Origin of the sequence: Luteococcus peritonei (assembly GCF_039526385.1) — a bacterium.
In the GTDB taxonomy this organism is placed as follows: Bacteria; Actinomycetota; Actinomycetes; order Propionibacteriales; family Propionibacteriaceae; genus Luteococcus; species Luteococcus peritonei.
The window spans coordinates 1-57,343 of record NZ_BAAAIX010000007.1 but is presented as its reverse complement, the minus strand read 5'-3'; the positions used below and the strand labels follow the sequence as shown (position 1 = coordinate 57,343).

At 70.6% G+C, this 57,343-nt stretch carries 46 protein-coding genes (1 of these 46 cut by a window edge); 22 read left to right on the top strand and 24 right to left on the bottom strand.

Annotated features, from left to right (window positions below; translation table 11 throughout):
- The 9 genes from ABD073_RS02665 to ABD073_RS02625 all read right to left on the bottom strand — a co-directional run.
- Positions 1-573, bottom strand: partial view of a glycosyltransferase family 2 protein gene (locus ABD073_RS02665; protein ID WP_343872216.1) — the 5' portion only. It extends 402 nt beyond the left edge of the window; 573 of the gene's 975 nt are visible here — the first part of the coding sequence; its start codon is at positions 571-573; its stop codon lies beyond the left edge, outside the window.
- Complete coding sequence (locus ABD073_RS02660; RefSeq protein WP_343872215.1) at positions 570-1,295, bottom strand: hypothetical protein; 726 nt, start codon at positions 1,293-1,295, stop codon at positions 570-572. Before ABD073_RS02660 ends, ABD073_RS02665 begins: the two co-directional genes overlap by 4 nt.
- Positions 1,292-6,235 (bottom strand): PKD domain-containing protein, encoded by a 4,944-nt coding sequence (locus tag ABD073_RS02655; RefSeq protein WP_343872214.1) that lies wholly within the window; start codon positions 6,233-6,235, stop codon positions 1,292-1,294. Before ABD073_RS02655 ends, ABD073_RS02660 begins: the two co-directional genes overlap by 4 nt.
- A gap of 163 nt (positions 6,236-6,398) precedes the next feature.
- Positions 6,399-9,875, bottom strand: a complete 3,477-nt coding sequence (locus ABD073_RS02650; protein ID WP_343872212.1) for a PKD domain-containing protein — start codon at positions 9,873-9,875, stop codon at positions 6,399-6,401.
- Between the two features lie 272 nt (positions 9,876-10,147).
- Positions 10,148-12,193: a glycosyltransferase gene (locus ABD073_RS02645; protein WP_343872210.1), complete on the bottom strand. Its 2,046-nt coding sequence runs from the start codon at positions 12,191-12,193 to the stop codon at positions 10,148-10,150.
- A complete protein-coding gene (locus ABD073_RS02640) occupies positions 12,193-13,338 on the bottom strand; it encodes a DUF1972 domain-containing protein (RefSeq protein WP_343872209.1) in 1,146 nt (381 codons plus the stop codon). The genes ABD073_RS02645 and ABD073_RS02640 overlap by 1 nt, the downstream gene beginning before the upstream one ends.
- A 29-nt stretch (positions 13,339-13,367) precedes the next feature.
- Entirely contained in the window at positions 13,368-13,865 is a 498-nt protein-coding gene (locus ABD073_RS02635; protein ID WP_343872208.1) for an FAD synthase family protein, read from the bottom strand.
- Positions 13,862-14,635, bottom strand: coding sequence for a CDP-alcohol phosphatidyltransferase family protein (locus ABD073_RS02630; RefSeq protein WP_343872207.1), 774 nt, complete (start codon positions 14,633-14,635; stop codon positions 13,862-13,864). Before ABD073_RS02630 ends, ABD073_RS02635 begins: the two co-directional genes overlap by 4 nt.
- Positions 14,632-15,000: a nucleotidyl transferase family protein gene (locus ABD073_RS02625; protein ID WP_343872206.1), complete on the bottom strand. Its 369-nt coding sequence runs from the start codon at positions 14,998-15,000 to the stop codon at positions 14,632-14,634. The genes ABD073_RS02630 and ABD073_RS02625 overlap by 4 nt, the downstream gene beginning before the upstream one ends.
- A gap of 307 nt (positions 15,001-15,307) precedes the next feature.
- Here ABD073_RS02625 and ABD073_RS02620 point away from each other — a divergent pair, with 307 nt between their 5' ends.
- A complete protein-coding gene (locus ABD073_RS02620; RefSeq protein ID WP_343872205.1) occupies positions 15,308-17,800 on the top strand; it encodes a right-handed parallel beta-helix repeat-containing protein in 2,493 nt (830 codons plus the stop codon).
- 666 nt (positions 17,801-18,466) lie between these two features.
- On the opposite strand, the gene ABD073_RS02615 is transcribed toward ABD073_RS02620, so the two are convergent.
- Both ABD073_RS02615 and argS read right to left on the bottom strand, forming a co-directional pair.
- Positions 18,467-19,429, bottom strand: coding sequence for a type IV toxin-antitoxin system AbiEi family antitoxin domain-containing protein (locus ABD073_RS02615; RefSeq protein ID WP_343872203.1), 963 nt, complete (start codon positions 19,427-19,429; stop codon positions 18,467-18,469).
- Positions 19,430-20,091: 662 nt separating this feature from the next.
- Positions 20,092-21,729: an arginine--tRNA ligase gene (gene argS / locus ABD073_RS02610; protein WP_343872202.1), complete on the bottom strand. Its 1,638-nt coding sequence runs from the start codon at positions 21,727-21,729 to the stop codon at positions 20,092-20,094.
- A 178-nt stretch (positions 21,730-21,907) separates the two neighbouring features.
- On the opposite strand from argS, the gene ABD073_RS02605 reads away from it, so the two are divergent.
- From ABD073_RS02605 to ABD073_RS02570, 8 genes are all read left to right on the top strand, one after another.
- A complete protein-coding gene (locus ABD073_RS02605) occupies positions 21,908-22,747 on the top strand; it encodes an ABC transporter ATP-binding protein (RefSeq protein ID WP_343872201.1) in 840 nt (279 codons plus the stop codon).
- A complete protein-coding gene (locus ABD073_RS02600; protein WP_343872200.1) occupies positions 22,744-23,394 on the top strand; it encodes an ABC transporter permease in 651 nt (216 codons plus the stop codon). The genes ABD073_RS02605 and ABD073_RS02600 overlap by 4 nt, the downstream gene beginning before the upstream one ends.
- The gene (locus tag ABD073_RS02595; RefSeq protein ID WP_343872199.1) at positions 23,391-24,065 is read left to right on the top strand and encodes an ABC transporter permease; all 675 of its coding nucleotides are present in this window, start codon (positions 23,391-23,393) and stop codon (positions 24,063-24,065) included. Before ABD073_RS02600 ends, ABD073_RS02595 begins: the two co-directional genes overlap by 4 nt.
- On the top strand, positions 24,062-24,967 hold the full coding sequence (locus ABD073_RS02590; RefSeq protein WP_343872198.1) for an ABC transporter substrate-binding protein: 906 nt from the start codon (positions 24,062-24,064) through the stop codon (positions 24,965-24,967). Before ABD073_RS02595 ends, ABD073_RS02590 begins: the two co-directional genes overlap by 4 nt.
- Positions 24,964-25,488 (top strand): mycothiol transferase, encoded by a 525-nt coding sequence (locus tag ABD073_RS02585; RefSeq protein WP_343872197.1) that lies wholly within the window; start codon positions 24,964-24,966, stop codon positions 25,486-25,488. Before ABD073_RS02590 ends, ABD073_RS02585 begins: the two co-directional genes overlap by 4 nt.
- Positions 25,489-25,552: 64 nt before the next feature.
- Positions 25,553-26,377: an aldo/keto reductase gene (locus ABD073_RS02580; protein ID WP_343872196.1), complete on the top strand. Its 825-nt coding sequence runs from the start codon at positions 25,553-25,555 to the stop codon at positions 26,375-26,377.
- A gap of 144 nt (positions 26,378-26,521) precedes the next feature.
- Positions 26,522-27,862, top strand: a complete 1,341-nt coding sequence (locus ABD073_RS02575; protein WP_343872195.1) for a UDP-glucose dehydrogenase family protein — start codon at positions 26,522-26,524, stop codon at positions 27,860-27,862.
- A gap of 445 nt (positions 27,863-28,307) precedes the next feature.
- Positions 28,308-29,696: a sugar transferase gene (locus ABD073_RS02570; protein WP_343872194.1), complete on the top strand. Its 1,389-nt coding sequence runs from the start codon at positions 28,308-28,310 to the stop codon at positions 29,694-29,696.
- A gap of 155 nt (positions 29,697-29,851) precedes the next feature.
- Here the strand turns inward: ABD073_RS02570 and ABD073_RS02565 are convergent, their stop codons facing one another.
- Positions 29,852-30,544 (bottom strand): SanA/YdcF family protein, encoded by a 693-nt coding sequence (locus tag ABD073_RS02565; protein WP_343872193.1) that lies wholly within the window; start codon positions 30,542-30,544, stop codon positions 29,852-29,854.
- Positions 30,545-30,618: 74 nt separating this feature from the next.
- Entirely contained in the window at positions 30,619-32,292 is a 1,674-nt protein-coding gene (gene pgi / locus ABD073_RS02560) for a glucose-6-phosphate isomerase (RefSeq protein ID WP_343872192.1), read from the bottom strand.
- 158 nt (positions 32,293-32,450) lie between these two features.
- Here pgi and lacZ point away from each other — a divergent pair, with 158 nt between their 5' ends.
- The gene (gene lacZ, locus ABD073_RS02555) at positions 32,451-35,450 is read left to right on the top strand and encodes a beta-galactosidase, LacZ type (protein WP_343872191.1); all 3,000 of its coding nucleotides are present in this window, start codon (positions 32,451-32,453) and stop codon (positions 35,448-35,450) included.
- A gap of 57 nt (positions 35,451-35,507) precedes the next feature.
- Here the strand turns inward: lacZ and ABD073_RS02550 are convergent, their stop codons facing one another.
- Entirely contained in the window at positions 35,508-36,974 is a 1,467-nt protein-coding gene (locus ABD073_RS02550) for an MFS transporter (RefSeq protein WP_343872190.1), read from the bottom strand.
- 226 nt (positions 36,975-37,200) lie between these two features.
- On the opposite strand from ABD073_RS02550, the gene ABD073_RS02545 reads away from it, so the two are divergent.
- Positions 37,201-37,824, top strand: a complete 624-nt coding sequence (locus ABD073_RS02545; protein WP_343872188.1) for a hypothetical protein — start codon at positions 37,201-37,203, stop codon at positions 37,822-37,824.
- A 97-nt stretch (positions 37,825-37,921) separates the two neighbouring features.
- On the opposite strand, the gene ABD073_RS02540 is transcribed toward ABD073_RS02545, so the two are convergent.
- Together ABD073_RS02540 and ABD073_RS02535 are read right to left on the bottom strand one after the other, a co-directional pair.
- Positions 37,922-39,091: an SH3 domain-containing protein gene (locus ABD073_RS02540; protein WP_343872186.1), complete on the bottom strand. Its 1,170-nt coding sequence runs from the start codon at positions 39,089-39,091 to the stop codon at positions 37,922-37,924.
- Between the two features lie 118 nt (positions 39,092-39,209).
- A complete protein-coding gene (locus ABD073_RS02535) occupies positions 39,210-39,773 on the bottom strand; it encodes a TetR/AcrR family transcriptional regulator (protein WP_343872184.1) in 564 nt (187 codons plus the stop codon).
- Positions 39,774-40,000: 227 nt separating this feature from the next.
- Between ABD073_RS02535 and ABD073_RS02530 the strand changes: the two genes are divergently transcribed.
- Both ABD073_RS02530 and ABD073_RS02525 read left to right on the top strand, forming a co-directional pair.
- Positions 40,001-40,369: a hypothetical protein gene (locus ABD073_RS02530; RefSeq protein WP_343872183.1), complete on the top strand. Its 369-nt coding sequence runs from the start codon at positions 40,001-40,003 to the stop codon at positions 40,367-40,369.
- A gap of 22 nt (positions 40,370-40,391) precedes the next feature.
- Positions 40,392-41,282: a DsbA family protein gene (locus tag ABD073_RS02525; RefSeq protein ID WP_343872182.1), complete on the top strand. Its 891-nt coding sequence runs from the start codon at positions 40,392-40,394 to the stop codon at positions 41,280-41,282.
- A 29-nt stretch (positions 41,283-41,311) separates the two neighbouring features.
- On the opposite strand, the gene ABD073_RS02520 is transcribed toward ABD073_RS02525, so the two are convergent.
- Together ABD073_RS02520 and ABD073_RS02515 are read right to left on the bottom strand one after the other, a co-directional pair.
- Entirely contained in the window at positions 41,312-41,953 is a 642-nt protein-coding gene (locus ABD073_RS02520; protein WP_343872181.1) for a bifunctional 4-hydroxy-2-oxoglutarate aldolase/2-dehydro-3-deoxy-phosphogluconate aldolase, read from the bottom strand.
- Positions 41,950-42,759, bottom strand: a complete 810-nt coding sequence (locus ABD073_RS02515; protein ID WP_343872179.1) for a cytochrome c biogenesis CcdA family protein — start codon at positions 42,757-42,759, stop codon at positions 41,950-41,952. The genes ABD073_RS02520 and ABD073_RS02515 overlap by 4 nt, the downstream gene beginning before the upstream one ends.
- A gap of 84 nt (positions 42,760-42,843) precedes the next feature.
- Between ABD073_RS02515 and ABD073_RS02510 the strand changes: the two genes are divergently transcribed.
- On the top strand, positions 42,844-45,420 hold the full coding sequence (locus tag ABD073_RS02510; protein WP_343872178.1) for a DEAD/DEAH box helicase: 2,577 nt from the start codon (positions 42,844-42,846) through the stop codon (positions 45,418-45,420).
- Positions 45,421-45,535: 115 nt separating this feature from the next.
- Here ABD073_RS02510 and ABD073_RS02505 read toward each other — a convergent pair whose 3' ends face one another.
- Positions 45,536-46,276 (bottom strand): SGNH/GDSL hydrolase family protein, encoded by a 741-nt coding sequence (locus ABD073_RS02505; RefSeq protein ID WP_343872177.1) that lies wholly within the window; start codon positions 46,274-46,276, stop codon positions 45,536-45,538.
- Positions 46,277-46,500: 224 nt separating this feature from the next.
- On the opposite strand from ABD073_RS02505, the gene ABD073_RS02500 reads away from it, so the two are divergent.
- Positions 46,501-46,974, top strand: coding sequence for a YbhB/YbcL family Raf kinase inhibitor-like protein (locus tag ABD073_RS02500; RefSeq protein WP_343872176.1), 474 nt, complete (start codon positions 46,501-46,503; stop codon positions 46,972-46,974).
- A 66-nt stretch (positions 46,975-47,040) separates the two neighbouring features.
- Here the strand turns inward: ABD073_RS02500 and ABD073_RS02495 are convergent, their stop codons facing one another.
- Entirely contained in the window at positions 47,041-48,507 is a 1,467-nt protein-coding gene (locus tag ABD073_RS02495) for an amino acid permease (RefSeq protein ID WP_343872175.1), read from the bottom strand.
- A 151-nt stretch (positions 48,508-48,658) separates the two neighbouring features.
- Here ABD073_RS02495 and ABD073_RS02490 point away from each other — a divergent pair, with 151 nt between their 5' ends.
- A complete protein-coding gene (locus ABD073_RS02490; protein WP_343872174.1) occupies positions 48,659-49,138 on the top strand; it encodes an acyl-CoA thioesterase in 480 nt (159 codons plus the stop codon).
- Between the two features lie 69 nt (positions 49,139-49,207).
- Here ABD073_RS02490 and ABD073_RS02485 read toward each other — a convergent pair whose 3' ends face one another.
- A complete protein-coding gene (locus tag ABD073_RS02485) occupies positions 49,208-50,047 on the bottom strand; it encodes a siderophore-interacting protein (RefSeq protein ID WP_343872173.1) in 840 nt (279 codons plus the stop codon).
- 119 nt (positions 50,048-50,166) lie between these two features.
- On the opposite strand from ABD073_RS02485, the gene ABD073_RS02480 reads away from it, so the two are divergent.
- Positions 50,167-50,301 (top strand): hypothetical protein, encoded by a 135-nt coding sequence (locus ABD073_RS02480; protein WP_343872172.1) that lies wholly within the window; start codon positions 50,167-50,169, stop codon positions 50,299-50,301.
- Positions 50,302-50,382: 81 nt separating this feature from the next.
- Here ABD073_RS02480 and ABD073_RS02475 read toward each other — a convergent pair whose 3' ends face one another.
- Both ABD073_RS02475 and ABD073_RS02470 read right to left on the bottom strand, forming a co-directional pair.
- Positions 50,383-50,964, bottom strand: coding sequence for a hypothetical protein (locus tag ABD073_RS02475; protein WP_343872171.1), 582 nt, complete (start codon positions 50,962-50,964; stop codon positions 50,383-50,385).
- Between the two features lie 66 nt (positions 50,965-51,030).
- Complete coding sequence (locus ABD073_RS02470) at positions 51,031-52,044, bottom strand: lactonase family protein (RefSeq protein WP_343872170.1); 1,014 nt, start codon at positions 52,042-52,044, stop codon at positions 51,031-51,033.
- A gap of 108 nt (positions 52,045-52,152) precedes the next feature.
- Between ABD073_RS02470 and ABD073_RS02465 the strand changes: the two genes are divergently transcribed.
- The 5 genes from ABD073_RS02465 (at position 52,153) to ABD073_RS02445 (ending at position 56,164) form a co-directional block, all read left to right on the top strand.
- Positions 52,153-53,085, top strand: a complete 933-nt coding sequence (locus ABD073_RS02465) for an aldo/keto reductase (protein ID WP_343872169.1) — start codon at positions 52,153-52,155, stop codon at positions 53,083-53,085.
- Positions 53,086-53,149: 64 nt separating this feature from the next.
- Positions 53,150-53,989, top strand: coding sequence for a uracil-DNA glycosylase (locus ABD073_RS02460; RefSeq protein WP_343872168.1), 840 nt, complete (start codon positions 53,150-53,152; stop codon positions 53,987-53,989).
- 318 nt (positions 53,990-54,307) lie between these two features.
- Positions 54,308-55,537 (top strand): tyrosine-type recombinase/integrase, encoded by a 1,230-nt coding sequence (locus ABD073_RS02455; protein ID WP_343872167.1) that lies wholly within the window; start codon positions 54,308-54,310, stop codon positions 55,535-55,537.
- 47 nt (positions 55,538-55,584) lie between these two features.
- A complete protein-coding gene (locus tag ABD073_RS02450) occupies positions 55,585-55,875 on the top strand; it encodes a BrnT family toxin (protein ID WP_343872166.1) in 291 nt (96 codons plus the stop codon).
- Complete coding sequence (locus ABD073_RS02445) at positions 55,865-56,164, top strand: hypothetical protein (protein ID WP_343872164.1); 300 nt, start codon at positions 55,865-55,867, stop codon at positions 56,162-56,164. Before ABD073_RS02450 ends, ABD073_RS02445 begins: the two co-directional genes overlap by 11 nt.
- Positions 56,165-56,256: 92 nt before the next feature.
- On the opposite strand, the gene ABD073_RS02440 is transcribed toward ABD073_RS02445, so the two are convergent.
- The gene (locus ABD073_RS02440) at positions 56,257-56,673 is read right to left on the bottom strand and encodes a transposase (RefSeq protein ID WP_343872163.1); all 417 of its coding nucleotides are present in this window, start codon (positions 56,671-56,673) and stop codon (positions 56,257-56,259) included.
- Positions 56,674-57,343 lie beyond the last annotated feature (670 nt).

Genomic DNA, 57,343 nt, shown 5'->3' with positions numbered 1-57,343 from the left:
GCCGCCGGTCAGCCCCAGGGTGGTGAGGAAGGTGAGCTGGTGGGTACGCACGAAGTCCATGTCCACCAGCAGGTTGTTGGTGGCGGCCTCGTCCAGCTCGGCACCGCGCTGCAGGCCCCAGCGGTGGCGACGGTCGAAGAAGCCTCCCTCGGCGATCCACGGATCGGCCCCCTCGGGCAGCACGGAGCGCACCGGACCGGCCACCCCGACGGCCTGGTGGTCGCGGGCGGTCTGCAGCAGGTCCACCAGCCAGTTCTCACCGGGACGCTCGTCGTCATCGATGAAGGCCAGCCAGCCGTCCTCGGCGGCCTCGACCAGGGCACGGGCCCGGGCGGCGGCGATGCCGGGCACGGTCTCGTTGGCATAGTCCACCGCCACCGGCTGCTCCGCACGGAAGGACTCGACGGCCTGCCGGGCGCTGCCGGCCGGGTCGTTGTCCACCACCAGCACGCGGCCGGTCATGCCCAGCCGGCCGGCCGAGGCGGCCTGCCGCACCAGCACCGGCAGCAGTTCGACCAGGTCCTGGGGGCGCTTGTAGGTGAGCACCGCCACCACCACGCGCTGCCCGCTCATGCCACGTCCCCGGTGAAGCTGGCCACCTTGAGGGCGGGGTCGACGGTCACCTGGACGGTGACCGGGCGGCGCTTGTTCCTGGCGACGCGGAAGGCGTAGTCGGCGCTGGCGGTGGCACCGGGCGCCACGACGCCGCTGAACATCTCGGTTGGCTCGCCCAGGTTCATCACGGCGGGGCTCTGGTCCGAGGCGGTGAGGGTGACCACGGCATTGCTGGCGTCCAGCGGCTGCTCGGACCGGTTCTCGACGGTGACGGTGACCAGGACGCCGGGCCCGGCCACGTCCCCGGGCACCTTGGCACTGGTGGTGACGGCCTTCGTCGCGCTGACCCGCACCACCACGTCGTCGGAGACATGGCTGTCCTGGCCGAAGGCCACCGTCGCGGCGCTCGCCACCGGCGACGGGGCCACGGTCTGCTTGATGTTGCCGCGGCGGGGCGGCTCCACCGGCGTGGAGACCACCGGGCTGGGCCGGGCAGCGGGGCGCTGCGGCTCGCCGGCATGGCCGGCCGCCGGGGTCGTCCCGGCCTTCGCCCTCGCCTCGGCCCGGGACTTCGCGGCGACGGAGGCCGGGGCCGCGCTGGCCGTGCCCGTGGCGGTGTCGGCCGCCGGGCTGGCGCTGGTGGCAGCCGGCTGCTCGCCGTCGCAACCAGCGGCGCCGAGCAGCAGCAGACCGGCGGTGGCGGCGGCCAGGCCCCGACGGAGGGGGATGGAAGGGGTCATGGCAGGTCCTTCGTGACGAGCAGGTTGTCGAGGGTGAGCAGCACGGGGCCGTTGGTGGCCGAGCCGGACAGGTAGGCGTTCACGCCGGGGCTTCCAGCCCGCTGCAGGGCTGCGGTGGCGTCGGTGAGCGTGACCTGGGGCGCGGCCGGCCTGGGCTGGCCGTCGACCCAGATCATCCCACGCAGCGTGGTGGTCGGCTGCCCGGAGACCTGGAAGCTGGCATGCACCACACTGCCCGGCTTGTAGAGGGCCCCGGCCACCGGGGTGTCCTTGAGCACCACGGCCTGGCCGTTGACGCTGCGGTACATGACGATGCTCATGGCGCCGCTGGAGGTCAGCCGCACCCCCATCATGTAGTTGGACGAATCCTTCTCCCGGGCCACCAGCGAGGCGTAGAGCCCGCCCCCGGTGGTCATCCGGTCCACCGACAGGTCGGCGGTGGTGGTGCTGTCCAGCACGACGGCCGAGGGCAGCAGCGCCTTGGCGGTGCCCCCGGCGCCCACGCTGATCCGGCCCTGGCCGTCGGCGGTGGAGAAGCTGGACGGCGAGACCGGGTAGCTCCAGGCGCCGCCGGTGGTGGCGCTGCCCCAGCGGGTGCGGCTGGTGGCGAAGTCGTCGGCGGCCACCGGCTGCACCACCGGTGCCGGGGCGCTGACCTCGACCGTGTGGCTGGTGCGGTGCGTGGCACCCGCGTCGTCGGTGACCACCAGGGTGACGGTGTAGCTGCCCGGGGCGGCATAGGCGTGCCGAGCGGTGGATCCGCTGCCGGTGGTGCCGTCGCCGAAGTCCCAGGCGTAGCCCGTGATGGTGCCGTCCGGGTCGCTGGAGGCGGAGGCGTCGAAGGCCGCGGTCAGGTCCGTCACCGTCTGGGTGAAGGAGGCGGCAGGCGCCTGGTTGGCGCGCGGCGCGATGGTGATCGCCTGCTTGGTGCTGGCGCTCTCGCCCTGGTCGTCGGTCACCGTGACGGTCACGGTGTAGCTGCCGGCGGTCGGGTAGTCGTGGCTCTGCCGCACCCCCTCCCCGGTGGTGCCGTCACCGAAGTCCCAGGCCACCGACGCGATGCTCCCGTCGGGGTCGGTGGACCCGGATGCGTCCAGCGCCACCGTGCTGCCGTCCACGGCCACGGTGAAGCGGGCGGTGGGCGGCTGGTTGGCCGGCTCGGTGACGTTCACCTGGGCGGTGCGCTGCGAGCTGGCGCCGGCATCGTCGGTGACGGTGAGCGTGACCGTGTAGCGGCCCGGCTTCGTGTAGGTGTGCCGGGCGGTGGCGCCGGTGGCGGTGCTGCCGTCGCCGAAGTCCCAGGCCCAGCCGGTGATGGTGCCGTCGGGATCGGTGGAGGCGGAGCCGTCGACGGCCACCGCGAGGTCGTCCACGGCGCTGGTGAAGCTCGCCACCGGCAGCGCATTGCCGTGGCCCACCGTCACGGTGCGCGTGGTGCGGTGCGTGGCGCCGGCGTCGTCGGTGACCGTGAGCGCCACCGTGTAGCTGCCCGGGGCGGCATAGCTGTGCCGCGGGGCCGCCTCGGTGGAGCTGGTGCCGTCGCCGAAGTCCCAGGCCACGGCGGCGATGGTGCCGTCGGGATCGGTGCTGTCGCCGGAGTCGAAGCTGCACGCCAGCTCGGTGCAGCTGGCCTGGATCGCGGCCACCGGGGCCTTGTTGGGCACCGCGACGTCCACCTGGCGGGTGGTGCTGGCGCTGAGCTCCTGGTCGTCGGTGGCGGTGAGCACCGCGTCGTAGCGCCCGCTCCTGGGATAGGTGCGGGTGACCTTGGCGCCGGTGGCCTTGGTGCCGTCGCCGAAGTCCCAGGTGAGCGAGTTCACCAGGCCGTCGGGATCGCTGCTGGCGCTGGCGTCGAAGGTGCACCTCTCGCCCTCGCAGCTGACCGTGAAGCTGGGCCTGGGCGCCTGGTTCGCATCAGCGCCGGAGGCCCGGTAGTGGGCGCGGACCTGGGCCTGGCTGAGCGCCTGGCCGTAGACGGCGGCCTCGTCGATGCTGCCGTCGAACCACTCGTCGCCGCTCCAGGAGCGGTCGCCGCCGACGCGCCAGTAGCCGATGTAGTCGTCCGCGCCGGTGTTCGGGTTGGTGCCCTGCAGCACCCCGTCCACCCAGAAGGACATCCCCTGGCTGCCCAGGGTGGCCACCAGGTGGTGCCAGCGCCCGTCGTTGAGCGGGGCGTCGGAGTCGATGCTCACCGCGCTGCCGTTGTGGACGCCGAAGTGGGCGTGTCCGGTCTGGTCCAGCCAGACGTGGCGGTCGTAGGCCCAGGACAGGTCGTTGCGCTGGTTGCCGAAGCCCATCACCTTGCCGCCGGTGGTGCTGGTGGTGTTGATCCAGGCCTCCGTGCTGAAGACCTTGGGCGCCGTGAAGGAGACTTCGGAGCCGATCTGGGCGCCCTGCCCGTCGAAGCCCATGGCGGTGCCCTGCGCCCCGGTGACGGTGCTGGGCACGTCGTAGGCGGGCCGGCCGGCGATCACCCCGTCGAAGAGGTTGTCGGTGGCGTCATGGGCCACCGTGCCGCCGTCCTCGTCCAGCCGCCAGTGCAGCACCGGGTTGTCCGCCTCGACGGCCTTGCCGTAGTCGTCGGCCGGTGCTGCGGGCAGGCCCAGCTCGCGTCCGGACAGCGTGTAGTGGTTGCGGATCTGGTCACGGGTCAGGGCGGTCGGGTAGACCGCCACCTCGTCCAGGTCCCCGGCGAAGTCGTTGCCGGTGCCCTCGCTGCCGGGCCAGCCCGCGACGGCGTCGCCGCCCACGCGCCAGTGGCCGCGGTAGTCCATCTCGGCCGCGGTGGAGCCGGCATCGCCGCCCACCAGCCGGCCGTCCACCCACAGCTGCTGGCCGGCCGACGAGAGGCTGGCCACCATGTGGTGCCACTCACCGTCGTTGTAGGGACGCGAGGAGCTGACCACCTTCGCGCTGCCCGGGTAGACCCCGAAGTGCAGCCGGCCGGCGGTGTCCATGTAGACATGGCGGTCGTAGGAGCCGCTGTAGCCGGTGGCGCGATCGCCGAAACCGATCAGCTTGCCCCCGGTCGTGGTGGTGGTGCGGAACCACAGCTCGGTGCTGAAGACCGCCGGGGCCGCCTCGGGATTGCCGGAGGCGCCGTGGCCATTGGCCGTGCCGTCGAAGCGGGCCGCGCCGTCACCGGCCACCGCCCCGTCGCGGCCCAGCTGCACCCCCGGGGCCAACGCCATGTCCGCCTGGGAGCGCCAGTCGATGCTGGTGGGCGAACCGGCCGGCTCCAGCAGCCGCCAGTAGTGGGAGGCGCCGTCAGTGCTGACCGCCTCCGAGTAGGGGGTGGTGGGGGTGGCCGTGGTGCCGGCCGTGGCCTTCACCCGGACGCTGGAGGCCACGTTGCCGTCGGGATCGGTGGCGGTGACCCAGTAGGTGTAGGTGCGCCCCGGTTGCAGGCCGGTGTCCAGGTGTCCCATCGCCGGGCGGGTCCACCAGCGCGAGTCGCCGCTCAGCGTGGCCAGCGGGGTGGCGGGCCGGTCGTCGCGGTAGACACGGTAGGTGAGCCGCATGTTGTCCGGGTCGACATTGGAGGGCCAGCCCAGCTTCACGCTGGTGCCCACCACGGTGGTGGTGGGGGTCCAGTCCCAGGTGAAGGAGGGTCCGGTCTTCGACGGGGCGGTGCCGGGCACGGCGAAGCGCACCAGGCCCTGCTGGCCCACCCGGTTCACCTTGGGGAACTCGCCGCCCAGCACCAGGTAGGTGTCATTGCTCTCCGCGGTCCAGGCGGCCTGCCAGGCGCCGGAGACGTTGCCGGCGGCCAGCTCCGGGTTCCAGGCCATCTGGGTGGGGGCGGGCTGGCCGTAGAAGTCGTGGTAGTTCGCGGTGTCGTGGCGCACGGTGGTGGTGGCCTTGTCGGTGAAGGCCTGCGCGCGCTCGAAGTACTGCGGGGTCTGCTCGGGGAAGCTGCCGATGTTGCTGCAGAAGTGGTGGTGGCTGACCGAATAGGTGACGTCGGACATGGTGGTGGCGTCGTAGGAGTCGCCGTGGCAGTCGGCCATCCAGCGGATCGAGCCGTCGGTGGGGCTGGCGGACAGCACGCCCTCGAAGTTGCCCACGCCCCCGAACCACCAGCCGGTGGCCAGCAGGTTCTTGCCGTCGCTCTTGAGCGAGTAGATGCCCGAGCTGGTGCCGTGGTTCTGCACCACCTGGTTGGCGGCGAAGGGGTGGAGCACGCCGGTGGCAGGGTCGAGGAAGGCCAGGCCGGGGCTGTCGGTGCCATTGATGGTGTTGAAGGTGCCGCCCACGGCCAGCTTCGAGCCGTCCGGGGTGAGTGTCATGCCGCTCACGTACAGGTCTGCGGTGGGCGCCCAGCCGGTGAGCTGCCCGCCGGTGGTGGCGGCCGCCAGCCGGCCGCGGGGCTGGCCGTCGACAGTGGAGAAGGTGCCGCCGAACCAGACCGTCTCGGTGCCCACGTGGATGGCGTCGACCGAGTTGTTGGCCGAGGGGGCGAAGGCCTTGTCCAGGCTGCCGTCGGCCAGATTGATGGCCGCGATCCGGTTGCGGGGCTGGCCGTTGACGGTGGTGAAGGAGCCGCCGATGTAGAGCTTGCGGCCGTCGGGCGAGGCGGTCAGGGTCTTGACCTTGCCGTTCACGACGGGGGCGAAGCCGGGCTTGAGCACGCCGGTGGTGATGTCATAGGCGAGCAGGTTGGAACGCGGTACCAGGTTGGTGCCGGGCGCGGCACCGGCCGGGCGGGCGTTGGCGAACTCGCCACCCACGTAGACGGTGTTGCCGACGATCACCTGGTCCCAGGCGATGCCGTCGATCTGGGTGGTGGGCAGGGCGTCGGCGGTCACCATCGAGGGGGTGCGCTCGGTGACATTCCAGGCATTCTCGGCCGCAGCGGCGACCAGCGGGGAGATCCCCGTCACGGCCAGGGCGGCCAGGGTGACGGGGACGAGGAGACGGCTCTTGCGGGGGAGGTTCACAGTTGCTTCCAGGGGGTCTGGTGGGTCTCTGGCTCGGGGGTGCAGAGACGGTCTCGGGGGGTGGGGTGCCGGTGAGCAGGCGGTGCGACGAGGGGTGCTGTGAGGACGCGGCGCCCCAGGACCGGCTGTGAACTGATCCTAGGGCGCCACGTCAAGTCACCGGTCACGCCTTCTTGACCACCGTCAGGTTGTCGATGGCCAGGGTGAACGGCGCCGTGGTGGCGCTGCCGGAGGCATAGCCCACCACGCCCACCGAGCCGGCCGACTGCAGCTCCGGGCTGGCGTCGGTGGCGCTGGCCCCGGTGGCGGGCATGGTCTCGCCGCTCCACGCCCTGGCCAGCACCGTGGTGGTGCCGGCCCCGGTCAGCTCGAGGCTGAGGTGCAGCGGCCGGCCCGCCTGGTAGCCGCCGGCCACCACGGCCTCCTTGAGCACGGTCTCGGTGCCGTTCACCACCCGCACGGCGGCGATCCGCGCGGTGCCGTCGGACAGCAGGCGCAGCTTGGCGCGGTACTCGCTGCTGCCGGTGCGGCGCCCGGCCAGCATCAGGTTCACCCCGCCGCCGGTGGTCACCTTGTCGATGGTGACGTCGGCGGTGGCGGTCAGGTCGGTGGCGCTCACCCCGGCCAGGGCGGCGGTGGCGCCGGCCCCGGCGTTCAGCGTCACCAGACCGGCACTGCCGTCGGTGCGGAACAGGCTGCCGCCGGCCGGGTAGGTCCAGGCACCGCCCACGTCCGCGGTCCCCCACCGGGTCTCCGCCTGCGAGAAGGAGTCGGCGGCCACCACGCCACCGGCGGCGAGCACGATCACCTGGCGGCTGGTGGTGGTACGCAGGCCGGCATCGTCGGCCACGGTGAGCCGGATGGTGTACGTCCCCGGGGCGGCGTAGTCGTGCCGGGCGGTGGCGCCGGTGGCCGTGGCACCGTCACCGAAGTCCCAGGCCCAGGCCTCGACGGTGCCGTCGTCGGTGGAGGCGCTGCCGTCGACGGCCACCGCCAGGCCCTCGGTGGTGGTGGTGAAGGCGGCCACCGGGGCCTTGTTGGCCACCACCATGTCCACGGTGCGCGAGATGGTGGTACGCGCCCCCATGTCGTCGGTGACGGTGAGGTTGACCGGGTAGCTGCCGGAGTTCAGCCAGGTGTGGCGCACGGTCGCCGTGCTGGCCGTGGTGCCGTCGCCGAAGGTCCACTCCCAGGACGTCACCTCGCCCTCTGCATCGCTCGAGCCGGTGGCGTCGAAGCTGCAGCTGTCGCCGGTGCAGCTGCTGGTGAAGGCGGCCACGGGGGCGGTGTTGGCCACCGGCGCGCCGCCGGTGCGGGCGTGCTCGCGGATGGTCTCGGCGGACAGCTCCGTGGGGTGGACCGCCACCTCGTCGATGCTGCCCTTGAAGAACCTGCTGGCGGGGGCGGAGGCCATCCCGGTGACGCTGTCACCCCCCAGCCGCCAGTAGCCGGTGAAGGCCCGTGCGCTGGTGACGCCGGCATCGCTCGCCACCAGCGAGCCGTCGACGTAGAGCTTCATGCCGGAGCCGGACAGGCTGGTGGCGACGTGGTGCCAGCCGCCGTCGTTGTGGCTGGTGGTGGAGACCACGGCGCGACGCACGCCCCCGGACAGGACGTCCATGGCCAGCCGGCCGTCGCTGGTCATGGACAGCGTGCGGTCCCACAGGGTGCTGGTGCCCGAGCTGCGGTTGCCGAAGTCCAGGATCATGCCGCCGCTGGTGCTGGTGGTGCGGATCCAGACCTCCGAGGTGTAGCTGGCCGGTGCGGCCTCGGCGATGGTGGCCGCCGCATAGCCGGAGGTGCCGCCGCCGAACAGGGCGGCCGCGTCACCCGCCAGGATCCCGGGCTGGCCACGGGTGATGCCGCTGTAGGCGGTCAGCGGTGTGGCGCCGGCGGTGTCGCTGAAGGAGCCGCTGGTCTCCGACAGGCGCCAGTAGTGGCTCGGGGAGGCGGCCATCGCCACGCCGTAGTAGAGGTCGGCGGGCACCGGCTCGCCGGCGGTGACGGTGACATTGTTGCCGCGCACCCGGTTGCCGTCGCCGTCCACCGCCCAGATCCAGTAGGTGTAGGTCTTGCCCGGCACCATGGTGGTGTCGACATAGCCCATGGTGGGGCGGTCCCACCACAGCGAGTCGCCCTTCACGGTGGCCAGCGGGGTGGCCAGCCGGTCGTCGCGGTAGATCTGGTAGCTGAGCGCCATGTTGTCGCGGTCCCAGCTGGACTTCCAGGTCAGCGCCGCGGTGGTGCCCTTGGCGTTGATGGTGGGCACCAGGCTGGAGCCGCCCACCACGGGGCCGTCCTTGCTGGGTGCGGTGCCGGGCACGGCGAAGCGCACCAGCCCCTGCTGCCCCGCGCCGTTCACCTTGGGGAACTCGCCGCCCAGCACCAGGTAGGTGCCGTCGTTCTCGCTGGTCCAGGCCGCCTGGCTCTGGCCGGTGTAGCTGCCCGCGGCCAGGTCCGGGTACCAGTCCACCTGGCTCGGGGCGCCCTGGCCGGCGAAGTTGGAGTAACCGGACTGGCTGTTGGTGCGCACCGTGCCGGTGGCCTCGTAGGTCCAGGCGTCGGCGCGCTTGTAGACGTCGGGCGTGAACTGCGGGAAGGAGCCCACATTGGAGCAGTTGTGGTGGTGGCTCACCGAGTAGACCTGGCCGCCCATGGCGGTGGCGTCGTAGGAGTCGCCGTGGCAGTCGGCCAGCCAGCGGATGGCGCCGGAGACCGGCTCCACCATGAAGACGCCCTCGTAGAGGCCCTCGCCGTAGTTGAAGGCGGTGCCGATGATGTTCGTGCCGTCCTGGGTGAGGCTGTAGACACCGGTGTTGGCGGTGCCGTTGCGCACCACCTGGTTGAGGGCGAAGGGGTACAGCGTGCCGGTCACCGCGTCGATCGAGGCGGTGCCGGGCGAGGCGGCACCGTTGACGGTGGAGAACTGCCCGCCCACCACGACGCGGCTGCCGTCGGGGGTGATGGTCATGGCCTTGACATTGCGGTTGGCGGTGGGGGCCCAGCCGAGCAGCGCTCCGTCGGTGGGGCTGAAGGCGGCCAGCCGGGTGCGGCCGACGCCGTTCGCGGTGCTGAAGACGCCGCCCACGTAGACCGCCTGGTCGGTGACCACGATCGCGTTCACCGAGGCGTCCAGTCTGGGCGCGAAGTCCGCCACCAGGCTGCCGTCGGCGGTGTTGATGGCGGCGATCCGGTAGCGCTTCTGGCCGGCGAGGCTGGTGAAGGCGCCACCGACGTAGAGCCGGGTGCTGTCCGGCGAGAGCGCCAGCACGTTGACCGCGGCGTCGGTGTCGGCCCGGAAGGCCTCGTCGAGCACGCCGGTGCTGATGTCATAGGCCAGCAGGTTCGCGCGTGGACTCAGGCTGGTCCCGGGCGCCGCGCCGGCCGGGCGGGCCGTGGCGAACTCGCCGCCCACGAAGACCCGGCCGCCGGCGATCTTCTGGTCCCAGGCGACGCCGTCGATCTGCGTGGTGGGCAGGGCGTCGGAGGTGACTCCGGTGCTGCGACGCTCGATCACCTCGTAGTCGGAGGGAACCGCCTGGGCGGGCACTGCCGCCAGCAGTGCTCCCAGGGCCATGGCCCCCGTGACGGCCAGCCCGGCGGCGCCACGCAGCCGGCGGCGAATGGTGGTCGGTGACATCTGGTCCAACTTTCCCCGAGTTCTCGTCGCCGCCGGGGTCCCCCGACCCCTGCATGGCGGCGCGCCAGCGGCCCACGGCCGCGGAATAGGAAGACTCTATGACTGGAACATTGGGACGTTCACAGGTTTTCACTCGTCCTCAGCCCGGCCACAGCCAGCCCACCCGATGTCACCGCAATGTCCCTGCTGACAAGCAGAAGCGCCAGGATCAACCGGAATACTCGCGGGCTGGCAAGTCGCCCCGACCGGCCGGCTTCAGCTCGTCTTCAGCTTCAGCGCAGCAGGGAGCCGACGGCTCGCCGCAGGCCCTCGCGGTAGCGCTGCGGGGAGAAGCGGGCGGCCCCCTCCCGATCGGCCAGCGCCGCGAGCGCAGCGGCCGGGTGGTCGGCCAGCAGCTCACGCACCGCGCCGGCCAGGGCAGTCGGGTCACCGGCCGGCACCCGTCGTACCGCCTGGAAGCCCTCGGTGGCCTCGGCCAGCCCGGAGTGGTCGCTGACCACCAGCGGCCGGGCCGCCAGCAGCGCCTCCACCGCGGTGTTGCCGAAGGACTCCTCCAGCACCGAGGGCACCAGCGCCACGTGGCACTCGGCCAGGGCGGGCCAGACCTCGTCGGCAAAACCCAGGAAGTGCACCCGGTCGCCCAGCCCGAGGCTGTCCACCAGCTCGCGCAGCTCGGTCTCGAACCACTCGTAGCCCGGGAAGACCGCGCCCAGCAGGGCCAGCTCCGCGTCGACGCCACCCCGCACCAGGTCGGCCAGGGCCCGCACCGCCACGTCGGGTCCCTTGCGGGGCGAGAGCCGTCCGACGAAGAGCAGCCGCGCGCGACCGGCACCCAGCTCGGCCAGCTGCACCCCGGCGGGCCCGACGACGCCGTTGTGCACCACGGTGGTGCGACGGGCCAGCAGCGGGTAGCTGGCGGCCACCACGTCGGCGGTGTGGCGCGAGTTGGCCACCACCCGGGTGGCCAGCAGCAGCGAGCCGTAGAGAACGGCGTTCACGGCGCGGGAGGCCTGGGCCTCCGCCTCGTGCACGTGCACTGCGACGGGACGGCGGGCCAGCCGGGCCACCAGGGACCACATCGGGATCGTGACGGTGTTGACCAGTACGGCCTCGGCACCGCTGGCGCGCACCAGCCGCAGCTGGGGCGGCAGGCTGCGCGCGGCGGTGGCGGCCAGCGCCATCAGCCCGGTGGGCGAGAGCGCGCTCTTGCGCAGCACCGGCATCTCCACCAGCTCCACCCGGGCGCCGCGGCGCTCCAGCTCGGGCACCAGCGGGCCGTCGGCGGGCAGCGCCACGACGACGCGGGTGCCCGCCTCGGTGAAGGCGCTCACCGACTCCAGCATCACGCGGTCCGAGCCGTAGAGGTCCGGGCTGGGGTGGGCCAGCAGCACCGCCGAGGGCGGCCGCTCCCCCGCCGGGCGCCGCGGTCCACGCACCAGGCCGGGGAGCGCCAGGCCGAGCCCGGCCAGGCTGCCCCGCACGGTGGCGAGCAGCGGCCGGGGGCTGGTGAGCAGCTGGCGACGCCCGCCCCGCAGCAGGATCTGGCGGCTCTCGGCCGGGGTGCGCACGATCCAGCGGGCCAGGTCGGCCCGGCCCAGGTGGTCGGCGGCGAAGCGCAGCCGGTTGCGGCTGTTCCAGTAGTAGTAGGTGCTGCTCAGCGCACGGTCGTTGGTGCGTGCCTGGGTGCCGCCCTCGTCGTGGGTGGCCACCAGGTCCTCGCGCAGCACCAGGCGCATCCCGGCCTCGGCCGCACGACGGGTCAGGTCGACGTCCTCCCAGTAGAGGAAGTAGTCGCCGGCGAAGCCGCCCAGCTCGGTGAAGGCCTCGTCGTGCAGCGCCAGGCAGGCGCCGGTCAGCCAGGGCCGCCAGCTGTCCTGGTCGGGGCCCCAGAAGCCCTTGGTGCGGCCGCTGCGGTAGTCCACCATCGAGCCGTGGAAGTACTTGCGGCCGTCGGAACGGTCCATCCGGGGTGCCACCAGGGCGCGGTGGTCGGCCTCGACGGCGGCGTGCAGCGCCTGCAGCACCTCGATGGAGACCCGGGCGTCGGGGTTGAGCGCGACGAAGGCCTCGCAGCCCAGCTCGCGGGCCCGGGCGACACCGGCATTGACGCCGTGGCCGAAGCCCTGGTTGGTGGCCAGTGCCACCACCTCCCAGCCCCGCTGCTCGGCCAGCGCCCGCAGCGCGGCGAGCTCCTGCTCACTGGTGAAGTTGTCGGTCACCACCACCTGGATCCCGGCCTCGGCCAGGCGAGGGTCGAGGTTGTCGGCCAGCAGCGCGTGCGAGCCGTAGTTGACCAGCACGACCCCCAGGCGTCCCATCAGATGCTCCAGCGGCTGGGGTGGCGCTTGCCGTTGGGCCGGCGACGCGGGTAGCGGCGAGCGGCCAGGTCGGTGTACAGCGTCTCGTAGTCGTCGGCCACCGCGTCCCAGTCGTAGCGGTCCATCGAGGCCTGCAGCTCGAGACCGCGCTGGCGGGTGCGCTCCGGCTCGGTCTCCACCTGCTCCAGGATCCGGGCCAGGCCGGCCGGGGTGGAGAAGTACTCACCGGTGTGCTGCACGACCTCCTTGTTGAAGTCGACGTCCCAGGCCACCACGAAGGCGCCGGCGCCACCGGCCCGCAGCAGCGAGGGATTGGTGCCACCCACGGAGTGGCCGTGCAGGTAGGTCAGCGAGTGGCCGTAGAGCTGGTCCAGCTGGTCCTGGTCCCACAGGCCGCCCAGCAGCTGGACGCGCTCGTCGGCGGCCTCGCGGATCTGGGCGGTGTACTCGTCGGAATAGGGCGCCGAGCCCACCACCACCAGCGGGTGGGTGGCCTTGGAGGCCACATAGCCCTTGACGATCTCCAGGACGTGGTTCTCCGGCTCGAAGCGGGCCACCACCAGGTGGAAGCGGTTGGACTGCAGGCCCAGCGGCTCCAGCTTGTCGGTGCCCAGCCCGTGCAGGATCGGGGCGCCGTAGGCGATCAGCCGGGTGGGAGCGTGGAATTCCTCGGTGTAGTAGTCCGCGATGCCCTGGGCGTCGGCGATCAGCGCATCGGACCAGCGCACCGACAGGCTCTCGGCCATCCGGTAGTACTGCTGGCCGGTGCCGCTCCACTTGCCGCGTCGCCATTCCAGGCCGTCGACGTGGGTGGCCACCGGGATCCGGCGGGCCCGCACCACCGGCAGCAGCGGGGCATTGGCGGCATTGAAGACCACGGCGCAGTCGACCCCGCGCAGGTGGCGGTCCAGCACGCTCAGCGCGGTGTGGGAAAGGGTCTCCAGCGAGCGCTTCTTCAGCGCGGGCAGGTGCACCAGGTCCATGCCCTTGTAGCTCTCCAGGTGCTCGACGTCCTCGGGCGTGCGGCAGAAGACCACCACCTGGTGGCCCTTGTCGGCCAGCCGGGAGCCGATCTCCTCGATGGCGGTCTCGAAGCCGCCGTAGCGTGCCGGGACCCCACGGGTTCCGATGAGCGCGATGCGCATGGGTTGGTTTCCTTCGTTCATGTGGGAGATCAGCGATCGGCGATGATCGCACGCAGTGCGGTGCTGGAGGTGTGGGCGGTGTAGGGGAAGTAGTGCACCCGCACGCCCACGGTGGCCATGTCGGCCTCGAGCTTGTCGCCCTTGGGGGTTCCCAGCCAGTCGTCGCCCTTGAACAGGACGTCGAAGGGGTGGCGCTGCCAGACGTCGAGCTTGGAGCCCTCGTCGATCACCACCTGGTCGACGATGCCGATCGACTGCACGATCTCGATCCGCTCGGCCAGGTTGACGATGGGCAGCTTGCCCTTGGTGCGCAGCAGGCCCTCGTCGCTGACCACGCCCACGATCAGGTGGTCGCAGTGCGGGCGGGCGCGACGCAGGATGTTCAGGTGGCCGATGTGGAACATGTCCCAGGCTCCCGGCACGTAGCCGATGACACCCTTGGCCGGGTCCACCAGCTCACGCGGCAGCTCGACGGGGGCCGTGCGATCGGAGGTGGTGGGCCCTGCTGCCGACTCGTCGGTGCTCATCGGCCGGCACCGGACGCGGCCGCGCGGTCCGCCGCGTCGAGGGCCGCGATGCTGCGGGCCCAGCGGAACAGGACCATCAGGGTGTAGGCAGCGGTGCAGACGAACATGACGGTGTAGAGCCAGCGGAAGACCACCGGGGCCCCCAGGGTGAAGAAGATCAGCGCCAGGAAGCCGTAGTCGGTGGGCAGCTTGGCCACCGACATCAGGGTGGAGGGGATGCCCTTCTTCGGGGCCGGCTGGCCCAGCTTGGCGTGGTGCACCCGGGTCAGCAGATCGGTCAGCAGCATGCCGAAGAAGTGGATCACGTAGACCGCGGCGAAACCCAGCGGCACCAGCATCCAGCGCTCGGAGTCGAAGTGGCGGTAGGCCATCACCAGCACGGCCAGGTGCAGGGTGGCGATCTTGAAGGAGTCGATGACGTGGTCCAGCCACTCACCGAGCAGGCTCCCCCCGCCGCGCAGCCGGGCCAGCTGGCCGTCAGCCGCGTCCAGGGCGTAGCCGATCACCAGGCACAGGCCCACCAGGACGGCCATCAGCCAGCCGGGGGCCATGGTGGCCACCAGGATGATGCCGGTGAAGGTGAAGACGGCGCTGATGGCGGTGATGCCGTTGGGCGTGAGGCCCACCTGGTGGCCCATGGCCGCGAAGACCCGGCCCAGGGGGCGGTTCACCAGCACGGAGTAGAGCGGCGCGCCGGCATTGGACTTCTGGGCGTTCTTGAGCCGGGCCAGCGAGTCGCGGAAGCCCTTCGGTGCGGTGGGGGCGCTCATGCCGAGACCTCCTGGGTGACGACGTGGCCGTGGTCCAGCGCATTGCGCAGCTCGGCGCTGGCGCTGCGGCGGGCCGGGGTCAGCAGCACATCGGCGCGGTCGACCAGCAGTTCCTCGTCGGTGTAGACGGTGACCTCACCCCCGCTGGGGATGTCGTCGATGCTGTGGCACAGCACCACCTGGCCGAGGTTGCGCAGCGCGCCCACCAGTCCGAGGCGTTCGGACTCGGGCACCACCGGCGGCCTGCCGTGGAGCCGGGTGGCCTCCGCATCCCCCAGGACCGCCACCACCATCTCGTCGCTGCGCTCCCTCACCTGCGCGAGCAGGTCCAGGTCAGCGATGTTCACCATGTCGAACGTCGACACCACGTATGCCTTGCGCAAAAAACTACTCATTTCCCGATCTGCGGACCGATCCCCTACCAGCCCAAGGGGCCAACCAGCGGTGCTGGTGGCCAGTCACCCAACAATAGCTATAAAGTTTATGGTCGAACTACTTCGCTGAGAATTGACCTAGTGACCGCCTTTCCTTGCCTCACACGAAAAGAACTGAGGCCAGACAAGGGCTCCATGGGTTTCAACCAGCTGGTCGGGTGGGGCTATCGTTCCTTTTGCTGAGAGAAATTGACCAAACACTCAGCTTCATCTCACCCCCAGCGAAAGCGACACACCCATGACGGCTGCCCGCCCCCCTCGCCTGCGCGCCCTGACGGCCTGTCTGGCCCTGGCCGTGCCCCTGCTCTGCTCGCCGACCGCCCCGGCCCGGGCCGCCTCCGAGGCCGTGCTGGCCGAGGACGGGTTCGACCGCACCGTGGCCCAGGGCCTGGGCTCCGCCCCCGCCGGAGGCACCTGGACCATCCCCACCGGGGCCTCCACCGTGCAGGTGGGCGGCAGCGTCGCCCGCTTCGCCGGCCGTCCCGGCCAGGTGCTCGACGCCCGCCTGTCCCAGGGCCGGGCGCGCGACGTCTCGGTGCTGGAGACCCTGGTGCTGCCCGAGCTGGGCGCCGGCGGCCACACCATGGCGGGGCTGAATGCCCGCATCGATGCCGCCACCGGAACCGGCTACCGACTGTGGGCCAACCTGTCGGCTGACGGCAGCGTGGTCCTGCACGCCAACCGGGTCTCGCCGACCGGCGACTCCGTGCTGGGCACCGGGGTGCGGATCGACGGCCTGGTGGCGCAAGGACGCCGGATCAAGCTTCGCCTGCAGGTCAGCGGCACCGAGACGGTGACCCTGCGCGGCACCGTGTGGGCCGACGGGAGCGCCGAGCCGGCGCCCCAGTTCAGCGCCGCCGACAGCTCGACCGCGCGGCTGACCGACGCCGGCCAGGTGGGCCTCGCCCTGGTGGCCGGCAGCACCACCACGCCGGTGACCGTCACACACTTCACCGCGCTGACCACGTCACCCCAGGCGCCCGCCCCCACCAGCCCGCCGGAGGCACCCGCCCCCACGACCCCGCAGGAGCCGGCTCCTGACCAGGGCCAGCCGGCACCCCAGGCCGCCGTCGCCGCGCGAGGCTCGCTGCCGGTGGGCCAGGCCAGCTATCCGGTTCCCAGCGGTGCGGTCTTCATGGCGACCAACGGCAACGACGCCAACCCCGGCAGCCAGGCCGCCCCGGTGCGCAGCCTGGCCCGGGCCGTGGAACTGGCCCCCAGCGGCGGCACCGTGGTGGTGCGTGGCGGCAGCTACCACCAGGGCGAGGTGGGCATCTTCAAGCCGCTCACCGTCCAGGCCCACCCGGGCGAGGCGGTCTGGTTCGACGGCTCCACCCGGATCACGCAGTGGACCCGCTCCGGTGACACCTGGAGCGCTCCCTGGACGGCGCGCTTCGACCACTCCACCAGCTACACCGTGGGCGGGCGCGACGACTCCTTCCTGGACCCGAAGTACCCGCTGGCGGCCTGGCCGGACCAGCTCTTCGTGGACGGCCAGCAGCTGCAGCAGGTGGCTCCGGGCAGCGTCGGCGCCGGGCAGTTCGCCGTCGACTACGCCAACCAGCGCATCATCATGGGCACCGACCCCAGTGGCCGTGAGGTGCGCGGCAGCGACCTGGACCGGGTCTTCACCGTCGGCTCGCCCGACGTGACGCTGCGCGGCTTCGGGATCCGCCGCTATGCCAATGCCATCCCGCGGATGGGCGTGATCTTCATGGCCCGCCAGCGCAACCTGGTGGAGAACGTGGTGATCCACGACGTGGCCAGCACCGGCATCTCGATGACCTCCGACGGCCGCAACGGGGCCGGCACCGTGAACCGGGTGACCATCGAGCGCTCCGGCCTGATGGGCATCGGCGGCGCCAACTTCGACGGGGGCAAGGTCACCAACAGCGTGATCCGGAACAACAACACCCAGCGCTTCACCCCGCTGCCGGCCACCGCGGGCGTCAAGGTGACCGCCAGCAGGAATGTCACCTTCGACAACAACCTGCTGGAGGACAACTACAACACCAACGGGCTGTGGACCGACGAGTCGGTGATCGGCGTGACCGTCACCCGCAACCGGATCACCAATGCCGCCCAGGACGGCTTCGCCGGCATCCAGCTGGAGCTGACCAGCAGCGCCGTCGTCGCCGACAACGTGGTCTCCGGCCAGGTGCGCGGGCTCTACCTGTTCGACTCCGAGCACCTGCGGGTCAGCAACAACACCATCTGGAACTCCCGGATCGCCGACATCTCGGTGGACCAGGACTTCCGCCGCCAGTCCAATCCGGCGCACAACGGCCACGACCCACGCAATCCCGTCCCGGACGCCAGCAACACCTGGGTGAGTCGTGACATCGCGGTGCGCAACAACCTGTTCGGCACCGACGCCAACTTCTCCAACTTCCAGTTCTACGTGCTGGACAAGGACAAGGCGCTGACGGCCGGCAGCATGGTGGCCACCGCCACCGGCAACGCCTTCGAGGCCAAGGATGCGAACTCCCCCACGCTGATCGGCTGGGGCCGTAACGACGGTCGGGTGGACATGTACAACGACCTGTCCGCCTGGTCCGGTGCCGTCGGCCGGGGCTGGGTCAATCGGACCTACCCAGCGGGCGCCTCGGTGCAGCAGGCCCAGCAGGCGGCCTCCGCGATGACCCACGGCAGCCCGTTGGAGGCCGACATCGCCCAGAAGATCGGCCAGGCGGCCGGGAGCACCCACATCGGAGCCTTCCAGCAGGTCTGAGGAGGCGACGCGCCGGTCCTGGTGATGCCGTCGAGCTCGTCGACGTGCTGGTCCACCGGCGCGAGCCCCCGCGCAGGCCGCTCCGGTGGCTTGCGCCCCGACCCGCTTCTCGACGCCTCGACCCCGCTTCCGCCGCCTCGACCCCGCTCCCGCCGCCTCGACCCCTCAACAACCGGGTCGGAGCGCAGCGAGCGGGGTCGGAGCGCACGGTGCAGGGTCGAGCTGCACCCAGCGGGCTCGGAGTGCGCCCAGCGGCGTCGGAGTGCACCGTCGGCGGGTCACCGACTGGCTGACGTACGACGCGCACGAGCCTCGTCCCCGCTTCTCGCGCCCGACCCCCTTTCACGACGACCGACCCCGTTCCTGACGCTTCGACCCTGTTCCTTACACCTCGACCCCGTTCCTGGCAGCTCGACCCCTCAACAATGGGGTCGAAGCGCATAGAGCGGGGGTCGAACTGCATCCCGTGGGGTCGAAGCGCATAGAGCGGGGGTCGAACTGCATCCCGGGGGGTCGAAGCGCACAGAGCCGGGGCCGAACTGCATCCAGCGGCTCGTGGCGGTGATGCCCTGGGCGGCGAGCCGCTCGGTGAGCTCGGAAGCATGGCGCGGCGCCACGTCGCGCCGTGGCTGCGGGCTGAAGGTGGCCCGCACCATGGAGGGTGGTTCACCACGCGACTGAAGGACGACGGGTACGAGCCTCGGCCAGCGCCTGTCGCACCCTGGCAACCACCACCTCCGGCTGGTGCAGAAGCTCGTCCCAGGTCCAGCGCACGACCACCAGGCCTAGGCGACGCAGCCGGTCCTCGCGCAGTTTCTCCTGCCACAGCACCTCTTCGGGGCTGACGCCGGGGCGGGCCGAGGCGCGGTACTTGAGCCGACCGTCGAACTCACCGACGACCCCCTCCTCCCACCAGAAGTCCACCCGGTCCACGCCTGCCTCGTGCGGGAACTCCTGCTGCAGCTGCGCGGGTGCGAGCCCGGCCCGGACCAGCAGGTGACGACTCAGGGACTCCCCCACCGACTCCGAGCGCGGATCCGCCAGCGCGGCAGCTCGCTGGGCACCCCGCACGCCGGGGCGGCCGGCGGCGGACGTCACGCTGCGCTGCAGGTGTTCGGCGCTGCACAGGCCACGACGCAGCGCGTCGTCCATGGCGGCGAGCGTCCAGCCTTCGGGCTCCGTGCACCCAAGGTCGACCAGGCTCCGCGGCACCGTGGTGACGGCCAGGGCGTCGACGACCATGCATTCTGACGGGTCCAGCTGGCTGCAGTGGGTGACCACCTGGTTGCGTCGACGTCCTCCCCCGCGATCCGGTCGGGTGACATGGACCCAGTCCAGGGCGGCGCGCCGCACCGGGATCCGGTGCAGCGCCGCAGCGGAGCCGTGACTGAGGACCGCCCGCGGCTGTGCGAGCAGCACGGCGCGCGCCTGGATGAGGTGCTGCTCGATGTCGCCCCGGCTGTCGCCCCAGGCGTAGACGCCACGACGAGTGCGATGCAGGCGCCCGTCGCGCAGCATTCGGGCGATCTCCCGGTGGTCGAAACCAACCGCTTCCAGTTCGCTGCGCCGGCACAGCGAATGGAGCGCGGCGAGCTGGACGGGGCTGGGATCGGGGGCGGAAGGATTCATGCAGCCAGAGAACCCCGCGTGGGGGCCGACGTCCAGCGAGACGTCACCGGCTGTGGACAACTCTCCCGGGTGGTCACGGGCTGTGGACAAGTCCCCGCAGGGGCCACGGGCATTGGACAAGTCCCGCGGGGCGTCGTGCCTGTGGAGACCACCCTCCAGCGGCGCGCCCTTGGGCACGGATGCACTCCGCCCGCGCCAGCTCCGACCCCCAGACGCACACTCCGCCCCCGCAACCCACGCTCTGACCCCGCAATTGAGGGGTCGAAGCGCCGAGCGCGGGGTCGAAGCGCCGAGCGCGGGGTCGAAGCGCCGAGAGCGGGGTCGAAGCGCCGAGCGCGGGGCCAAAGCGCCGAGAGCGGGGCAAAAGCACCGCCAAACGGGACGGGCCGGGCGACCAGGGCCAAAGCGCCGAGAGCGGGGTCGGAGCACGGCCAAACGGGACGGGCCCAGGCGACGAGGGCCCAAGCGCAGGTACCAGGGCCCACGCGCAGGCACCGGGGCCAAAGCGCCGAGAGCAGGGTCGGAACATGGCCAAACGGGTCGAGCCCTGGGCAACGAGAGCCCCCGCGCAGACAACGGGGCCAAAGTACGGCCAAACGGGACGGGACCAGACGACGAGAGCCGAAGCGCAGTCAGCGGGTCGGAGCAGCGCCGCCTGCGGGTCACATCCGCTCGGGCGCGTCGATGCCCAGCAGGTACAGGCCCTTGGCCAGCACCTTGCGGGTGGCCTGGCACAGCGCCAGGCGGGAGGCGCGCACCTCGCCCTCGGACTTCATCACCGGGCACTGCTCGTAGAAGGAGGAGTAGGCGCCGGCCAGCTCGTAGAGGTAGCCGCACAGCTTGTGGGGCTGCAGGCTCTCGCCAACCTCGGCCACCACCTCGCCGAAGCGGCTCAGCAGCAGGGCGAGCTGCTGCTCGGCCGGCTCCTCCAGCACGGTGATCGCCTGGGGAACCTCCACCTGCTCGGCCTCGGCCTTGCGCATGATCTGGCTGATCCGGGCGTGCGCGTACTGCAGGTAGGGGCCGGTGTCGCCGGTGGTGGCGGTCATCCGCTCGGCGTCGAAGGTGTAGTCCTTCTGCAACCCGGAGCTGAGGTCCGCGTACTTGATGGCGGCCAGCGCGATGTTCGGCGCGGCGTGCTGGTCGGCCTCGTCGAGCAGGTCGTCGAGGTGGACGGCGGTGCCCTCGCGGGTGGAGAACTTCTTGCCGTCGGTGCCCAGCACCATGCCGTAGCCCACGTGCTGGGCGCGCACCTGCTCGGGCAGGTAGCCGGCCTTGCGGCAGACGCCGAAGATCAGGTTGAAGTGGTGGGTCTGCTCCGAGCCCACCACGTAGACCAGCCGGTCGGCGTCCAGCTCGCCCACCCGGTAGCGCAGCGCGGCCACGTCGGTGACGTCGTAGCCGTAGCCGCCCTGGCGGTTGCGCATGATGGCGGGCGCCTCGTAGCCGTCCACGAAGACCACCAGGGCACCGTCGTCCACCTTGGCGATGCCGCGGGCCTCCAGGTCGTCGCAGACCTTGGGCAGCATGGCGTTGTACATGCTCTCGCCGGCATAGTCGGCGGGCTTGAGCAGGACATTCATCCGCTCGTAGGTGCGCTCGAAGCCGGCCTTGGAGATCTCGATCAGCTTCTCCCAGATGGCGAGCGTCTCGGGATCGCCGGCCTGCAGCTTGACCACCCGCTCGCGGGAGCGGTCGGCGAAGGCCTCGTCCGACTTGAGGTGGGCATTGGCGCGCATGTAGAGCCGCTCGGCGCCGGCCAGGTCGAGCTCGGCCGGGTCCAGTCCCTCGTCCAGGGTCTGCTCCACCAGCATGCCGAACTGCCGGCCCCAGTCACCGATGTGGTTCTGGGCGATCACGGTGTGGCCCTGGGCGCTGAGCACCCGGTTGAAGCAGTCACCGATGATGGTGCTGCGCAGGTGGCCCACGTGCATCTGCTTGGCGGCATTCGGGGCGGAGTAGTCGATCACGACGCGCTGGGGCTCGCCGGCCTGCACCACCCCGTCGTGCTCGTCGCCGAGCAGCTCCGAGGCGGTGGCGGCCAGCACGTCGGCCTTGATCCGGAAGTTGATGAAGCCGGGACCGGCGATCTCCAGCGGCTCACACAGGTCGTCCACCTGCAGCTGCTCGACGATGGCGGCTGCAACCTCGCGCGGCGGCTTGCCCTCGGTCTTGGCCAGGCGCAGGGCCACGTTCGACTGGAAGTGGCCGAACTGGGGCTTGGTGGCGGGCCGCATCTCCGGGTCGATGCCGGTGAGGGCCTGGACCCGCTCGGTGAGCTGTGAGGGCAAAGAGGACATGGCGCTCATTCTTCCACGAGGCGTGGCCCTGTCCGGACGGCCAGTCTCGGGGCCAGCAGTGGCCTTTCCACCCCTTCAGGGGGAATTTCTGTCGGTGGGGACAGGTTGGATGGTGAACAGGCCACCACACGGGTGCCCAGGGCAGGACCGTCAGCACGGCAGCCACGAAGGGAAACGGATGGGGATCGAGTTCGAGCAGGTCGCTAAGCGCTACCCGGACGGGACCATGGCCGTCGACGACTTCAGCCTGGTGGTTCCCACCGGCCGCACCACGGTACTGGTGGGCTCCTCGGGCTGCGGCAAGACCACCCTGCTGCGGATGGTGAACCGGATGGTGGCCCCCACCAGCGGTCGGGTGCTGATCGACGACGAGGACATCGCCGGCACCGACCCGGTCAAGCTGCGCCGCCGGATCGGCTACGTGATGCAGAACTCCGGCCTGCTGCCCCACCGGCGGGTGCTGGACAACATCGCCACGGTGCCGCGGCTGAACGGTGTCTCGCGCGCCGAGGCGCACGAGCAGGCGCTGGGCCTGATGGACCTCGTCGGCCTGGACCGCTCCATGGCGAAGCGCTGGCCTGCCCAGCTCTCCGGCGGCCAGCAGCAGCGCGTGGGCGTGGCCCGCGCCCTGGCGAGCGACCCGAACATCCTGTTGATGGACGAGCCCTTCGGCGCCGTCGACCCGCTGGTGCGCGCCGAGCTGCAGGCCTGGATGGGCCGGATCCAGGCCGAGCTGCACAAGACCGTGCTCTTCGTCACCCATGACATCGCCGAGGCGCTCACCCTGGGCGACCAGATCGTGCTGCTGAAGAAGGGCGGCGAGGTGGCCCAGGTGGGCACCCCCGCCGAGCTGGTGGCCAACCCGGCCGACGACTTCGTGGCCAGCTTCCTGGGCCTGGACCGCGGCGAGCTGGACCTGCACCTGGTGGAGGGCCCGCACGGGACGCTGGTGATGGACGCCCATGGCCGTCCCGCCGGACGGATCAGCCCCTCCCCCGGCACCGGGAGGCCCGCGTGAGGTGGGTCCAGGACAACCTGGCCATGATCGGCCAGCAGGCCTGGAGCCACCTGCTGATGACACTGCCGGCCGTGGCGCTGAGCTTCCTGCTCGCCCTGCCGGTGGCCTGGCTGGCCAACCGCTGGCGTCCTGGCCGCGCCGCCCTCGTGGCGCTCTCCGGCCTGTTCTACGCCATCCCCTCGCTGCCGCTGTTCGTGGTGATGCCCATGCTGATCGGCACCACGGTGCGCGAGCGCTGGAACGTGGTGGCGGCCATGACCCTGTACGGCTTCGCGCTGATGGTGCGCTCCGCCACCGACGGGCTGGCCGCCGTCGGTGAGGGCCCCCGGCTGTCGGCCACCGCCCTGGGCTACGGCGGCCTGCGGCGCTTCTTCTCCGTGGAACTGCCGCTGGCAGGCCCGAGCCTGCTGGCCGGCCTGCGCGTGGTGGCGGTGAGCACGGTGAGCCTGGTGACGGTCTCGGCGCTGCTGGGCGTGCCCAGCCTGGGCCAGCTGTTCACCGACGGCTTCCAGCGCGGCATCCTCGCGGAGGTGCTCACCGGCATCGTGGTGACCGTGGCGCTGGCCTGGCTGCTGGACGCTGTCCTGGTGGCCCTGGGCTGGCTGGTCATGCCCTGGACCCGCACGACGCGGGGGAGCCGGACATGAACTTCTTCGTCGAGGCCTGGCACTGGCTGCTGGATCCCGCCAACCGGCAGGGGTCCGAGGGCTGGCCCGCCCACCTGCTGCAGCACCTGGGTTACACCGTGCTCGCGGTGGGCCTGGCCGCCGCCATCGGCATCCCGCTGGGCTACCTGGTGGGCCACACCCGCCGCTTCCGCGACCTGGCCGTGGGCAGTTCCGGCGCCGCCCGTGCCCTGCCGAGCCTTGGTCTGGTCACCCTGCTGGGGCTCTGGCTCGGCGTCGGGCTCAAGGCCCCGATGATCGCCCTGGTGCTGCTCGCGGTGCCCTCCGTGCTGGCCGGCGCCTATGCCGGCATCGAGGCGGTGAACCCCGTCACGGTGGACGCCGCCCGGGCCCAGGGCATGACTGAGTGGCAGGTGCTGAGCCGGGTGGAGGCCCCGCTGGGCCTGCCCTTGCTGCTGGGCGGGCTGCGCTCGGCCACGCTGCAGGTGGTCTCCACCGCCACGCTGGCGGCCTATGTCGGTGCCGGCGGGCTGGGCCGCGACCTCTTCCTGGGTCTCAAGACCCAGGACTATCCGCAGATGCTGGCCGCCTCGGCCCTGGTGGTGCTGCTGGCCATCGCCCTCGAACTGCTCTTCGAGCTGGCCACCCGCCTGCTGCACCACCGCAATCCCACCCCGGAGGAGAACCGATGAGACGCCTGCTCGCACCCCTGATCGCCCTGGTGCTGGTGCTCACCGGCTGCGCCAGCTCAGACCCGCTCGGCACCCAGCAGGGCGTCGCGGGCGGGCAGGCCTCCAAGGAGCTGGTGATCGGCTCGCAGCAGTACTACTCGAACGAGATCGTGGCCGAGCTGTACGCGCAGGCGCTGGAGAGCCGCGGCTGGAAGATCACCCGCAGCTACCAGATCGGCCAGCGCGAGATCTACCTGCCGGAGCTGGCCGCCGGGCGGATCGACGTGGTCCCCGAGTACCTGGGCAACCTGCTGCAGTACTACGACAAGCAGGCCACCGCCCGCACCGCGCAGGAGATCACCGCGGCGCTGCGCGAGAAGGTGCCCAGCGGCCTGATGGTGCTGGAGCCGGCCGCCGCCAGCGACCAGGACTCCTACAACGTGACCGCCGCCACCGCCAAGAAGTACGACCTGAAGACCATCGCCGACCTCAGCAGGCTGGGCAGCGTGAAGGTGGCCGGCAACTCCGAGCTCACCAAGCGTCCCTACGGCCCCAGCGGCCTGAAGAGCACCTACGGCGTCGATGCCACCGTGCTGCCGGTGGAGGACTCGGGCGGCCCACTGACCGTCAAGGCCCTGGTGGACGGCAAGGTGCAGGTGGCCGACATCTACTCCGCCGACCCCTCGATCAAGGCCAAGGGCCTGGTCACCCTCTCGGACCCGAAGAACCTGGTGCTGCCGCAGAACGTGGTGCCGGTGGTCGGCCCGAAGGTGGGCGCGGACGCGGGCAGCATCATGGAGCTGGTGAACTCCCGGCTCACCACCGATGAACTGGTCCAGCTCAACGCCCAGAGCGTGACCGAGCAGAAGAGCTCGGCAGTCATCGCCAAGGCCTGGCTGGCCAAGGAAGGAATCGTGAAGTGAACGGCACCAAGATCCTCGGCGACGGCTTCGCACGCATCGCGGAGTCCCTGCCCGGGCTGCTCGACGGCCTGGACCGCGACCAGCTCGCCTGGCGCGCCGACGCGCAGGCCAACCCGGTCGGCTGGCTGGTCTGGCACCTGGCCCGCGTCGAGGACGACCACACCAGCGGTGTGGCCGCCGCGCTCGGCCTGGACGGCGCCCAGCAGGTGTGGGACCAGGGCTGGCGGGAACGCTTCGCACTGCCCTATCCCGACGAGGCCATCGGCTACGGCCAGGAGAGCGCGGACGTGGCGGCCTTCCAGGCCGATGCCCAGCTGCTGGCCGACTACTACGCTGAGGTGCACCGGGCCACCGCAGCCCTGCTGGAGCAGCTCGACGACCAGGCCCTGGACGCCGTCGTCGACGACCAGTGGGACCCGCCGGTCACGGCCGGGGTGCGGCTGGTGAGCGTCGTGAACGACATCACCCAGCACCTGGGCCAGGCGGCCTACCTCAAGGGCCTGCTGGAGCGCCGCGCCTGAGAGCCCGCTCCGGGCCCCGCAACCACCCGAACCCACGAGAAGTACCGACACCACGAGGAGAACCATGACCACCGTGCCGCAGATCACCTTCAACGACGGCAAGAAGATCCCCCAGCTCGGCTTCGGCGTCTGGCAGGTCGAGAACGACAAGGCCACCCCGGCCGTGACCAAGGCGCTCGAGGTGGGCTACCGCCACATCGACACCGCCGCCATCTACGGCAACGAGGAGGGCGTCGGCAAGGCGCTGGCCGAGTCCGGCATCGCCCGCGAGGACCTGTTCATCACCACCAAGCTGTGGAACGACTCGCACGCCGCCGGTGACGCCCGCACGGCGATCGAGACCAGCCTCACCAAGCTCGGCCTGGACCACGTCGACCTCTACCTGATCCACTGGCCGGCCACCGTCAAGTACGGAGAGAGCTACATCGAGGCCTGGGACGCGATGCAGGAGTTCAAGGCCGAGGGCCTGGTCACCAGCATCGGCGTCAGCAACTTCCACGAGGTGCACCTGGCCAAGCTGAACGGCGAGACCCCGGTGATCGACCAGGTGGAGCTGCATCCCACCTTCGCGCAGGCCGAGCTGCGCCGCGTCCTCGACGACCGCGACATCGTCACCGAGGCGTGGAGCCCGCTGGGCCAGAGCAAGGACCTGGACAACGAGACCATCGGCGCCATCGCCCAGGAGCTGGGCGTCAGCCCGGCGCAGGTCATCATCCGCTGGCACCTGCAGGAGGGCCGCGTGGTGATCCCCAAGTCCGTCACCCCGGAGCGCATCGCCAGCAACTTCGACGTCTTCGGCTTCGAGCTGAGCGGCGAGCAGATGGACCAGATCACGGGGCTCGACGAGGGCAACCGCCTGGGCGGCAACCCGGAGACCGCCGACTTCTGATCCACCCCGACGGGGCGTCCTGCACGGCAGGGCGCCCCGTCGTCGCGTCCCCGGGTGGCCCGTGGACGACGGCTGCGTGAAATCCCGGTGCTTCCCGCAGAGGGCCACCCCACCTCGTCACGTGGCCGTGGCTAGGGTGTCACCATGCGCTTGTCGACGATTGGTTGCGGATACCTGGGCGCCGTGCACGCCGCCTGCATGGCCGAGCTGGGCCACGAGATGGTCGGCCTCGACGTGGACGAGAAGAAGGTGGCCAAGCTGGCCGCCGGCGAGAGCCCCTTCCACGAACCCGGCTTCCCCGAGGTGCTGCAGCGCAACGTGGCCTCCGGGCGGTTGCGTTTCACCACCGACCCGCGCGAGATCGCCGATGCCGAGATCCACTTCATCGGGGTGGGCACCCCCCAGATGCAGGGCCGCTATGCCGCGGACATGCGCTACGTGAACGCCGCGGTGGACACGATCCTGGAGCATGCGCAGCCCTCCGGCGACCGCCCGGTCCTGATCGCCGGCAAGTCGACGGTCCCTGTCGGCACCGCCGCCCAACTGGCCGAGCGGGCCCAGGCCAGCGGCAAGGACATCGACGTCATCTGGAATCCGGAATTCCTGCGCGAGGGCTTCGCGGTGCAGGACACCCTGCACCCGGACCGGATCGTCTACGGCCTGCCCGACGAGCACGAGCGCGGCGAACAACTCGTCGCCATCCTCGACGAGTGCTATGCCCAGCTGCTGGCCGAGGAGATCCCGCGCCTGCTCACCAACTACCCCACCGCCGAACTGGTGAAGGTGGCCGCCAACTCCTTCCTGGCCACGAAGATCAGCTTCATCAACGCGATGGCCGAGCTGTGCGACGCCACCGGCGCCGACGTCACCCGGTTGGCCGAGGCGATCGGTCATGACGACCGGATCGGACCCAAGTTCCTGCGCGCCGGCATCGGTTTCGGCGGCGGCTGCCTGCCCAAGGACATCCGGGCCTTCATGGCCCGCGCCGGCGAGCTGGGCGTCGACCAGGCCCTCACCTTCCTGCGCGAGGTGGACGCCATCAACCTGCGCCGACGCGAGACCGCCGTCGAGATGGCCGCGGACCTGTTCGGCGGCCGCCTGGTGGGCCGCAAGATCGCCGTGCTGGGCGCCGCCTTCAAGCCGGACAGCGACGACCTGCGCGACTCCCCCGCCCTGGACATCGCCACCCGGCTGTGGGCCCGGGGCGCCGACGTGGTGATCACCGATCCCGCGGCCGGTCAGGCACTGCGTCAGGCGCGGCCCGACCTGCACGTGGTCGACAGCGTGGAGCAGGCGGTGCGCAATGCCGACCTGGTGATGGTGCTCACCGAGTGGAAGGAGTTCACGCAGCTCGACCCGGCGGAGCTGATCGGGCGGGTCCGTGCGGCCAATATCATCGACGGCCGCAACGTGCTGGATCCGCACCGTTGGCACCGGGCCGGCTGGAACTACCAGGGCATGGGACGCGGCGTCGCCGCCTGGTGAGGCATGCCAACGGTTCCTTCCGGGCAGACGAATGGGCAGAGCTGGGCGGGCTGGCTGTGAGAATGCTGAATGCCACGGCCCGAGCGGCCGACCACGCAAGTCCGTCGAATGCCCGTCATACAGCGCATGACAAGGCGGTGCGGCCTTCCGTCACAGTGACTGAGCGAGTTTGCGGAGGCTGACCGCGGCCTGCGGGGGGCGGGCCCAGCCGTTAGACTCACCACAGTGAACTCGGCGTTCTGCGTGAACCCGGGGCTACGACTTGGCAGGGACATCCTGTCCGGACACATTTTTTTGAACTCGGGGGAGTCAAGAGAGCCACGGTCCGACGGACCGCAGGCCTCTTGTTCGTCCACCCGTCTCCAGGGGTGGAGCAATGCTGTTGAAGAACAACGTGGGGCACAGCCGACTGCGGATTCCGCGTCGCATGACTCAACGATCACTGGTGTTCACCAAGGCCATCATGGTCCTGGCGGACGCCCTGACGATCCTGCTGGCCACGCTGATCGCGGTGGCCTTCCGCAACAACGTCCCGGGTTTCGCTGACCTGGGCTACGTCCAGTACCCGGTCTCGACCCTGTGGCCGCTGGCCGTGGTGATCTGGCTGGGCTGCCTGGCCGCCGCCGGGGCCTACTCGGACAAGAATCTGGGCGCCGGCACCGACGAGTACGCGCGCACCATGCACGCCAGCCTGCTGGCGGCCGCCTTCATCGGCATCGTCTGCTACCTGACGAAGTTCGACCTGTCGCGCGGCTTCTACATCCTGCTGTTCACCATCGGGACGCCCTTGCTGGTGCTGACCCGCTGGATGGTGCGCCGTGCCATGCACCTGCTGCGCCGCCGCAACTGGCTGACCCGTCGCGTCGTGCTGGCCGGCAACCCGCAGAACATCCAGGAGATCCTCACCGTCGCCCAGCGCGAGACCTGGCTGGGCTACTACGTGGTGGGCGCCCTGCTGCCCGACGGCGTCGCCCGCGGCAACCTCGACCTGCCGGTGCTGGGCACCGTGGACGAGGCCATCGACGTGGTGGACCAGCGCGACATCGACATCGTCATCTTCGCCGACGGCTCCTTCCCCTCCTCCCGCGGCTTCCGCCGGATGGCCTGGGCGCTGGAGTCGCACCACGCGCAGATGGTCGTGGCCCCGGCCCTGACCGACATCGCCTCCCAGCGCATCCAGGTGCGCCCGGTGGCGGGCATCCCGCTGGTGATGGTGGAGCCCCCGTCGACCCAGCAGGCCGGACGCTGGATGAAGCGCACCTTCGACATCATCGGTGCCGCCCTGGTGCTGCTGGCGGCCAGCCCGGTGCTGATCGCCACCGCCCTGGCCATCAAGCTGGACGACGGCGGCCCGATCATCTTCAAGCAGGTCCGCGTGGGCAAGGGCGGCGAGCACTTCGAGATGCTGAAGTTCCGCTCCATGGTCACCAATGCCGAAGAGGTGCTCAAGACCCTGCAGAACCAGGGCCCGAACGAGGTCATGTTCAAGATGGAGAACGACCCGCGCATCACGAAGATCGGCAACTTCATCCGCCGCTTCTCCATCGACGAGCTCCCCCAGCTGTGGAACGTGCTGCGCGGCGACATGTCGCTGATCGGCCCGCGTCCCGCGCTGCCCAAGGAGGTCGCGCTCTACGCCCCGCACGTGAACCGTCGCCTCGAGGTGCGCCCCGGCCTGACCGGCCTGTGGCAGGTCTCCGGCCGCTCGAACCTGAGCTGGGACGACACCGTGCGCCTGGACCTCTACTACGTCGACAACTGGTCCATGACCCAGGACCTGTCGATCATGGCGCAGACCGTGAAGGCCGTGCTCTTCAGCAACGGCGCCTACTGAGCCACCTCCCGGGCCGGCACCGCCGGCCCACCCCAGAACCAGCACCACCCACTGGACGTGCCGCCAGCCCTTCGGGGCTGGCGGCACGGTTTCTTTGCGCCTGGGATCAGCCCCGGGACCGCATCACTCCCGGGACCACGCCAGTTCCGGGCGGGTCAGTCCCGAGGTCGGGCGAGGGCCTGGTCCACGGAGGTCTCCCGCGGGCCGGCGGTGGCCGGGCGACGGGAGGTTATGTCGAGCAGCATCTTGACGTTCGCCAGCTGCTCACGGGCGACGTAGCGTCGCCACCGCCCCGGGACGCGGCGCACCGACTCGTCGCCGACACCCCAGGCCTCCATGCCCAGCAGCCGGCAGGTGGCCAGCGCGCGGGGCAGGTGGTAGCTCTGGCTGACCACCACCAGACGTTCCACCCCGAAGATGTCACGGGCCCGCAGGCAGGAGTCGTAGGTGTCGAAGCCGGCATGGTCAGCGACGATGTCCTCGGGCGGGATGCCCGCCTGCTCCAGGTGGCGGCGCATCCCCTCGGGCTCGTTGTAGTGCTTCTCCCCGTTGTCACCGCTGACCAGCAGGACGTCCACCAGGCCGCGTCGGTGCAGCGTGGCGGCCAGGTCCAGTCGGGCGCGCAGGTAGCGGGAGGGACGCCCGTCGGAGAGCACCTCGGCACCGAGCACCAGCGCCACGCGCGGGGGCCGTGGCAGCGCCGCCAGCGCATCGGCGTCCAGGATCCGCCCCCGCGTGAGCAGTTGCACCCCCGCGCCCAGTCCGCCCACCAGCAGGACCGTCGCGCCGGCGCCGGCCAGCAGGGTGGTGCCGAGCAGGCGGGCCGAGGAGGGGCGGGGCAAGGTCATGCCCCCAATCTAGGCGAGCACGACGGCGCCCCCGCCCGGAGGGTCCGGACGGGGGCGCTGCAGCCACGCCGCGTTCAGCGCTTGCGGTTGGCCAGGTAGTAGTCGATCAGGGACTGCGTGGAGGAGTCCTGCTCGGCCTTGGCGGCCTCGTCGCCCTGGACGGCCGGGGCGATCTTGAGGGCCAGCTGCTTGCCGAGCTCGACGCCCCACTGGTCGAAGGAGTCGATGCCCCAGACCACGCCCTCGACGAAGGTGATGTGCTCGTAGAGGGCGATCAGCTGACCCACCACGCCCGGGGTCAGGGCCGGGGCCATGATCGAGGTGGTGGGGCGGTTGCCCTCGAAGACACGGGCGGGGACCACGGCCTCCGCGGTGCCCTCGGCGCGCACCTCGTCGGCGGTCTTGCCGAAGGCCAGTGCCGCGGTCTGCGCGAAGAAGTTGGACAGGAAGAGCTCGTGGACATCGGTCTCGCCGTCCTTGAGCGGGTTGGCGGGGGTGGCCACCGCGATGAAGTCGGCCGGGATCAGCCGGGTGCCCTGGTGGATCAGCTGGTAGAAGGCGTGCTGGCCGTTGGTGCCGGGCTCGCCCCAGAAGATCTCGCCGGTGTCGGTGGTGACGGCGCTGCCGTCCCAGCGCACGGACTTGCCGTTGGACTCCATCGTGAGCTGCTGCAGGTAGGCCGGGAAGCGGTGCAGGTACTGCGCATAGGGCAGCACGGCGTGGCTGGCGGCCTGGAAGAAGTTCACGTACCAGACGTTGAGCAGGCCCATCAGCAGCGGCACGTTCTGCTCGGCCTCGGCGGTGCGGAAGTGCTCGTCGATGGCATGGAAGCCGGACAGGAACTCGGTGAAGGCCTGCTTGCCCAGCGCGACGGCCAGCACGGTGCCCACCGCGGAGTCGACGGAGTAGCGCCCGCCCACCCAGTTCCAGAAACCGAAGGCGTTGTTCGGGTCGATGCCGAAGGCCTCCACCTTGTCCAGGGCGGTGGAGACGGCCACGAAGTGCTTCTTGACGGCCTCGGTGGAGCTGGCCTCGTCGGTGACGGCGCCGGAGTCCTTGAGCCTGCCCAGCAGCCACTCGCGCGCCAGGCGGGCATTGGTGAGGGTCTCCAGGGTGGTGAAGGTCTTGGAGGCGACGATGAACAGCGTGGTCTCGGGGTCGAGGTCCTTGGTCTTCTCCGCCATGTCGGTGGGATCGATGTTGGACACGAAGCGGCACTCCAGGCCCGCCTTCACGTAGGGCTTGAGCGCCTCGTAGACCATCACGGGGCCCAGGTCCGAGCCGCCGATGCCGATATTGACCACGGTGCTGATCGGGCGGCCGGTGATGCCGGTCCAGGAGCCGCCACGCACCTGCTCGGCGAAGTCGTGGATCTTGGCCAGGGTCTGGTGCACGTCGGCGACGACGTCCTGGCCGTCCACCTCGAGCTGGGCGTCCGAGGGCAGGCGCAGCGCGGTGTGCAGCACGGCGCGGTCCTCGGTCACGTTGATGTGCTCGCCGGTGTACATGGCCTCGCGGCGCTCGGCGATCTTGACCTCGTCGGCCAGCTTCAGCAGGGCGGCGAGGATCTCGTCGTCGAGGAAGTTCTTGGACAGGTCGACGTGCAGGTCGGCCGCGTCGAAGGTGAAGCGCTGCGCGCGCTCCGGGTCGGAGGCGAAGGCTCCCTTGAGGTCAGGGGTGAAGCCCTCGTGCAGCTTCGTGAGCTCCGCCCAGGCGGAGGTGGTGGTGGGATCAACCGGTGCAGTCATGGCTCCAGCCTAGGGTGCGCCGCGAAGGCCCACCAGAGCGCGGGGCGGCTCCCGGACCATGCCGCCCCGCCCCTCCCCACCGGTCGGTCCGGTTGTTAGCGTGAGGGATCGCCGTTCCCCGTCGGGTCCGGCCGGATGAGCAGCCCAGGAGCAGTGACGTGAATTTCGATCCTCGACGACTGTCCGATCCCACCGACTTCGCGGAGAACCGGATGGCGGCCCATTCCGACCATCTGTGGTTCGCCACCCCCGAGGAGGCGAGCAGCGGGCGCAGCAGCTTCGTGGGCAGCCTCAACGGCCTGTGGAAGTTCCACCACGCCCTGAACCCGGGCGCCACGCTGCCCGGCTTCGAGCAGCCCGACCTCGACGACTCGGGCTGGCAGGACATCCGGGTGCCGGCGCACATCCAGCTGCAGGGCCACGGCCGCGCGCAGTACACCAATGTCCAGTACCCCTGGGACGGCCACGAGCAGCTGGAGCCCGGCCAGGCGCCCACGCGGCACAACCCGGTGGCCAGCTACCGCACCCGCTTCGTGCTGGACCAGCCGCTGGCGCCCGGCGAGCAGCTCTCGGTGGTCTTCCACGGTGCCGAGTCGGCTCTGGCCCTGTGGCTGAACGGTGCGTGGGTGGGCTATGCCTGCGACAGCTTCACCCCCAGCAAGTTCGACCTGACGCCCCACCTGCGCGAGGGCGAGAACGTCCTGGCCGCCCAGGTCTTCACCTGGTGCGCGGCCTCCTGGATCGAGGACCAGGACTTCTTCCGCTTCTCCGGGATCTTCCGCGATGTGGAGCTGCGCCGCCGTCCCGCCGTGCACGTCGAGGACCTGCGCGTGCGCAGCGAGCTCTCGCCCGATCTGGCCCGGGCGCGCGTCGTGCTGCAGACGCAGCTGACCGGGCGGGGCAGCATCCGCGCCCAGCTGGAGGGGGTCGGCGAACTGACCGCCCAGCCCGACGGCAGCCTGGTCATCGACGTCGAGGATCCTCGGCTGTGGAGCCCGGAGCAGCCCCACCTGTATCCGCTGCGGATCGAGGTGCTGGACGCGGACGGCACCACCACCGAGCACCTGCTGCAGCAGGTGGGCATCCGGCGCTTCGCCATCGAGGACGGCGTGCTGAGGCTGAACGGGCAGCGCGTGGTCTTCAGGGGCGTCAACCGCCACGACTTCGGCCTGCAGGGGCGCGTGATCAGCCGTGAGCAGACCGAGGCCGACATCGTGCTGATGAAGCAGAACAACATCAACGCGGTGCGCACCAGCCACTACCCCAACAACAGCTGCTTCTACGAGCTGTGCGACCGCTACGGCCTGATGGTCATCGACGAGATGAACCTGGAGGCGCACGGCCTGTGGGACCGGCTGCTGCGTGAGGGCCTGGACGACGAGCAGGCCGTGCCCGGCAGCCTGCCGCAGTGGCGCGAGGCACTGCTGGACCGCGCCGAGAGCCTGGTGCAGCGCGACAAGAACCATCCCAGCGTCGTGATCTGGTCGGTGGGCAACGAGTCCTACGGCGGCACCAACCTGCTGGCCGTCGCGGACCGCTTCCGGGAGCTGGACGACCGGCCGGTGCACTACGAGGGCGTCCACCACGACCCGCGACTGCCACAGACCACCGACATCGCCAGCCAGATGTACACCCCGGCTGCCGACGTCGAGGCCTACCTGCGCGAGCACCGCGACAAGCCCTTCATCCTGTGCGAGTACGCCCACGCCATGGGCAACTCCTTCGGTGCCGTGGACAAGTACCTGGACCTGGCCGAGCGTGAGGAACTCTTCCAGGGCGGATTCATCTGGGACTTCGCCGACCAGGCCGTCCTGCTCCCCGACGGACAGGGCGGCAGCTTCCTGGGCTATGGCGGCGACAGCGAGGAGGCGCCGCACGACGGCGACTTCTGTGGCAACGGCATCGTCTTCGCCGACCGTTCCCCCAGCCCCAAGCTGGCCGAGGTCAAGGCCCTCTACGCCGCCCTGCGCATCGACGTCGAGGCCGACGGTTTCACCGTCACCAACCGCTACCTGCAGACCCCCTCGAGCGCCTTCGACTGCCTGGTCACCACCCTGCGCGAGGGGCACGATGTGGCCAGCACCACCGTCGCCACCGACGTCGCGCCCGGCAGCACCGCACACCACCCGCTGCCGCCGCTGCCCACCGAGCCCGGTGAGTACGCGGTGACGGTCTGCTTCCGGCTGCGCGAGGCCACCGACTGGGCTCCGGCAGGCCACGAGGTGGCCTTCGGCCAGGGCGTCTTCCGCGTCGGGGAATGCCCCGCCCCGGCGGTCCTGCCCGCCCCCGAGGTGGTGCGCGGCATCCACAACATCGGCGTGCGCGGCCGCCACTTCGAGGCGCTCTTCTCCAGCCTGCACGGCGGCCTGGTCTCCTACCGCTGGAGTGGCCAGGAGATGCTGCGCGGCATGCCGCGGCCCAACTTCTGGCACGCCCCCACCTCCAACGAGCGGGGCTGGCAGATGGGCTTCGAGAATGCCGTCTGGCAGGGCGCGAGCCAGCACGCCCTGCCGCTGCCCGGCCCCGAGAACCCAGAGCTGTCCACCGACGCGGCCGGTGTCACCCTGCGCTACAGCTACCGGCTGCCCACCAGCCCGGAGAGCTCCTGCACCCTCACCTACCGGGTCACCGGGGAGGGCCGCGTCGAGGTGCTGCTGGAGTGCGCACCGGACGCCTCCCTGCCCGACATGCCCGAGTTCGGGCTGCTGCTGTGCACCCGCCCCGAGTTCTCCCGGCTGGACTGGTACGGCGAAGGGCCCGACGAGAGCCATGTGGACCGCCGCAGCGGTGTCCGGCTGGGCCTGTGGCAGGGCGACGTGGCCACCCAGCTCACGCCCTACCTGCGCCCGCAGGAGGCGGGCAACCACACCGGGGTGCGCTGGGCCAGCGTCACCGACCGCACCGGCCGCGGACTGCGCCTGGACTGCACAGCCGAGGGCGGCATGGAGTTCTCCGCACTACCCTGGACCCCCGCCGAGGTGGAGAATGCCGCCCACCACCACGAGCTGCCCCGCAGCCGACGAACCGTGCTGCGCCCGGCGCTGAGGCGCCGCGGCATCGGCGGCGACGACTCCTGGCAGGCCCGCACCCACCCGGAACACCTGCTGCCGCGGGGCGAGCGGCTGGCCTTCCGCCTCTCCTTCACCGGCATCGGCTGAGCACGCGACGAGGGGCCCGACCTGGTGGTCGGGCCCCTCGTCGGGTCGTGGGTGGGATCAGCCGGCGACGGCCGCACCCTGCTGCTGGGCGCGCTTCTCGGCGAGGAAGGCGACATTCGCGTCGACGCGCTTCTTGCTCAGCGGGTAGAAGAATTGCAGCGCCAGGGCGACACCGATCAACAGGATGCCGGGGATCAGCGTCGAGTACATCCAGATCCCGTCCAGGGTCTCCTGGCTCTGGGTGACGGTCTGGCCACCCTTGCTGGACTGGTAGCCGATCCAGGACAGGGCCCAACCGGTCAGTCCGCCGGCCAGCGCCTGGCCCATCTTGCGGGCCCAGGAGTAGACGGCGTAGATGGTGCCGTCGTTGCGCTCACCGGTGCGGACCTCCTCGGCGTCGATCACGTCGGTGATGAAGGCCCAGACCAGGAAGTTGAAGATCGAGATGCAGAACTGGGCCACCGCGTAGAGCACCACCCAGGTCATCGGGGCGCCCTGCAGGTCCAGGAAGTAGGTGCCGATCATCACCAGGCCGCCGACGATCATGGAGACCACGCCGATCTCGCGCTTGCCGAACTTCGTGCCCAGCCAGGGGGCGATCACGATCAGGCTGAAGGCCGGGATCAGGGCGGCCATCTGGGCGGTGGACTGCAGGCCCTTGTCGTTGAAGTAGTCCAGGATCAGGTAGCCCAGCATGCCGCTCACCAGGAAGTTGCTCACCAGCAGCAGCAGCGCGGCGGCGACGATGCCCATCAGGGCGCGGCTCTTGAACAGCGAGCCGAAGAGCTGGGCGAAGCTCATGTTCTCACCGGCGACGCGGGCCGGCGGCTCGATCCGCTCGGTGACCAGCAGGTAGCACAGCGCGTACCAGATCACGGCGATGACCGAGCAGATGATGGCGGCGATGGTCATCCGCGAACCGCTCAGCGTGGACTGGCCGTCCACCTTGACGTAGACGATCAGCGGGAGCACCACCGAGAGCAGCAGGATGGCCAGCTGGGCGCCGGTGGAGCGCCAGACCGAGAGCTCCGAGCGGTCCTTGGGGAAGGGCGAGATGACCGAGGCCATCGAGCCGTAGGGGATGTTGATCATGGTGTAGGTGATCGAGCCCCACAGGAAGTAGGTGATGCACATCCAGGCCAGGCGGGCACCGTAGGAGTCCCAGCCGGCGATGAAGCTCTGGTACATCAGGGCGGAGGCCAGGGCGACGGGGATGGCGCCGCGAGCGATCCAGGGGCGGAACTTGCCGGCCGCGGTGGCCTTGGCGGTGTCGACGATGCGGCCCATGCCGACGTCGGTGAAGGCGTCGACGATGCGCGCGGCGAAGAAGAGGGTGCCGACGTGCGCCGGGTTGATGCCCACCACCTTGGTGTAGAAGAGCATGAAGAAGAGCATCTGCAGGATGAAGGTGAAGTCGTTGCCGAAGTCACCGAACATGTAGCCGATGCGGTCGCGCATCCCGAAGGGCCGCTTGCCCTTGATGGTCCCGCCCTCGTGCTCGAGGGCCCCTGCCTGCGTTGTCATTGCCCACACACCTCACTGTGTCGATCGGGTTCCGTTGCCGGACTGTCGCCGTCCGGCCGGATGCCGCCCACCGGGGCGGCTGATGGATCCATCACACCCCCGCGACGGACAGAAGGCGTGGTGTTTTCACCTGTTGCACCCGTGGCAACACCTGGCACAGGGCGCGCCGAGCCCACATTCGTCCGCCCCGCAAGGCCTTTCACGGCCGGAGGCCTAGTCTGGGCTCATGGATTCCCTGCAGACCTGGCAGAGCGCGCTGGACCTCTGGCACCGCGTGGCGCGTCTCGACGTCGACGAGCTGTCGGTGCACGTGGACCCCTCCGCGGCCCCGGACATGCCGGTGGTGGACTTCCGCGACGAGGGCTGGAACAGCCTGCTGCTGCAACCGTTGTCCGAGATCGCGGTCTGGGGCTTCACCGGCCCCACCCTGCTGCTGCACCACGAGCCAGAGGGGGCGACGGCCGTCGTGGCCCCGGTGGTGGACGAGGTCGAGGGCCCGTGGGCCACCGGCCCGGTCTACCGGGTGGACCTGACCGATCCCGAGGAGCCGAGGATCAGCTGGCTGGCCCCCGATGTCGCCGACTTCTACCTGCGCACCGCACAGGCGGCACTGGACGCCCTGGAGGTGCCCGACGTGGTGGAGGGCGACAGCCTGGTGCACGAGGCGCTGGCCTCGGTGATGCAGGCGGAGGGCCGTGAGCTGTCAGCGGTGCAGGCCGAGGGCCTGTGGCAGGTGGACTTCAGCGGGGCCCAGCCGGGCGACTGGACCACCCTGGCACCCCAGCTGGGCGTGACCGGTGGCGGCGAGCTGGCCGTCACCGCCCGGGGCAGCCGGCTGTTGCTCGGCTGAGCCGCTGTCCGGCGCCGGGCCGCTCCGGGCAGCACGACGGGGAGCCCCCGAAGGGACTCCCCGTCATCCACCGTCCTGCAGCGGACCAGTGGTTCGGTCAGCGGACCGAGATGTGCACGTGGTCGTAGTGGTTCGCGGTGGCCGAGCCACGGTCGCTCATCGAGCGCCAGCCCTCACCCGCGCGCTGCGTGGTCCAGATCTGCTGGGCGTAGATCACCTCGGTGATGCCCAGCCGGGAGGCGTTGGCGCGGGCCCAGTTGGCCACGGCCTGTCCCTGGCTCCCGGAGACCATCACGTCGAGCGCATGGCCCGTGCCGTGGTTGTCCGCGCTGGCACGCAGGCCGCCGAAGCTCTTGATCGACGGGAAGCTGGCACACACGGCACGGTGCACGGCGACGGCATTCGAGACCAGGCCGCGCTCCACCGCGTAGGAGGAGCAGCTGCCACCGCCGGTGGCCGAGCCGGAGCTGGCCACCGTGCGCTTCTGGCTGGTGCGCGCCGAGCTCTTCACCGTGGAGCGCGTGCTGCTGGTGGACCTGCTGGTGGACCGCTCGGAGTCCGGGGTGCTCTCGCTGCTGGCCTTGCGGACCACCGGGCGCTCGCTGGTCAGGTAGGCGGAACGGATCCATCCCGCGCGGCCGTCGAGCTTGATCTGGCGCCAGCCGTCGCGGCGCACCGAGGTGGCCTTCACGCTCTCACCGGGGGCCAGCGAGGTGGCCTTGTCGGCGGAGGTGCTGGGGGCGGTGCGGACGTTCACGCCCGTGGTGGTGTAGAGCGTGGCGGTCACCTCGCCCAGGGCGGGGACGGCCTGGCGCTGGGTGGCCGCGGCCTTCACGCGGGTGGGCTTCGGCGCGGCGGTGGCCTTGCGGGCCGGCTTGGGAGCGGCGGTGGCGGCCGGGGCGCTGCTGGCGACCACGGGCTTCACGCCGACGGCCTGGGCGGCGAGTCGGGCACCCGCGTCGCCCAGCGCGGGACGCTGCTGGCTGCGGCTGACGGCCTCGGAACTGCGGCTGGGCAGCGCCTGGCTGGCGGCGCTGGTGGGAGCCTGCGGCTCGCCCACCTGTGCGTCGACCTGCTCGGGCAGCAGCATGGCGCCGCCCACGGCCAGGGCCAGACCGGTCACGATCGCCAGCGGGGCCACCAGGCGGCGGCGACCGCTGGCAGGGGCTGCCTCCAGGCTCTCCGGACCGGCGTTCTCCAGGTCATCCGTGGACGCGACGGCCTCCAGGCGGGGCTGGTCGTCGTTGGCGTGGGTGGGAACTGGCACGATGCGGATTTCCTTGTCAATCGGGTGAGATGAAGGCGCACGAGAGCGCCTGACACCGATTGTAAAGAAAGTCTGAGAAAATCCCGAATCGTCCTCAGCAAGATTCCTGCGGCGAGGATCAGCTGGCGGCGCGCATCCCAGCCCAGTAGTCGATCGCGCGACGTGCCGCCGCCGCATCACCGGTGGTCACCAGCGACTGGGTCAGCCCCTCCAGCACCGTCACGGTGGCCTCGGCGGCCTCCTGCGGACGGTTCACCCCGGCCTCCTCGAGCCGCTTGGCCATGGCCCGCACCCGTTCGGTGCGCCACTGGGCCGGGACCTCGGCCTGGTCGCCGGTGCGCAGCAGGTGGTCGGCCATCTCGAAGACCGCCTGGTGCTGCGGGCGCCGCTCCATCAGGTCGGCCAGGTGGGCGGACAGCACCTGCCCCACCACCTCGGACTCGCTGCCGGGCTGCAGCGCGTGCTTCGACTCACGCTCCAGCTCCTCGGTGACGAGCTGCAGGTAGGCCTGCGTCATCAGCGCCTGGTGCGACTCGAAGGCGTAGTGGAAACTGGCCAGCGGCATGCCTGCCTCGGCAGCGATCGCCCGCGTGGTGGCCGCCGCCACACCGTTGCGCGCCACCACGGACAAGGCAGCCGCAATCAGCTTCTGGCGTCGTTCCGCCAGCGTCATCCTGGTCATTCCCCCGAACCTCCAAGTGAGTCTCCCCACGGTGTGCTGCGCACGCCCGTCGGGCCAGTGTTTCCTCGTCGCCTCCCGCAGACCTGGTGCCCAGGTCCCCCGATCGGGTGACATCGTGGTGGGCCAAGTGTGACACCGTGGCGCGTTCTCCCGCGACCTGTATGGGGTGATACCTAGGGTGTAAAGCGCCTCGACGAGGCATCACGAGACCCGGGGAGGACAGTGCGATGACAGCCGGCCGACGAGCACAGCTCCTGCTCGCAGCTGTCCTGCTCACCGGCCCGGTGGTGGGCGTCGACGCGCTGGCGGCGCCCGCACCGACGCCCGGGGGCGGAACCATCCCGAGCTCCCCCGCCGCAGCGCCCGGCACCGGCGACACGCCCCGGCCGGCCGGGGCGGGGGCCAGCACCAGCGCCCCCGAGCGGCCCTCCCCCGGGCCGGTGGCCACACCCGATCCCCGCGACCCGCAGGACCTGCCCCGCTGGCTGGTGGCCGCCCTCGGGGCGCTGGGCTTCATCGGGCTGCTGGTGGGCTTCGGCTGCGCGTCTGAGCTGCTGCGGGACCACGACGAGCACTACGACCGCTTCATCGGCTGAGCGCGCCGGTAGGCTGCCGGGCATGGACGCCCACCAGAGCCCGGACCAGCCCCCGATGGCCGCGGACCCCGACGCCCAACCCACCGGCAGCACCGCCGCAGGCCACGGCTCGGGCGGAGGCCCCGGGAGTGGCTGGCTGCATGGCGAGTCCGCTCCAGCCCCGGCTGCGCGACGGCCGCAGCGCCTGCCCTGGGTGCTGGTGGCCATGCTCACCGTGCTCAGCCTGGGCCTGATGGGGCTGCTCGCGCAGCAGTCGAACGAGCTGTCCCGGCTGCGCGGCCAGCGGGCCGGCCAGCCCGCCAGCGGCAGCGCCACCCCCGCGGCCTCCGCCCAGGCCTCCCAGAACCCGGAGGCCGTCGCGGTGATGAAGAAGCTGCCGCGCCGCCTGGCCGACGACCCCACCGCCGAAGGACCCGCGAACGCCCCCGTGGTGATGATCGTGTGGAGCGACTTCCGCTGCCCCTTCTGCTCGGTCTGGGCCCGCGAGACCTACCCGAAGCTGAAGCCCTACGTGGCCTCCGGCAGCCTGCGCATCGAGCACCGCGACCTGGTGCTCTTCGGCGACCAGTCGATGGAGACCGCCGAGGCCGCCCGCGCGGCCGGCAAGCAGGGCAGGTTCTGGCAGTTCAGCGACGCCGTCCACGCCGCGGCCCCGACCAGCGGTCACCCGGAGATCACCGAGAAGGACCTGGAGGGCTTTGCGCGCAAGGCCGGGGTCACCGATCTGGCCCGCTGGCGGGCCGACCGCAAGGCCTCCGCCACCCGGGCCGCTGTCCAGAAGGACGTCGACGAGGCACGCCAGCTGGGCCTGAGCGGCACGCCCTTCTTCATCATCAACACCACCCCGCTGTCCGGCGCCCAGCCGCTGGAGGTCTTCACCCAGACGCTGGAGGCCAACGGCGCCCACGCCTGATGCGTCGTGGCCGGAGGGCTGCTGCAGGGTCAGTCCTCGACGGCGGTACGGAAGGTCTGGCAGCGCTCGCGCAGGCTGCCCAGCGAGCCGCCGCTGACCGCATCGCCCAGCAGGGCGTCGTCCAGCCAGACGGCCGCGGCGCCGGCCTCGGCCCAGCGTCGAGCGGAATAGGCGCCCAGGCCGCCGCGGGCCACCAGGGTGGCCCCTCCGACCAGCTGGACCAGCGCCTCCGGATAGCTGGAGCCGAGGACCTCGGCGGGCACCACCATCACGGCCGCCACGCCCAGCCGCCAGGCCTGCTGCACCTCGGTGGGGGTGAGAGCGCTGACCAGCAGCGGCACCCCGGCCTCATGGGCCCGCTGCACCAACGAGGCATCCGGAAGGGTGATCGCCACGAACTGCGCCCCGGCCGCCAGCGCCTGGTCCAGGTCCTGGTGGTCGTGCACGTCGTGGACGCCGAAGACGCCGCGAGGGCCGAAGACCTGGCGCAGCGAGGTCACCTGCTCCGCCTGGGCAACGGGGAAGCTGAAGCCCCCGATCCCCTCCTGCACCATCACCTCGACGGCCGCCACCAGCGAGCCGACGGGGCGGTCCGGCAGGCAGGCCACCAGGCGGGAGTCGAGCAGGTGCTGCGGCAGCGAGGGCCGGCGGGCGTCGTCCATGGCAGTCATCTTGCCCCACCACGCTCGTCCAGCCACAGCCAGGCCAGGCCGCCGGCGAGCAGCACCACCAGCAGGAGCATCGGGAGGTCTCCGATCCTCAGGCCCACCCGGGTCAGCCAGCCCTCGAGGTGGTACTGCCGGGTGGCGTCCAGCAGGGCGCCCGCCTGGCCACCGGTGAGCAGCAGGAACAGCCCCAGCGCCATGAAGACCACACCGGTGACGGCCTGGGAGAGCGTGGTGCTGATCGGGCCCACCTGCACCGGCCGTGGGCGCAGCCAGCCACGTCGCGAGGCGCCCAACCGGTCCCAGACCAGGCAGAGCAGCAGCAGCGGGAGCACCATGCCCAGCGCATAGCTGGCCATCATCAGCGCCGCCAGCAGCGGACTTGCTCCGAGGGCCGCCAGGGTGAGCACCGATCCCAGGACGGGCCCGGTGCAACCGCTCGCCAGGCCGTAGCTGGCACCCAGCACCAGGATCGCCAGCGGCGTGGCCGGATCCCCGGGGGCGCGCAGGCCGGGCAGCCGCAGGCCGAGACCGCAGAAGCTGAGCGCTCCCAGCACCATCAGCAGCACGGCGCCGATGCGCAGCAGGGTGGCCACGTCCACCGGGAGCGCCCGACCCAGGCTGCCGGCGGCCAGGCCGAGCGGCACCAGCGTGGCCAGCAGCCCCAGGAAGAACAGGCAGATCCGCCCCACGAGGGTCCCGGTGCGGGCGAAGGCGAAGGCGAAGAAGCTGGGCAGCAGCATCGCCGCGCACGGGCTGAAGAGCGCCGCCAGCCCACCCAGGAATGCCACCGCGAACGAGGTCTGGCCCATGCGGCACAGGCTAGCCGGTGCCGGCCCTGCCCCTCTCGGCCCGCAACATGGGCGATTCGGTGCGCCGTGGGACGATGGAGGCAAATGCGCCTCATCGACCAGCTCCCCGCCCTGGGCACGGACCCGGGCCCCGACGCCCTCTACGAAGCCTTCACCGCGTGGACCACCAGCACCGGGATCAGCCTCTACCCCCATCAGGAGGAGGCTGTCCTGGAGATCCTGAGCGGCAACAATGCGATCGTCATGACGCCCACCGGGTCGGGCAAGAGCCTGATCGCCATCGCGGCCCACTTCGCCGCCATCGCCACCGGCGGGGTGAGCTTCTACACCGCGCCGATCAAGGCGCTGGTGAGCGAGAAGTTCTTTGCCCTGTGCGAGGTCTTCGGCGCCACCAATGTGGGCATGGTCACCGGCGACGCCTCGGTGAACGCCGACGCCCCCATCATCTGCTGCACCGCGGAGATCCTGGCCAACATCGCGCTGCGCGAGGGCGCCGAGGCCGATGTCACGCAGGTGGTGATGGACGAGTACCACTTCGTCGCCGACCCCGATCGCGGCTGGGCCTGGCAGGTGGGCGTCACGGAACTGCCGCAGGCGCAGCAGATCCTGATGAGCGCCACCCTGGGCGATGTCACCGAGCTGAAGCAGGACCTCACCCGTCGCAGCGGCCGTGAGACGGCGGTGATCGCCGACGCCGTGCGCCCGGTCCCACTGGTCTACCGCTGGGCCCTGACCCCGATCCACGAGACCGTGGAGCAGATCGTCGCCGACGACGAGGCGCCGGTCTACATCGTCCACTCCACCCAGGCCGCGGCCCTGGAGCGGGCGCAGGCCCTGCTCAGCGTGAAGCTGGTGGGCACCGAGGAGCGGCACCGGATCGTCGAGGCGATGGGCCACTTCCGCTTCGCCGGCGGTTTCGGCAAGACCCTGGAGAAGCTGGTCAAGGCCGGCATCGGCGTGCACCATGCCGGCATGCTGCCCCGCTACCGGCGCCTGGTGGAGACCCTGGCCCAGCAGGGTCTACTCAAGGTGATCTGCGGCACCGACACCCTCGGCGTCGGCATCAACGTGCCGATCCGCACCGTGCTGTTCACCGCGCTGACCAAGTTCGACGGCCGCCGGATGCGCACCCTGCGCAGCCGCGAGTTCCACCAGATCGCGGGTCGCGCCGGCCGCGCGGGCTTCGACACCGTGGGCCACGTCGTCGCCCAGGCCCCGGAGCACGTCGTCGAGAACACCAAGGCGCTGGCCAAGGCCGGCGACGACCCGAAGAAGCAGCGCAAGGTGCAGCGCAAGAAGCCGCCTGAGGGCTTCGTGAACTACACCGAGGAGGGCTTCGCCAAGCTGATCGACTCGGTGCCGGAGACGCTGCACGCCCGGATGAGGATCACCAATGCCATGCTGCTCAACCTCGTCGAGCGCGACGAGGACACGGCCCGGGCTGTCGTCCACCTGGTGGAGGAGTCGGTGAAGGACGAGCGCACCCAGAAGCAGCTGAAGCGTCGCGCCGTGGCCCTGGGCCGCTCGCTGCTGCAGGCCGGCGTGGTGACCCGGCTGGATCCGCCGGAGCCCTCGGGCCGCCGCTACGAGCTGGCCGAGAGCCTGCAGGACAACTTCGCGCTGAACCAGCCGCTGAGCGCCTTCGCCATGGCGGCCTTCGAGCTGCTGGACCCGGACTCGCCGGACTACGTGCTGGACCTGGTGAGCATCATCGAGGCCACCCTCGAGGACCCGATGTTCGTGCTGGTGCAGCAGCAGTTCAAGGCACGCGGCGAGGCCGTCGCGGAGATGAAGGCCGACGGCTACGACTACGAGGAGCGGATGGAGGCGCTGGAGGACGTCGAGTGGCCCCAGCCGCTGGCCGAGCTGCTGGAGCACGCCTATGAGGCCTACCGGCCCAGCCACCCGTGGATCACCGAGAACCAGCTCAGCCCCAAGTCCATCGTGCGCGACATGTACGAGCGGGCGATGACCTTCGGCGAGTACGTGGCCCACTACAAGATCCAGCGCAGCGAGGGCCTTCTGCTGCGCTACCTGTCCGACGCCTACCGGGCGCTGCGGCAGAGCGTGCCCGAACGCTTCGTCACCGAGGAGCTGACCGACCTGGTGGAGTGGCTGGGCGAGGTCATCCGCCTCACGGACTCCTCCCTGCTCGACGAGTGGGAGGCGCTCACCGACCCCGACGCGGACCCGGAGGACCGGCTGAAGGCCCTCACCCACCCCGCGGAGAAGCGGCATCCGGTCACCGGCAATGCCCGCGCCTTCAAGGTGCTGGTGCGCAATGCGATGTGGCGCCATGTGGAGCTGATGGCCTACGACAAGGTCGACGAGCTGGCCGAGCTGGACGCCAAGGACCCGGACGCCGTGATGGATGCCGATGCCTGGGATGCCGCGCTGGGGGCCTACTGGGATGCCCACGACGACATGGGCCTCGACGCCGACGCCCGCGGACCGAAGATGCTGCGCATCGAGGAGTTCGGATCCCATGGACGCGCCCGAGAGGGCGGGCCGGACCAGCCCCGGACCTGGCGCGTGGCGCAGATCATCGACGATCCCGAGCACGACCACGACTGGCAGCTGCAGGCCTCGATCGACCTGGAGGCCTGCGACGAGGCCGGCGAGCTGGTGCTGCACGTGCTCGGCTTCAGCCGGATCGACTGAGCGCGCACCCGAGAAGACTGCGGCGCCCCGGACCCTGACAGGTTCCGGGGCGTCGCGCAGTGCAGGAAATTGCGCCCGATGATCTTGACGGGCTGCGTGTTGATCTTGGTCCGGCTCAGCGCACCTTGTTGTAGACCAGGTTGGCGTAGAGCCGGTGGCCGGCAGCGCTGGGGTGGGTGCCGTCGGCCGTCACCAGGGCGGTGGTGTTGACGCCGCGGGCATGGAAGGCGGGGGCCGGGTTCACGCACTTCATCCGGTAGGCCGCGCACTCGGCCATGATGATGCTGTTCACCTGGTTGGTCAGGTTCACCGAGCCCTTGCGGTAGGCGGCACTCTGGCGCGAGAGCGCGGCGCCGTCCATGTAGATGTTGTTGTAGCCGGTGACCACGACGCGGGTGGTGTTGCCGCCGCGGGCCCGCGAGACGGAGCCCAGGATGGTGTGCAGGTTCGCGCGCATGCTGCGCATCCCGGGCTGGTAGGAGCGCGTCGAGACCGCCGCGGTGGACGGATTCGGGTAGCGCATCGAGATGTCGTTGGCGCCCACGGTGACGATCACGGTGCGGGTGTCCCGGATGTTGCGCAGCACCGATCCGTCGGAGCGCATGTTGTAGAGCACGTCGCCGGTCATCCAGCCCGGGAAGGACCGGTTGAGCGTGGGCTGGCCGGTGCGGGAACCGTAGAGCTCCGGGTACGCCCGGCGCTCGTTGCCGCCGCTGCCCTTGGGATAGGAGTCTCCGATGGCGGTCACCTTGCGGACCGAGCCGACCGGTCCGCCCTCGGCGGGGAGTGCGGTGAGGGTGACGGCACCGCTCACCGCCAGCACGGTGGCGGCTGCGAGGAGTCTGCGAGTAGTCATGCAGTCACGGTGGCACGCACCCGGCGTCCGGATGAAACGGGGCGGACGTCCAATCCTGTGGAGACGCTGGCCATAGCCCTCGGCGCGTCGCGGACTTCCACGCACGACAAGCGGATGATCCGTCCTCAGCCAGCTGAGAGAATCCTGAGATCTGCCATCCCTCGACGCCCGCCCACCGCGCTCACTAGGCTCGGGGCAGACCACCAACCATCAGGGAGGACGTCATGGAGATCACCAGCAAGGCCATCAAGCAGGGCGAGGAGATCGCGCTGAGGTATGCCGAGCAGGGCGCGGGCGGCGAGAACGTCAGCCCGGACCTGTCGTGGAGCGACGTGCCGGAGGGCACGGCCAGCTTCGCGATCACCTGCTTCGACCCCGATGCTCCCACCGGGTCGGGCTGGTGGCACTGGGTGGCCGTCGACATCCCCGCCGACGTGACCAGCCTGGCCGAGGGCGGCCCGCTGCCCGAAGGGGTGCGCGAGTGGGTCACCGACTACGGCTACGAAGGCTACGGCGGCCCCTGCCCGCCGGCCGGCCCGGCGCACCACTACATCTTCACGGTGCACGCGCTGCCCGAGGCGAAGCTGCCGGTGCCCGACGAGGCCACCAGCGCCCAGGTGCGGTTCACCATCCTGGCCAATGAGCTGGCCAGCGCCAGCGTGACCGGGCTCTTCGCGCTGCCGGAGGACGCCTCCTGAGCGGAGTTCCTGCACCCGACGACGAGGGGCCGCGCGGACAGATCCGCGCGGCCCCCTCGTCGTGCTTCAGGAGCGCGACAGGTCCGCGGTCTCCAGCGTGACGCCCGGGGCGCGGGTGACCAGCTTGTGCCCGGCCCACAGCGCCAGGAAGATCGGCAGACCGATGTAGGAGGCCATCAGCCCCTTCACGTCGACCTGGCCCATGAAGGCCTGGTAGTTCTGGCCTGCCACCACGATGGCGCACATGGCCAGCGCCACCAGCGGGCCGAGCGGGAACCAGCGGGCCCGGAAGGGCAGGTCGGCCAGGTCCCGCCCCTGCGCCAGGTAGGCCTTGCGGAAGCGGTAGTGGCACCAGGCCACGCCCATCCAGGTGATGAAACCGGCCAGCCCCGAGCAGTTCACCAGCCAGACATAGGCGTCGCCGTCGCCCAGCAGGCTGGTCAGGAAGCACGCGCCGCCGATGGCGGTGGTGGCCAGCAGGGCGTTGAGCGGCACGCCGCGACGGGTGGTGCGGGCGAAGACGGCCGGCGCCTTGCCGCCCTGCGCCAGGCCGTAGAGCATGCGGGTGGAGGCGTACATGCCGGAATTGCCGGCCGAGAGGATCGAGGTGAGGATCACGGCATTCATCACCGTGGCCGCGCCGAGGATGCCCGCCTTGTCGAAGATCAGGGTGAAGGGGCTGATCGCCACGTTGTCGACGTCGGCGCCGAGCAGGCGCTCGTCGGTGTAGGCGATCAGCGTGCCGACCACGGCGATCGCGCCCACGTAGAAGAGCAGGATCCGGTAGAAGACGGCCTTGATGGCCCGCGGGATCGTCTTTTCCGGATCATCGGCCTCACCCGAGGCGACGGCGATCAGTTCGGTGCCCTGGAAGGAGAAGCCGGCTACCATGAAGATGCTGAGCATGCCGGACAGGCCGTTCACGAAGGGGGCCTCGCCGGTGGTCCAGTTGGAGGTGCCGGGCGAGGCGCCGCCCAGGATGCCGACGATCATGGCCAGCCCGATCACCAGGAAGACGATCACCGTGATGACCTTGATCGAGGCGAACCAGAACTCGCTCTCGCCGAAGGCCTTGACCGTGGCGGCGTTGAGGGCGAAGAGCAGGGCCAGGAAGAGCGCCGACCAGACCCAGGCCGGCACGTCGGGCAGCCAGTACTTCATGACGATGGCGGCCGCCACCAGCTCCGCGGCCACCGTGATGGCCCAGTTGAACCAGTAGTTCCAGCCCGTGGCGAAGCCGAAGGAGGGGCTGACGAAACGGGTGCCGTAGGCCTCGAAGGAGCCCGCCACCGGCAGCCAGGTGGACATCTCGCCCAGCGACTGCATCAGCAGGAAGACCATGAAGCCGATGGCACCGTAGGCCAACAGGGCACCACCGGGGCCCGCGGTGTGGATGGAGTCGCCGGAGGCGACGAACAGGCCGGTGCCGATCGCGCCGCCGATGGCGATCATGTTCAGGTGCCGGGCCCGCAGGCCGCGGCGCAGCTGGTGCTCCTGGCCGGTCTCCGGGGTGGCGGTGGTGGGGTGGCTCATCGTGGTCCTTCCTGCGGCCGGGCAGAGGCCCGCGCCCGAGGACGCTATCGTTTCACCCCATCGCGGCCCAGCTGTCCACGGACTGCCGTACCTGGCGAGCGGCCCCTGGCCGGATCGCGGGTCGCAGGCGTCGGGACTAGGATCGGGCGACGTGCCGCAGACCATGAACTTCCACTCCCGCAAGTGGGTCAAGCCCGAGGACCTCAACGCCAACCAGACGCTGTTCGGCGGCAGCCTGCTGCGCTGGATCGACGAGGAGGCCGCGATCTACGCGATCATCCAGCTGGGCAACGAGCGCACCGTCACCAAGTACATGAGCGAGATCAACTTCGTCTCCTCGGCCCGGCAGGGCGACATCATCGAGATGGGCCTGAGGGTGACCAACTGGGGCCGCACCTCGCTGACCCTGCAGGCGGTGGTGCGCAATGTCTTCACCGGGGAGAAGATCATCACCATCGACAAGATCGTCATGGTGGCGCTCGACGAGCAGGGCAACCCGAAGCCGCACGGCTACCGCGAGGTGACCTTCAAGCGTGACCGGGTGCCGCACCGGCTGGTGCGGCGGCGTGCCTCCGACGCCGAGCTGGGCGCCACGCAGGACGGCGCCGATCCCTTCACCGAGGACCTCTGAGCCTGCCCCATCGCCCCCGGCTGCCGTTCCGTCCTGCGGCGGCCGGTCCGATGGGCTGGAGCACTGGCGTCAGCGGTCCTGCTCGGCCTCCATGCTGGCGACGAAGTCTCGCTTGGTGGCCTGCCAGGCGTCCTCGTCCTGTCCGGTGCGCCAGTAGCCGCTGATGGAGACGTTCTCACGCGGCACGCGGTGCTCCACGAAGAGCCAGGCGCGCAGCTGCTTGATCATGTCGGCATTGCCGTGGATGAAGGCGTGCACCTCCCCGGCGGGCAGGCCGGCCTCCCGCACGGCTCGGGACAGGGCGACGCCATGCGCCTCGCCGATTTCGTCGCGGTGCACCCAGGTGACGTCGATGCCCGGCAGCAGGCGCAGCGGGAGGTGGGTGCTCTCGTCGGCCACCTCGACGAAGACACTGGCCCGCACGCCGTGCGGCAGTGCGTCCAGGGCTGCGGCGATGGCGGGGGCGGCGGCCTCGTCGCCGGCCAGCAGCAGGTGGCCCGTGCTCGGCGGGGCCCATCCGCCACCGGGTCCGCGGAAGGCCATCACGTCACCGGGCCTCGCCCGTAGCGCCCAAGGACCGGCGAGCCCGTCGTCGCCGTGGATGACGAAGTCGATGCTCATCCGGCCTGCCCGGGGGTCATGGGAGCGGATGGTGTAGGTGCGGGTGACCGGCCACTGCTCGCGCGGGAGGGTGAGGCGGACCTGTTCGGGATCGAAGGGCCAGGCGTAGTCGGCGCCGCGGGGCGGAAAGATGATCTTGATGTAGCTGTCCGTCGTCTCCAGCGCACCGATCGTGGCCACGTCCTCGCCCTCCAGGTGGACGCGGACCATGTCCCGGCTGAGTCGCTCGCTGCCGATGACGACGGCGGTGCGAACCGGACGGTGGGGGCGGCCAGCGGGTGAGGTCATGGATTTAGGCTAACCGATTGTTCGCTAAATCGGTTGCCTCGCCGACGGCTGAATCTCTGGCGCCGCAGGGTGTGGGTTGCCTAGCGTTGGGCACCAACACCCCGAACCAAGGAGGAAGCATGTCGGAGAACCAGCAGGCCGAGACCACCGACGTCGAGGAGCTCAACGAGGACGGCGCGGGTGCCGGTGCCACCCCCGATGCTCCCTCCAGCTTCGAGCCCGAGGAGCCGGAGCACCCGGCCGACGAGAAGTGAACTGAAGCAAGGGCCCCGACCTGATAGTCGGGGCCCTCTGCGTGTCCGTGCGCATCTGCGCGTCCGTGCGCAGCAACTGCCTCAACGGCGACGGAAGACGGCCAGCGCCAGACCGAGCCCGATGAGCAGCGAGACCCCCACCAGCGGCAGCCCGACGGGGCCCCTGATCCCGGCTGGGGCGGGCGCCGCTGCCACCGTCGGGGAAGGCGTCGACCCGGAGCCCAGCAGCTGCTCCACCTCCGCCAGCACGGTCACGTCGCCACCCGACGCCCTGGCGTCTGCCCGGGTGGTGCCTCCGCAGAGCGACGCCTTCCAGTCGCCCTCGCTCCCCGTGGCGAAGAGCACGATGTCGTCGCCGGGGCTGATTCCTTCCAGCCCGCACGAGGCCCCCTGAGCAGAGGAGGTCACCTGCGTGGCAACCGGTGACGATCCCTGGTACAGCCGCTCCAGCTCCAGCCGGTAGGTGCGTGTCGCACCCGAGTCAACTGCCGCAGGCTCGGTCACCTCGACCACCCGGGCTCGGGCCACCAGATCCGCCCGCTCCACCTTCTGCCGGGTCGAGAACTCGGGACAACTGCAGGCACAGGCCGGCGGCGAGCCTCCGGCCAGCACGCCGCCACCCAGCACCAGGCAGGCCACCAGGATGCGCAGGATTCTCCTCATGGACCCAGTGGGCCACGGCGGGCGAGCATCCAAGGCGCTGGCGCGAGATCGCAACCAGATCGTGACTCAGTCCTCGAGCAGGCGCACCCAGTTGGCACCCTGGCCGTTGGGCTGGCGGTCGGCCAGGCGCAGGCTGCCGTCGTCCTCCAGGACGAACAGGCTGATGTGCTCGGAGCGCTCCCCCACCGAGAGCAGGCGGCGTTCATCGGTGGCCAGCTTGAAGGCGCGCGGCTGGGCCTCCACCTCGGTGATCGAGACCTGCTCACCCAGGCTGCCGCCCTCACCGAGCGGCAGGACGCTGATGGTGGACTCGGTGCGCTCGCTGGCCAGCACGAAGCCCTGGGCCAGGTGCACGTCGGCACCCCAGATCAGGTGCTCGGCCATCGGGTCGGCGCCGATCCGGCTGTGCTCGAGGCCGCGGTCGGTGGCGTGGGCGGTGACCGCCTCCTGACGGGTCAGCACGCCGGTCTGCGGGTCGCGGCTGAAGCGAATCACCTCGCCGCCGAACTCGGTGACGCAGTACAGGTTGCGGCCCTCAGCATCGGCGACGACGTGGCGCGGACCCGAGCCCTGGGGTGCGTCGACGGTGGGCACCTCGAGCGGCTCGAGGACGCCGGTCTCGCTGATCCGGTAGCAGGCGATCAGGTCGTCGCCCAGGCTGACGAAGTAGGCGAAGCCCTCCAGCTCGATCACGCAGTGCAGGTTGTTGAACTCGATGCGGCTGGTGGGCTCACCGAGGCGCCCGTGGACGATGGGCCAGATCTGGCCGAAGCCGCCGCCGTAGGAGGCACCCAGCAGCCAGCGCTGGTCCGTGCTGACGGTGAGGTAGGTCATGGATTCGTCGGTGCTGGTGTGCGCGACGCTGGTCCACACGCCGGTCTCGGCGTCGAGCTCCAGGGTGGGGATGCCCACCGGCTCCTTGGTCCCCGCCCAGGCACGCCGCCCGGTGGCGTCCAGCGCCATGGCGGAGACGCCGTCCCCAACCTGGCTGGTCGCCAGCGGCGTCAGCTGCTCGCCGTCGAGGGTGAAGGTGTGGATCGTGCCGTCCGAGGCGCAGGCGCTGCTCACCAGGATGCTCATGCCTCGATCCTATGCAGGCACCGAAGGGATCAACAGGGCCCTGGGGTCGCGATGCTGGACGAGTGGCAGAGTGGGGACCAGATCGAGCCCAACCCGGGAGGAATCACCATGACCGTTGACCTTGGACAGGGACTGCCGCTCGTGCTGGGTGGCAACACCTTCGGCTGGACCAGCGACGAGGACACCTCCTTCGCCGTGCTCGACGCCTTCTCCGCGGCAGGCGCCCGCCACGTGGACACCGCCGACGTCTACTCCGCCTGGGCCGAGGGCAACCATGGCGGCGAGTCCGAGCTGGTGCTGGGCCGCTGGATGGCCGCGCGCGGCAACCGCGACCAGGTGCTGGTGGCCACCAAGGTGGGCAAGCACCCCGACTTCCCAGGCCTGGGCCGCGAGAGCGTGGAGCGGGCGTTGGCCGCCTCGCTGGAGCGGCTGCGCACCGACCACGTGGACCTCTACTACGCGCATGCCGACGACGAGTCGCTGGAGATCGCGCAGATCGCCCGGACCTTCGACGGCCTGGTGCGCCAGGGGACGATCCGCTGGATCGGGATGTCGAACGTGAGCCCCGAGCGGGCCCGGGCGTGGGTGGAGGTGGCCCGCGCCGAGGGTCTGGCGGCGCCCGTGGCGATCCAGCCCCAGTACTCACTGGCCGCCCGTCAGGACTTCGAGGCAGGTGACGGACCGCTGGCCCGCGAGCTGGGCCTACACGTCTTCAGCTACTTCTCGCTCGCCTCCGGCCTGCTCTCGGGCAAGTACCGGTCCCGGGAGGACCTGGCCGGAGCCGCCCGCGAGGGCTTTCTGGAGCAGTTCGCGACGCCGGACGGCTTCGCGCTGGTCGAGGCACTGACCGGGGTGGCCGGGCGCCTGGACGTGGAGCCCGCCTCGGTGGCGCTGGCCTGGCTGCGCGCCAAGGGTGTGGCGGCGCCGATCGCCTCGGCCAGCCGGCCGGAGCAGGTGCCGGCGCTGGTGACGGGTGCACAGCTGGAGCTGTCCGCCCAGGACGTGGCGGAGCTGGACGACGCCTCGCAGCCCTTCGCATGATCCAAGATCATCAGATCCTGACCAGGATGTTCCGGTGGAATACCAAGATCATGAAGGTGTGGCTGTGAGTCAGCGCGAGGCTTCACCGGCACTCCCCCATCCCGGCATCGGGGAGCTCTTCCTCTCGCCGGTGCCACCGGGCTCGAGCTGGCCCGGAGAGCCGTCGCGCCCACGAACGCCTCGGGCGCATCAGGCCGACGAGGTGCTGCGACTGGCCGACAGCGCCCGCAGCCTGGAGCAGCTCGACGCGCGGGTGGCCGTCTGCCGGGCCTGCCCGCGGCTGGTGGACTGGCGCGAACAGGTGGCCAGGGCCAAGCGCGCCTCCTATGCCGGGGAGCCCTACTGGGGCCGACCGGTGCCGGGCTGGGGCGACCCGGAGCCGCACTCGCTGATTGTCGGGCTGGCACCTGCCGCGAACGGGGCCAACCGCACCGGGCGGATCTTCACCGGCGACCGCTCGGGCGACTGGCTCTATGCGGCGCTGCACCGGGTCGGCCTGGCGAACCAGCCGACCAGCGTGCACGCGGCCGACGGCCTGCAGCTCACCGGCGTCCGGATCACCGCGCCGGTGCACTGCGCCCCGCCGGACAATGCGCCGACCACGCCGGAGAAGGCGACCTGTGCGCCGTGGCTGGACCGCGAGATCCAGCTCGTCGAGCCGGGACTGCGCTCGATGCTTGCGCTCGGCGGGATCGGCTGGCAGCAGACGCTGGGTGCGGTGCGACGCCTGGGCTGGAGCGTCCCCCGCCCCGCACCGCGCTTCGGTCATGGCGCCGAGGCGGTGCTGGTGACGCCCTCGGGCCGCGAGGTGCGGCTACTGGGCTGCTATCACGTGAGCCAGCAGAACACCTTCACCGGCCGGCTCACCGAAGAGATGCTCGACGAGGTGCTCACCCGTCTGTGAGACCGACGAGCGAAAAGGCCCAGCTCAGCGTCGACGCCAAGGACCAGGTCGCGCGCGCGGCGCCGGACTTCCGTGGTGCCCCGGAAACGACGATCGCCCCGACTCCGAGGAGTCGGGGCGATCGATGCTGTGCGCGAGAGAGGATTTGAACCGTGGGGCTGGCTCCGATCCGGCACCGGGAGAACGCACTGCCAGTCGCGTTTGACTGGGGGAACACCACCCATCGAGGGGCTGCGTTCCCCTTGCCGAGGTGAGCACGACGAGGCCGTTTTGGGCTTGCTTGTTGCACGCATATTGCACGCGACGGGGAGGTTCGAGATGGGCAAGCCGAGGGGGAACGCACATGAGGACACGGGGAAACGCGACCGGCGCGGGTTCGGGCGGCTGCGGAAGTTGAAGTCGGGTCGAGTGCAGGCCGGCTACATCGGGCCGGACTGCAAGCTCTACATGGCGCCGGCCACGTTCGCGTCGAAGATCGACGCCGAGGGTTGGTTGGCGCAGGAGCGGCGACTGATCGACCTCGGGGTGTGGCAGCCGCCGGACACCCGCGAACCAGACCCCTCCATCACGGTGCCGACGCCACGGGAGAAGCCAAAGCAACCCTGCCCCACACTGCGGGAGTACTCGCAGACCTGGCTGGCGGACCGGAGCGCCACTCCCCAGGGCGACGCCGGGTCGTTGCGGCCGTCGTCGCAAAAGGACTACCAGATGCTCTTGCGCAACCACATCCTGCCGGCACTGGGCGACATGCGGCTGGACGAGATCGACCTGGACGACGTGGTGGCGTGGCACCGGGCCATGGCGAAGAAGAAGATCGCCCGCACCCGGTCGAAGTCGTACAGCCTGCTGCGCGGCATCATGAATGCCGCGATCGTGGACCGCACGCTGCCGACAGTGACGACGAACCCGTGCCGCATCAAGGGCGCCGGCACCACCAGCCGGGAGAAGCACATCACCTCGGCCACGCTGGACGAGCTGGCCCGCATCGTCGTCGAGATGCCCGACAAGTGGCGCGCTGCGGTCCTGCTCGGCGCCTGGTGCGCCATGCGCTACGGCGAGGTCTTCGAGCTGCGTCGCAAGGACGTTGACCTCGATGCAGGCATCGTGCGCGTGGAGCGCGGCGTCGCCTGGGTGGCCGGCGAGGTGGTGATCGGCCCGCCCAAGACGAAGGCTGGCAAGCGTCGCGTGGCGATCCCGCCGCACATCATTCCCGACCTGCGACGCCACCTGACGACCTACGTTTCGTCGGGGCAGAACGCCCTGCTCTTCCCATCCGATGACGGACGCAACATTCGGCCGTCGACCTTCTTGCGCGCTTGGCATCGCGCCTGCGCCAAGGCTGGACGAGAGGATCTGAAGTTCCACCACCTGCGCCACACCGGCGCGGTACTGGCAGCCCAGTCGGGGGCGACGCTCTCGGAGTTGATGGGGCGCCTCGGCCATGCGACGCCAGCCATGGCGATGATCTACCAGCACGCTGCTGCGGACCGGGACCGCGAGATCGCCAAGCACTTGTCCGAGATGGCACGGAAGGCGAGTGCCTCGTGACCAACGAACATCTTCCCTCCGTAATACACATGCCATACAGTTGGGGTGTGCAGGACGAACTGGACTGGCGCCACCGCCGCGACTACATCGCCAAGCACGACATGACGCCCGAATGGGCCGACGAGGCTTTCGCCGACCCGAATCGCCTGGTGCTCGCCCCCGACCCGGCGTCGGACTCAGGGCGGACGATACGAGTCATCGGCTGGTCGGCGTCGCTGCAGATGTTGGTGACGGTGATCGCACTGCCGGACGACGGAGTGATCTGGGGAGTGAACGCGTGGCGGTCGAACAGTACCGACCAGCGCAGGTATCGAGAGGAGGCCACTGATGAGGATTGACGAGCTGATCGCCGCCGAGGCCCAGGCCAGCGAGCAGAACAAGGACGCCGAACTGAAGCCTGGCACCAAGGTCACCCGCGGACACGGCAGGTCCAAGACTCTGCAGGTGCGCCTCAACGACGACGAGTTCGCCGCCTTGGCGCGCGTCGCCGAGGAGCGCGGAGTTCCGGCGTCCACGCTGGCCCGCGACCTGCTGCTGCGAGAGCTGAGCGACCACGACACAGACCCGCGGTCACTGCTGGCCAGGATCCGTTCCGACCTGGACGAGCTGGCTGCGCGCGTGGCGTGAACTGCCACCGAGCCACCAGACCCCCCATGCCTACGCCCGAGAATCCCTGTCGACCGACTCGTGGCCGACCCCAACACCACATGGTCACCTAGCTAGCGACGAAGAACACCACGACTCCGACGGCAAAGAGAAGACCGTAGAACGGGGCGATGGACCATGAGCACCACACGCGTCGCCCGGGGAATGAAATACTTGGCTGCCTTGCGCAGGATGTCCCGTTCGGTCTCGATACGGGCCTTGTCCGCCCGCAACCGCGCGTTGTCGGCCTCCAGCCGGGCAATCCGTGCTGCGGTCGACTCCCCATCCGGTGCTGCGGGTGACGGGGGCGTCGCACCGGGTGTCCTGACACCGCTGCCCAAGACCTTGACCCAGTCCGCGAGGGTCCCGCGGGACACTCCCAGATCCGTGGCGATCTGCTTCAACGTCGCATCCGGAGAGCTCTCGTACAAGTCAACGGCCTGCTGGCGAAACTCTGCCGAGTAGTTCTTCCTGGCCATGATGATGATCATCTCGCTTCCTCCAGCCCATGCTGGATTCCACGTGTCCACAACCCGGGGGTCAGGGTCCCCTTGAAGGACCCCTTGAAGCATGCCAGTCAGCGCCGAAGGGAACTCGGGCGACTCACCGAATGGTTGGACAGACACTATCTGGAAGGTTGGCAGGCAGCCGTAGGGCAGGCGTACGACGTTGAGCGAGCAGCTCGATACATGACTTCACACCTGATCGACGCGGGTCATCATCCCGAATTCTTGCGGAAACACTTGGAGGACATAGGACCGGCGACCGCCACCGAGCTAATTGAAGATCTTCGGTCTCTGGCGGCTGCGCCACCCCAAGAATTCCGCGGATGGGTCCTACTCACGGACGTCCCCGAGCTGCCGCTCATGCGTAGCCGAAACACCCGGATGAGCCCGCGGGAAGTGGCCCAAGCGATGCGGTCCATCGACCAACCAGCCCCCCGCGGGCAGTCGGGTGCCTTGCGTTTTCAACTTCACGCGCGAGATCGATTCGCTGCCGCATCACTTGTGCGAGATGAGCTGGAGCGCCTGGTCAATCGAACCAAGTTCCTTCGGACCACCAAGCGGCTGCGATATGAGAGCACCTGGTGGTTAGTTGAGTCCCCGATAGTGGTGTAGCCGTGGTGGCGGCTCTGGACGACAGGGCGGTCACCGCGTGATC

Excerpts from the sequence above, each read along its gene's own strand:
- ABD073_RS02470 (WP_343872170.1), bottom strand. The coding sequence starts at position 52,044 with ATGAGCATCCTGGTGAGCAGCGCCTGCGCCTCGGACGGCACGATCCAC.
- ABD073_RS02480 (WP_343872172.1), top strand. The coding sequence starts at position 50,167 with ATGTCGGAGAACCAGCAGGCCGAGACCACCGACGTCGAGGAGCTCAAC.
- ABD073_RS02455 (WP_343872167.1), top strand. The coding sequence starts at position 54,308 with ATGGGCAAGCCGAGGGGGAACGCACATGAGGACACGGGGAAACGCGAC.
- ABD073_RS02590 (WP_343872198.1), top strand. The coding sequence starts at position 24,062 with ATGAGACGCCTGCTCGCACCCCTGATCGCCCTGGTGCTGGTGCTCACC.
- ABD073_RS02505 (WP_343872177.1), bottom strand. The coding sequence starts at position 46,276 with ATGACTACTCGCAGACTCCTCGCAGCCGCCACCGTGCTGGCGGTGAGC.
- ABD073_RS02535 (WP_343872184.1), bottom strand. The coding sequence starts at position 39,773 with ATGACCAGGATGACGCTGGCGGAACGACGCCAGAAGCTGATTGCGGCT.
- ABD073_RS02575 (WP_343872195.1), top strand. The coding sequence starts at position 26,522 with ATGCGCTTGTCGACGATTGGTTGCGGATACCTGGGCGCCGTGCACGCC.
- ABD073_RS02545 (WP_343872188.1), top strand. The coding sequence starts at position 37,201 with ATGGATTCCCTGCAGACCTGGCAGAGCGCGCTGGACCTCTGGCACCGC.
- ABD073_RS02475 (WP_343872171.1), bottom strand. The coding sequence starts at position 50,964 with ATGAGGAGAATCCTGCGCATCCTGGTGGCCTGCCTGGTGCTGGGTGGC.
- ABD073_RS02445 (WP_343872164.1), top strand. The coding sequence starts at position 55,865 with ATGAGGATTGACGAGCTGATCGCCGCCGAGGCCCAGGCCAGCGAGCAG.
- ABD073_RS02640 (WP_343872209.1), bottom strand. The coding sequence starts at position 13,338 with ATGCGCATCGCGCTCATCGGAACCCGTGGGGTCCCGGCACGCTACGGC.
- ABD073_RS02630 (WP_343872207.1), bottom strand. The coding sequence starts at position 14,635 with ATGAGCGCCCCCACCGCACCGAAGGGCTTCCGCGACTCGCTGGCCCGG.
- ABD073_RS02635 (WP_343872208.1), bottom strand. The coding sequence starts at position 13,865 with ATGAGCACCGACGAGTCGGCAGCAGGGCCCACCACCTCCGATCGCACG.
- ABD073_RS02515 (WP_343872179.1), bottom strand. The coding sequence starts at position 42,759 with ATGGGCCAGACCTCGTTCGCGGTGGCATTCCTGGGTGGGCTGGCGGCG.
- ABD073_RS02485 (WP_343872173.1), bottom strand. The coding sequence starts at position 50,047 with ATGACCTCACCCGCTGGCCGCCCCCACCGTCCGGTTCGCACCGCCGTC.
- ABD073_RS02615 (WP_343872203.1), bottom strand. The coding sequence starts at position 19,429 with ATGAATCCTTCCGCCCCCGATCCCAGCCCCGTCCAGCTCGCCGCGCTC.
- ABD073_RS02660 (WP_343872215.1), bottom strand. The coding sequence starts at position 1,295 with ATGACCCCTTCCATCCCCCTCCGTCGGGGCCTGGCCGCCGCCACCGCC.
- ABD073_RS02495 (WP_343872175.1), bottom strand. The coding sequence starts at position 48,507 with ATGAGCCACCCCACCACCGCCACCCCGGAGACCGGCCAGGAGCACCAG.
- ABD073_RS02605 (WP_343872201.1), top strand. The coding sequence starts at position 21,908 with ATGGGGATCGAGTTCGAGCAGGTCGCTAAGCGCTACCCGGACGGGACC.
- pgi (WP_343872192.1), bottom strand. The coding sequence starts at position 32,292 with ATGACTGCACCGGTTGATCCCACCACCACCTCCGCCTGGGCGGAGCTC.
- ABD073_RS02645 (WP_343872210.1), bottom strand. The coding sequence starts at position 12,193 with ATGGGACGCCTGGGGGTCGTGCTGGTCAACTACGGCTCGCACGCGCTG.
- ABD073_RS02650 (WP_343872212.1), bottom strand. The coding sequence starts at position 9,875 with ATGTCACCGACCACCATTCGCCGCCGGCTGCGTGGCGCCGCCGGGCTG.
- ABD073_RS02620 (WP_343872205.1), top strand. The coding sequence starts at position 15,308 with ATGACGGCTGCCCGCCCCCCTCGCCTGCGCGCCCTGACGGCCTGTCTG.
- ABD073_RS02440 (WP_343872163.1), bottom strand. The coding sequence starts at position 56,673 with ATGATCATCATCATGGCCAGGAAGAACTACTCGGCAGAGTTTCGCCAG.
- ABD073_RS02510 (WP_343872178.1), top strand. The coding sequence starts at position 42,844 with ATGCGCCTCATCGACCAGCTCCCCGCCCTGGGCACGGACCCGGGCCCC.
- ABD073_RS02550 (WP_343872190.1), bottom strand. The coding sequence starts at position 36,974 with ATGACAACGCAGGCAGGGGCCCTCGAGCACGAGGGCGGGACCATCAAG.
- ABD073_RS02465 (WP_343872169.1), top strand. The coding sequence starts at position 52,153 with ATGACCGTTGACCTTGGACAGGGACTGCCGCTCGTGCTGGGTGGCAAC.
- ABD073_RS02525 (WP_343872182.1), top strand. The coding sequence starts at position 40,392 with ATGGACGCCCACCAGAGCCCGGACCAGCCCCCGATGGCCGCGGACCCC.
- ABD073_RS02565 (WP_343872193.1), bottom strand. The coding sequence starts at position 30,544 with ATGACCTTGCCCCGCCCCTCCTCGGCCCGCCTGCTCGGCACCACCCTG.
- ABD073_RS02580 (WP_343872196.1), top strand. The coding sequence starts at position 25,553 with ATGACCACCGTGCCGCAGATCACCTTCAACGACGGCAAGAAGATCCCC.
- ABD073_RS02530 (WP_343872183.1), top strand. The coding sequence starts at position 40,001 with ATGACAGCCGGCCGACGAGCACAGCTCCTGCTCGCAGCTGTCCTGCTC.
- ABD073_RS02595 (WP_343872199.1), top strand. The coding sequence starts at position 23,391 with ATGAACTTCTTCGTCGAGGCCTGGCACTGGCTGCTGGATCCCGCCAAC.
- argS (WP_343872202.1), bottom strand. The coding sequence starts at position 21,729 with ATGTCCTCTTTGCCCTCACAGCTCACCGAGCGGGTCCAGGCCCTCACC.
- ABD073_RS02500 (WP_343872176.1), top strand. The coding sequence starts at position 46,501 with ATGGAGATCACCAGCAAGGCCATCAAGCAGGGCGAGGAGATCGCGCTG.
- ABD073_RS02520 (WP_343872181.1), bottom strand. The coding sequence starts at position 41,953 with ATGACTGCCATGGACGACGCCCGCCGGCCCTCGCTGCCGCAGCACCTG.